Source organism: Curvibacter delicatus NBRC 14919 (genome assembly GCF_001592265.1).
GTDB lineage: Bacteria > Pseudomonadota > Gammaproteobacteria > Burkholderiales > Burkholderiaceae_C > Hylemonella > Hylemonella delicata.
Map to the genome: position 1 here is coordinate 1 of NZ_BCWP01000021.1, position 57671 is coordinate 57671.

General features: G+C 63.5%; 49 protein-coding genes and 1 pseudogene (1 of these 50 running past the window's edge). 31 read left to right on the top strand and 19 right to left on the bottom strand.

Features of this window, described 5'->3' with window-relative positions:
- On the top strand, positions 1-2502 hold a 2502-nt coding region (locus tag CDE01S_RS18660; RefSeq protein ID WP_169802254.1), incomplete at its 5' end, for a beta strand repeat-containing protein.
- A 72-nt stretch (positions 2503-2574) separates the two neighbouring features.
- Here CDE01S_RS18660 and CDE01S_RS11020 read toward each other — a convergent pair.
- The gene (locus CDE01S_RS11020; protein ID WP_066707089.1) at positions 2575-3300 is read right to left on the bottom strand and encodes a nucleotidyltransferase family protein; all 726 of its coding nucleotides are present in this window, start codon (positions 3298-3300) and stop codon (positions 2575-2577) included.
- Between the two features lie 140 nt (positions 3301-3440).
- Here CDE01S_RS11020 and tkt point away from each other — a divergent pair, with 140 nt between their 5' ends.
- On the top strand, positions 3441-5453 hold the full coding sequence (tkt, locus tag CDE01S_RS11025) for a transketolase (RefSeq protein WP_066707092.1): 2013 nt from the start codon (positions 3441-3443) through the stop codon (positions 5451-5453).
- Positions 5454-5502: 49 nt separating this feature from the next.
- Positions 5503-6501 (top strand): type I glyceraldehyde-3-phosphate dehydrogenase, encoded by a 999-nt coding sequence (gene gap / locus CDE01S_RS11030; RefSeq protein WP_066707095.1) that lies wholly within the window; start codon positions 5503-5505, stop codon positions 6499-6501.
- Between the two features lie 46 nt (positions 6502-6547).
- On the opposite strand, the gene CDE01S_RS11035 is transcribed toward gap, so the two are convergent.
- The 3 genes from CDE01S_RS11035 to CDE01S_RS11045 all read right to left on the bottom strand — a co-directional run bounded on the left by CDE01S_RS11035 (position 6548) and on the right by CDE01S_RS11045 (position 10866).
- Entirely contained in the window at positions 6548-7393 is an 846-nt protein-coding gene (locus tag CDE01S_RS11035) for a protein NO VEIN domain-containing protein (RefSeq protein ID WP_066707098.1), read from the bottom strand.
- Positions 7394-7410: 17 nt separating this feature from the next.
- A complete protein-coding gene (locus tag CDE01S_RS11040) occupies positions 7411-7881 on the bottom strand; it encodes an FKBP-type peptidyl-prolyl cis-trans isomerase (RefSeq protein WP_066707100.1) in 471 nt (156 codons plus the stop codon).
- 66 nt (positions 7882-7947) lie between these two features.
- Entirely contained in the window at positions 7948-10866 is a 2919-nt protein-coding gene (locus CDE01S_RS11045; protein WP_066707105.1) for a DNA topoisomerase III, read from the bottom strand.
- A 97-nt stretch (positions 10867-10963) separates the two neighbouring features.
- On the opposite strand from CDE01S_RS11045, the gene CDE01S_RS11050 reads away from it, so the two are divergent.
- The 3 genes from CDE01S_RS11050 to CDE01S_RS11060 are packed head-to-tail and all read left to right on the top strand — an operon-like array spanning position 10964 to position 13046.
- Positions 10964-11560, top strand: a complete 597-nt coding sequence (locus CDE01S_RS11050; protein WP_066707108.1) for an SET domain-containing protein — start codon at positions 10964-10966, stop codon at positions 11558-11560.
- 31 nt (positions 11561-11591) lie between these two features.
- On the top strand, positions 11592-12374 hold the full coding sequence (locus tag CDE01S_RS11055) for a biotin--[acetyl-CoA-carboxylase] ligase (RefSeq protein WP_066707111.1): 783 nt from the start codon (positions 11592-11594) through the stop codon (positions 12372-12374).
- Positions 12375-12389: 15 nt separating this feature from the next.
- Positions 12390-13046, top strand: coding sequence for a hypothetical protein (locus CDE01S_RS11060; protein WP_066707114.1), 657 nt, complete (start codon positions 12390-12392; stop codon positions 13044-13046).
- A gap of 3 nt (positions 13047-13049) precedes the next feature.
- Here CDE01S_RS11060 and CDE01S_RS11065 read toward each other — a convergent pair whose 3' ends face one another.
- From CDE01S_RS11065 to CDE01S_RS11075, 3 genes are all read right to left on the bottom strand, one after another.
- Complete coding sequence (locus CDE01S_RS11065) at positions 13050-14507, bottom strand: sensor histidine kinase (RefSeq protein WP_066707116.1); 1458 nt, start codon at positions 14505-14507, stop codon at positions 13050-13052.
- 39 nt (positions 14508-14546) lie between these two features.
- Positions 14547-15224: a response regulator gene (locus CDE01S_RS11070; RefSeq protein ID WP_066707118.1), complete on the bottom strand. Its 678-nt coding sequence runs from the start codon at positions 15222-15224 to the stop codon at positions 14547-14549.
- A gap of 78 nt (positions 15225-15302) precedes the next feature.
- On the bottom strand, positions 15303-15788 hold the full coding sequence (locus CDE01S_RS11075; RefSeq protein ID WP_066707248.1) for a MarR family winged helix-turn-helix transcriptional regulator: 486 nt from the start codon (positions 15786-15788) through the stop codon (positions 15303-15305).
- A 140-nt stretch (positions 15789-15928) separates the two neighbouring features.
- Between CDE01S_RS11075 and recA the strand changes: the two genes are divergently transcribed.
- Positions 15929-16987, top strand: coding sequence for a recombinase RecA (gene recA / locus CDE01S_RS11080; RefSeq protein ID WP_066707121.1), 1059 nt, complete (start codon positions 15929-15931; stop codon positions 16985-16987).
- Between the two features lie 21 nt (positions 16988-17008).
- The gene (recX, locus tag CDE01S_RS11085; RefSeq protein ID WP_066707124.1) at positions 17009-17467 is read left to right on the top strand and encodes a recombination regulator RecX; all 459 of its coding nucleotides are present in this window, start codon (positions 17009-17011) and stop codon (positions 17465-17467) included.
- 61 nt (positions 17468-17528) lie between these two features.
- Here recX and argC read toward each other — a convergent pair whose 3' ends face one another.
- The gene (gene argC / locus CDE01S_RS11090; RefSeq protein WP_066707126.1) at positions 17529-18467 is read right to left on the bottom strand and encodes an N-acetyl-gamma-glutamyl-phosphate reductase; all 939 of its coding nucleotides are present in this window, start codon (positions 18465-18467) and stop codon (positions 17529-17531) included.
- 151 nt (positions 18468-18618) lie between these two features.
- Between argC and sucC the strand changes: the two genes are divergently transcribed.
- The 9 genes from sucC (at position 18619) to CDE01S_RS11130 (ending at position 29467) form a co-directional block, all read left to right on the top strand.
- A complete protein-coding gene (sucC, locus tag CDE01S_RS11095) occupies positions 18619-19779 on the top strand; it encodes an ADP-forming succinate--CoA ligase subunit beta (RefSeq protein ID WP_066707129.1) in 1161 nt (386 codons plus the stop codon).
- 15 nt (positions 19780-19794) lie between these two features.
- Positions 19795-20688 (top strand): succinate--CoA ligase subunit alpha, encoded by an 894-nt coding sequence (gene sucD, locus CDE01S_RS11100; protein ID WP_066707132.1) that lies wholly within the window; start codon positions 19795-19797, stop codon positions 20686-20688.
- Between the two features lie 129 nt (positions 20689-20817).
- Positions 20818-21507: a TerC family protein gene (locus CDE01S_RS11105; protein WP_066707134.1), complete on the top strand. Its 690-nt coding sequence runs from the start codon at positions 20818-20820 to the stop codon at positions 21505-21507.
- Between the two features lie 160 nt (positions 21508-21667).
- Positions 21668-22450, top strand: a complete 783-nt coding sequence (locus CDE01S_RS11110) for a Stp1/IreP family PP2C-type Ser/Thr phosphatase (protein ID WP_066707140.1) — start codon at positions 21668-21670, stop codon at positions 22448-22450.
- Positions 22451-22488: 38 nt separating this feature from the next.
- Entirely contained in the window at positions 22489-23133 is a 645-nt protein-coding gene (locus CDE01S_RS11115) for an FHA domain-containing protein (RefSeq protein WP_066707143.1), read from the top strand.
- A gap of 42 nt (positions 23134-23175) precedes the next feature.
- Positions 23176-25596 carry a GspE/PulE family protein gene (locus CDE01S_RS11120; RefSeq protein WP_066707146.1) on the top strand — a complete coding sequence of 807 codons (2421 nt, stop codon included), beginning with the start codon at positions 23176-23178 and terminating at the stop codon, positions 25594-25596.
- Between the two features lie 185 nt (positions 25597-25781).
- Positions 25782-26267, top strand: coding sequence for a pilin (locus tag CDE01S_RS18170; RefSeq protein ID WP_084382847.1), 486 nt, complete (start codon positions 25782-25784; stop codon positions 26265-26267).
- 51 nt (positions 26268-26318) lie between these two features.
- Complete coding sequence (locus tag CDE01S_RS11125; RefSeq protein ID WP_066707148.1) at positions 26319-27971, top strand: PglL family O-oligosaccharyltransferase; 1653 nt, start codon at positions 26319-26321, stop codon at positions 27969-27971.
- A complete protein-coding gene (locus CDE01S_RS11130) occupies positions 27968-29467 on the top strand; it encodes a PglL family O-oligosaccharyltransferase (RefSeq protein WP_245636159.1) in 1500 nt (499 codons plus the stop codon). Before CDE01S_RS11125 ends, CDE01S_RS11130 begins: the two co-directional genes overlap by 4 nt.
- Positions 29468-29481: 14 nt before the next feature.
- Here CDE01S_RS11130 and moaC read toward each other — a convergent pair whose 3' ends face one another.
- Entirely contained in the window at positions 29482-29970 is a 489-nt protein-coding gene (gene moaC, locus CDE01S_RS11135; protein ID WP_066707154.1) for a cyclic pyranopterin monophosphate synthase MoaC, read from the bottom strand.
- Positions 29971-30019: 49 nt separating this feature from the next.
- On the opposite strand from moaC, the gene tfpZ reads away from it, so the two are divergent.
- Complete coding sequence (gene tfpZ, locus CDE01S_RS11140) at positions 30020-30787, top strand: TfpX/TfpZ family type IV pilin accessory protein (protein WP_066707157.1); 768 nt, start codon at positions 30020-30022, stop codon at positions 30785-30787.
- 134 nt (positions 30788-30921) lie between these two features.
- Positions 30922-32319: a M48 family metalloprotease gene (locus CDE01S_RS11145; RefSeq protein WP_084382843.1), complete on the top strand. Its 1398-nt coding sequence runs from the start codon at positions 30922-30924 to the stop codon at positions 32317-32319.
- Here CDE01S_RS11145 and CDE01S_RS11150 read toward each other — a convergent pair.
- Genes CDE01S_RS11150 through CDE01S_RS11160 form a run of 3 tightly spaced genes read right to left on the bottom strand, consistent with a single transcriptional unit; the run spans position 32287 to position 33913 of the window.
- Positions 32287-32640 carry a phage holin family protein gene (locus CDE01S_RS11150; RefSeq protein ID WP_066707160.1) on the bottom strand — a complete coding sequence of 118 codons (354 nt, stop codon included), beginning with the start codon at positions 32638-32640 and terminating at the stop codon, positions 32287-32289. The genes CDE01S_RS11145 and CDE01S_RS11150 overlap by 33 nt on opposite strands.
- 50 nt (positions 32641-32690) lie before the next feature.
- A complete protein-coding gene (locus CDE01S_RS11155) occupies positions 32691-33149 on the bottom strand; it encodes a hypothetical protein (RefSeq protein WP_066707163.1) in 459 nt (152 codons plus the stop codon).
- Positions 33150-33199: 50 nt separating this feature from the next.
- Positions 33200-33913 carry a TerC family protein gene (locus CDE01S_RS11160; protein ID WP_066707165.1) on the bottom strand — a complete coding sequence of 238 codons (714 nt, stop codon included), beginning with the start codon at positions 33911-33913 and terminating at the stop codon, positions 33200-33202.
- Between the two features lie 386 nt (positions 33914-34299).
- Here CDE01S_RS11160 and CDE01S_RS11165 point away from each other — a divergent pair, with 386 nt between their 5' ends.
- Positions 34300-34749 carry a DUF3717 domain-containing protein gene (locus CDE01S_RS11165; protein WP_066707168.1) on the top strand — a complete coding sequence of 150 codons (450 nt, stop codon included), beginning with the start codon at positions 34300-34302 and terminating at the stop codon, positions 34747-34749.
- 28 nt (positions 34750-34777) lie between these two features.
- On the opposite strand, the gene CDE01S_RS11170 is transcribed toward CDE01S_RS11165, so the two are convergent.
- Positions 34778-35338: a YaeQ family protein gene (locus CDE01S_RS11170; RefSeq protein WP_066707171.1), complete on the bottom strand. Its 561-nt coding sequence runs from the start codon at positions 35336-35338 to the stop codon at positions 34778-34780.
- Between the two features lie 105 nt (positions 35339-35443).
- Complete coding sequence (gene purB / locus CDE01S_RS11175; RefSeq protein ID WP_066707174.1) at positions 35444-36823, bottom strand: adenylosuccinate lyase; 1380 nt, start codon at positions 36821-36823, stop codon at positions 35444-35446.
- 96 nt (positions 36824-36919) lie between these two features.
- Here purB and CDE01S_RS11180 point away from each other — a divergent pair, with 96 nt between their 5' ends.
- Together CDE01S_RS11180 and CDE01S_RS11185 are read left to right on the top strand one after the other, a co-directional pair.
- The gene (locus tag CDE01S_RS11180) at positions 36920-37534 is read left to right on the top strand and encodes a glutathione S-transferase N-terminal domain-containing protein (RefSeq protein ID WP_066707177.1); all 615 of its coding nucleotides are present in this window, start codon (positions 36920-36922) and stop codon (positions 37532-37534) included.
- Between the two features lie 88 nt (positions 37535-37622).
- Positions 37623-38480, top strand: a complete 858-nt coding sequence (locus tag CDE01S_RS11185; protein WP_066707180.1) for a ferritin family protein — start codon at positions 37623-37625, stop codon at positions 38478-38480.
- On the opposite strand, the gene CDE01S_RS11190 is transcribed toward CDE01S_RS11185, so the two are convergent.
- Positions 38463-39683, bottom strand: a complete 1221-nt coding sequence (locus CDE01S_RS11190; RefSeq protein WP_066707183.1) for an HD-GYP domain-containing protein — start codon at positions 39681-39683, stop codon at positions 38463-38465. The two genes, CDE01S_RS11185 and CDE01S_RS11190, sit on opposite strands and share 18 nt — an antisense overlap.
- 133 nt (positions 39684-39816) lie before the next feature.
- Between CDE01S_RS11190 and rfaE2 the strand changes: the two genes are divergently transcribed.
- The gene (rfaE2, locus tag CDE01S_RS11195) at positions 39817-40320 is read left to right on the top strand and encodes a D-glycero-beta-D-manno-heptose 1-phosphate adenylyltransferase (RefSeq protein ID WP_066707186.1); all 504 of its coding nucleotides are present in this window, start codon (positions 39817-39819) and stop codon (positions 40318-40320) included.
- Positions 40321-40336: 16 nt separating this feature from the next.
- Here rfaE2 and glnE read toward each other — a convergent pair whose 3' ends face one another.
- A complete protein-coding gene (gene glnE / locus CDE01S_RS11200) occupies positions 40337-43105 on the bottom strand; it encodes a bifunctional [glutamate--ammonia ligase]-adenylyl-L-tyrosine phosphorylase/[glutamate--ammonia-ligase] adenylyltransferase (protein ID WP_066707189.1) in 2769 nt (922 codons plus the stop codon).
- A 58-nt stretch (positions 43106-43163) separates the two neighbouring features.
- Between glnE and CDE01S_RS11205 the strand changes: the two genes are divergently transcribed.
- The 4 genes and pseudogenes from CDE01S_RS11205 (at position 43164) to CDE01S_RS11220 (ending at position 50727) form a co-directional block, all read left to right on the top strand.
- Positions 43164-47258, top strand: a complete 4095-nt coding sequence (locus CDE01S_RS11205; RefSeq protein WP_245636160.1) for a YhdP family protein — start codon at positions 43164-43166, stop codon at positions 47256-47258.
- Positions 47255-48088, top strand: a complete 834-nt coding sequence (locus CDE01S_RS11210) for a carbon-nitrogen hydrolase family protein (protein WP_066707192.1) — start codon at positions 47255-47257, stop codon at positions 48086-48088. Before CDE01S_RS11205 ends, CDE01S_RS11210 begins: the two co-directional genes overlap by 4 nt.
- Positions 48085-50076: a two-component system sensor histidine kinase NtrB gene (locus CDE01S_RS11215; protein WP_218016515.1), complete on the top strand. Its 1992-nt coding sequence runs from the start codon at positions 48085-48087 to the stop codon at positions 50074-50076. Before CDE01S_RS11210 ends, CDE01S_RS11215 begins: the two co-directional genes overlap by 4 nt.
- A 14-nt stretch (positions 50077-50090) precedes the next feature.
- A pseudogene (locus CDE01S_RS11220) lies at positions 50091-50727 on the top strand (response regulator transcription factor).
- Between the two features lie 2 nt (positions 50728-50729).
- On the opposite strand, the gene CDE01S_RS18665 reads toward CDE01S_RS11220, so the two are convergent.
- Positions 50730-50882, bottom strand: coding sequence for a hypothetical protein (locus CDE01S_RS18665; RefSeq protein WP_169802256.1), 153 nt, complete (start codon positions 50880-50882; stop codon positions 50730-50732).
- Here CDE01S_RS18665 and mltA point away from each other — a divergent pair.
- Positions 50881-52014, top strand: a complete 1134-nt coding sequence (gene mltA / locus CDE01S_RS11225) for a murein transglycosylase A (protein ID WP_500778417.1) — start codon at positions 50881-50883, stop codon at positions 52012-52014. The two genes, CDE01S_RS18665 and mltA, sit on opposite strands and share 2 nt — an antisense overlap.
- A 27-nt stretch (positions 52015-52041) precedes the next feature.
- On the opposite strand, the gene CDE01S_RS11230 is transcribed toward mltA, so the two are convergent.
- Together CDE01S_RS11230 and CDE01S_RS11235 are read right to left on the bottom strand one after the other, a co-directional pair.
- Positions 52042-52716 carry a hypothetical protein gene (locus tag CDE01S_RS11230; protein WP_066707197.1) on the bottom strand — a complete coding sequence of 225 codons (675 nt, stop codon included), beginning with the start codon at positions 52714-52716 and terminating at the stop codon, positions 52042-52044.
- Positions 52713-53249, bottom strand: a complete 537-nt coding sequence (locus CDE01S_RS11235; RefSeq protein WP_066707200.1) for an Lrp/AsnC family transcriptional regulator — start codon at positions 53247-53249, stop codon at positions 52713-52715. Before CDE01S_RS11235 ends, CDE01S_RS11230 begins: the two co-directional genes overlap by 4 nt.
- Before the next feature lie 182 nt (positions 53250-53431).
- On the opposite strand from CDE01S_RS11235, the gene CDE01S_RS11240 reads away from it, so the two are divergent.
- The 3 genes from CDE01S_RS11240 to secD all read left to right on the top strand — a co-directional run.
- Complete coding sequence (locus CDE01S_RS11240; protein ID WP_066707204.1) at positions 53432-57007, top strand: indolepyruvate ferredoxin oxidoreductase family protein; 3576 nt, start codon at positions 53432-53434, stop codon at positions 57005-57007.
- Between the two features lie 265 nt (positions 57008-57272).
- A complete protein-coding gene (gene yajC, locus CDE01S_RS11245; protein WP_066707207.1) occupies positions 57273-57605 on the top strand; it encodes a preprotein translocase subunit YajC in 333 nt (110 codons plus the stop codon).
- A 35-nt stretch (positions 57606-57640) separates the two neighbouring features.
- Positions 57641-57671, top strand: partial view of a protein translocase subunit SecD gene (secD, locus tag CDE01S_RS11250; protein WP_066707210.1) — the 5' end (the start) only. The gene runs 1850 nt beyond the window's last position; only the first 31 of its 1881 coding nucleotides appear in the window; its start codon is at positions 57641-57643; the stop codon falls past the right edge of the window.

The following is a 57671-nucleotide window of genomic DNA, read 5'->3' on the forward strand; positions in this document are numbered from 1 at the left end:
AGTGGCGGCGTGGCCACCGGCACCGCCAACGGGCGCAAGGCGGGTAGCGTCGCCTTGAGTGGCGCGGGTGTCACGACAGCTGCCATCACGGCCAGTGGCAGCAACGCCAGCACGCTGGGTGCGGGTGGCAATGGCGGCACGGTGAGCGTCAGCTCCAGCGGCGCACTCAACGTTGCCGGCGCCATCAGTGCCATCGGCGGCAACGGCGTGGGTCAACCCGCCGGCACGGGCGGTGCGATTGCGCTGACGGCGGGCAACGGGTTCACGTTGGCAAACAATGTGACGACGACCAACAACACCGTGGCGCTGGATGCCGGCACCGGCACCTACGCACAAAACGCCAACATCGACGTGACCGCCGGCAGCGGCAACATCACGGTGACGGCGGATGCCGTGGCCATTGGCACCAACACCGGCAACAACGCGCTGAGCACCAGCGGTACGCTGACGATCAAGACCAAGTCGACCGCCCAGGCCATGTCGCTGGGGGGCAGTTCGGCCTTTGACATTTCCACCACCGAGCTGACGGCCATCGGCACGGGCGCGACTGGCCCTCTCGTCATCGGAGACACGGCCAGTACCGGTGTGCTGACCATCGGGTCGGCCATCAACCTCGCGGGCAAGACCTTGACGCTCAATGCCGGCGCCATCACCGACAGCGGCGTGCAGACCATCACCGCCACCAACGTGACGCTCAATGCGAACGGCCAGATCGGCAGCAACAGCAGCAACGGCATCGACGTGGCGGCGACCAACCTGAGCGTCAACACCACAGGCAACGGCAACGCCTTCGTGCGCACCGGTGCCATCAACCTGGGCGTGGGCAGCAGCGGCTCCAACCTGGGTGGCGGCACGCTGGATCTGGTGGCCACGGGCAACGTCACCCAGACCGCCAGTACCGGCAACATCACGGCCGGTACGCTGAAAGTCAAGACCGTTTCGGCCAGCACGGCGGGCATCACGCTGAGCAACAGCGGCAACGACGTGGCCAGCGTGGACCTGCGCGCACGCAATGCCGGCGACACGGCCAACGCAGCGGGTGCGCTGCAATACACCGATACCAATGGCGTGGACATTGCTGCGCTGGCCACTACCGGCAATGCCACGCTGGCAGCCGGTGGTGCGGTCACGCAAAGCGGCGCGATCGCAGCCAATGGTCTGGCTCTCACTGGCACCGGTGGCGCCTACACCCTGCGTCATTCCGGCAATGCGGTGAACACGCTGGCTGCTTCCACCGGCAGCGTGGACTACAGCCAGTCGGGCGCGCTGACGGTCGGTACGGTAGGCGTGACTGGCGTCACGACCAGCGGCAGCGCCCGCATCGAGACCACAGGCCCGGCATCCAACCTGACGCTCAACGCCGCCGTAACAGCGGCTGGCAGCGGTGACGCGGTGGTACTCAAGGCCGGCAGCTCCAACGCGGCTGGAACGGCCAGTGGTGGGCAGCTGATCAACAACGTTGGTGCGAATGGCATCCAGGCCACGGCGGGACGTTATCTGGTGTACAGCGGTGACCCAAGTCTTACGCTGGAGGGCGTCAGCGGTTACAGCAAACGCTACAACAGCGACGCCAACCACCTGCCCGGTGGAAGCGGCAACATGTTCCTCTACCGCGTGGCACCTACGCTGACCATTACAACGGACAACACGACGCGGGTTTACGGTCAGGCCAACCCGGTGTTCAGCGGCACGGCCAGCGGCTTCATCGACGGCGATACCGAGGCCAGCGTGGGCGTGACGCGCAGCACCACGGCCGTGTACAACACGTCGGTGGGGGATGTGGCGGTGACGGCCGCCGCTGCCAACAAGGAAAACTACACCCTGGTGCTCAACCACGGCACCATGAAAATCACGCCGGCCACCATCAGTGAGGTGAGCGGCATCACGGCCAACAACAAGCCGGTGGACGGCACCACCAGCGCCACGCTCAACCCTGCAGGCGCCACCTTCAGCGGCATCGTGGCCGGTGACGTGCTGAGCGTGGCCAGTGCGACCGGCAACTTTGACACTCCCTCGGTGGGCGCCAACAAGATCGTGACCATCTCCGACATCACCCTCGGCGGCGCGGCGGCGGGCAACTACATCCTGGCCAAGCGCACGGCCACGACGCGCGCCAGCATCACCGACCTGTCCTCCGTCGCCAGCAAGCAGCCGTTGCCGACAGATACATTCACCGCCGCCATGGCGGTGCCGGTCGCCAGCACTGCGACCACCGGCGGGCCGCTGGTGGCCATCGTGCGCGGGGGCGACGGCGACTGGGGTGTGGCCTCGGCAGCCACAACGCCGGCCGGGAACGAGGACGCCACACTGGGCCTGGGCTTCTGGCCGTTGTCGTTGTTCGATCTGTCAGCCCTGCCGGCGACGGCCGCCGGTGCGCGCCGGTCACTGGCGCCGGCCGGTCCGGGCGCTGACGCGGGTGCGTTGCCCTTGCGTCCGAATGCTGAACAGGAGGATGCCCGGCCGGCCAGCAGCCATCAAAGCAACAAACGCCCGCTTCTGTGATACCTTCTCCGGGACTCAGAAGCGCATCTTCAACAGGCCCGACTTGAACTGAACGCCTTGTTCAGCCTCGTTTCAAGCGGCGTTGAGTTCGGCCAGACGCTCGGGCGTGCCGACGTCGGTCCAGGCGCCGGTATAGAGCTCGGCACTGACGCGACCGGTTTCCATGGCCCGGCGCAGCAGCGGCGCCAGCGCGGTTTTCACGCCTTGCGGGTTGCCGACCGGCACCTCGCACCATGGCAATTCGAACAATTCGCGCCGGTACAAGCCGATGGTGCTGTAGGTGTATTTCACCTCGGCCTGGTTCAGCGCCAATTGCCGGCCCGGGTGGTCCGGGTCGGGCGCCAGCCCGAAGTCGCCTTTCGGGTTATGGGCCGGATTCGGCACCAGCCAGAGGTGGGCCAGTTTATTGCTGGCAGCAAAGCGCTGCACGGCGTCCGGCGAAAAGACGAAGTCGGGTGCGAACACATCCCCCGCCAGGACCCAGAACACATCGCTCAGCAGCGGCAGCGCACGCACGATGCCGCCGGCCGTTTCCAGCGCGCTACCGAAGTCCCGTCCTTCATGCGAGTATGAAATTGATAGCGGCTGGCGCATATCTGACAAGGGCTGCGGGCCGAAATGACTTGGAATCTGCTCACCCAGCCAGGCGGTGTTGATGACGATGTTGGTAAAGCCGTCGCGCGCCAGCGCATCCACATGCCACTGCAGCAGTGGTTTGCCGCGGACGGGCAGCAGGGGTTTGGGTGTGGTGTCGGTCAGGGGGCGCATGCGCTCGCCGCGGCCCGCAGCCAGCACCATGGCGTGGATGGAAGTGGGGTGTTGCACAGGCCGCACTTTAGACGATTGCCGCCGTGCAGTGACCCCGGGCCGGGGTCCGGTGAAAGGCCCCGGTAAAATAACGGGTTTCCCCTGATACCTCTTCCGGAGCGGTCCCCTTCATGGCAAATACCCAACAAATGGCCAACGCGATTCGCGCGCTGGCAATGGATGCAGTGCAACAAGCCAACTCCGGACACCCCGGCGCCCCCATGGGCATGGCCGACATGGCGGTGGCGCTGTGGGGCGAGCACCTGCGCCACAACCCGGCCAACCCGCACTGGGCCGACCGCGACCGCTTTGTGCTCTCCAACGGTCACGGCTCCATGCTGCTGTACGCGCTGCTGCACCTCACCGGCTACCCGCTGCCGATGAAGGAGCTGCAGAACTTCCGCCAGCTGCACAGCAAGACCGCCGGCCACCCCGAAGTGGGCCTGACCCCGGGCGTGGAAACCACCACCGGCCCGCTGGGCCAGGGCGTGACCAACGCCGTCGGCATGGCGCTGGCCGAGAAGCTGCTGGCCAAGGAATTCAACCGCGACGGCCATACCGTGGTTGACCATCGCACCTATGTGTTCCTGGGTGACGGTTGCATGATGGAAGGCATCAGCCACGAAGCGGCGTCCTTGGCCGCCGCCTGGAAGCTCAACAAGCTGATCGCCCTGTACGACGACAACGGCATCTCGATCGATGGCCAGGTCACGCCCTGGTTCACCGACAACACGGCGCTGCGTTTTGTCGCCTATGGCTGGAACGTGATCGGCCCGGTCGACGGCCACGATGCCGCCGCCGTCTCGCGCGCCATTGCTGATGCCAAGAACTCGGCCGAGAAGCCGACACTGATCATCTGCAAGACCTCTATCGGCAAGGGCAGCCCGAACCGCGCCGACACCGCCAAGGCCCACGGCGAGCCGCTCGGTGCCGAAGAAATCAAACTCACGCGCGAAGCGCTGGGCTGGGAGCACCCGCCCTTTGTCATTCCGCAAGCCGTGTACGACGACTGGAACGCCAAGACCCGCGGCCTGTCGCAGGAAGCCGCCTGGGACGCCAAGTTCGCCGCCTACAAGGCCGCCTACCCCGAGCTGGCCGCCGAGTTCAAGCGCCGCATGGCCGGCGAGCTGCCCAAGCAGTTTGCCCAGGTGGCCGTGGATGCGGCGATTGCTGCCCATACCAAGGCCGAGACCGTGGCCTCGCGCAAAGCCTCGCAGCTGGCGCTGGAAGCCTTCACCGCCGCCTTGCCTGAGATGCTGGGCGGCTCGGCCGACCTGACCGGCTCCAACCTCACCAACACCAGCCACACGCCCAACCTGCGCTTCAACCAGGCGGGCGAGTCCAATGGCGGGCGCCACATCAACTACGGCGTGCGCGAGTTCGGCATGGCCACCATCATGAACGGCATTGCGCTGCATGGCGGTTTCATTCCCTATGGCGGCACTTTCCTGACCTTCAGCGACTACAGCCGCAATGCCATCCGCATGGCCGCGCTGATGAAACAGCGTGTGGTGCACGTGTTCACACACGACTCCATCGGCTTGGGCGAAGACGGTCCGACGCACCAGTCGGTCGAGCACGCCGCCAGCCTGCGCCTGATCCCCAACCTCGATGTCTGGCGCCCGGCCGACACCGCCGAAACCACCGTGGCCTGGGCCGTGGCGCTGCAGAACGCAACCAAGCCGACCGCGCTGCTGCTGAGCCGCCAGAATCTGCCCTACGCGCCCAAGAAGGACCTGGGCGACATCAGCGGCGGCGCCTATGTGCTGTCCGAGCCGACTGACGTGGGCCTGAAGGCCAAGGCGCGCGCCGTCATCATCGCCACCGGCTCCGAAGTGCAGCTGGCGTTGAAGGCGCAGGAGCTGCTGGCGGCCAAGAAGATCGCCGTGCGCGTGGTTTCCATGCCCAGCACCACCACGTTTGACAAGCAGACCGCGGCCTATAAGACGGCTGTGCTGCCCGCCAATCTGCCGCGCATCGCGGTCGAGATGGGCGTGACCGAAGGCTGGTGGAAATACGGCTGTGCCGCCGTGGTCGGCATCGACAGCTACGGCGAGTCGGCCCCGGCGCCGGTGCTGTTCAAGCACTTCGGCTTCACGCCCGAGAACGTCGCGGAAACCGTGCAGGCGGTGCTGGCGAAGTAATGAATTTGGAACCAGGTTTGTTTTTTAACTTTTCTTGAAAGAGCCCATCATGACGATCAAAGTAGGTATCAACGGTTTTGGCCGCATCGGCCGCAACGTGCTGCGCTCTGCCGTGCAGAACTTCAAGGACATCGAGATCGTTGGCATCAACGACCTGCTCGAGCCCGAGTACCTGGCCTACATGCTCCAGTACGACAGCGTGCACGGTCGTTTCAAGGGCGAGGTCAGCGTGGACGGCAACACCCTGATCGTCAACGGCAAGAAGATCCGCCTGACCCAAGAGCGCGATCCGGCCAACCTGAAGTGGAACGAAGTCGGTGCCGACATCGTCATCGAGTCCACCGGCCTGTTCCTGGACAAGGACGGTGCCGGCAAGCACCTGGCCGCTGGCGCCAAGAAGGTCATCATCTCTGCTCCCTCCAAAGACGACACCCCCATGTTCGTCTTCGGCGTGAACGACAAGACCTATGCCGGCCAAGCCATCATCAGCAACGCCAGCTGCACCACCAACTGCTTGGCTCCCGTGGCCAAGGTGCTGAACGACAAGTGGGGCATCAAGCGCGGCCTCATGACCACCGTGCACGCCGCCACCGCCACCCAGAAGACCGTGGACGGCCCGTCCAACAAAGACTGGCGCGGCGGCCGCGGCATCCTGGAAAACATCATCCCCTCCTCCACTGGTGCCGCCAAGGCCGTGGGCGTGGTGATTCCTGAGCTCAACAAGAAGCTCACCGGCATGTCCTTCCGCGTGCCGACCTCCGACGTCTCGGTGGTCGACCTGACGGTGGAACTCAACAAGGAAGCCAGCTACGAGGAAATCTGCGCCGAGATGAAGGCCCAGAGCCAGGGCGCGCTCAAAGGCATTCTGGGTTACACCGAAGACAAGGTGGTGGCCACCGACTTCCGCGGCGAGACCTGCACCTCGGTGTTCGATGCCGACGCCGGCATTGCGCTGGACAAGACCTTCATCAAGGTCGTGAGCTGGTACGACAACGAGTGGGGCTACTCCAACAAGTGCCTGGAGATGGTGCGCGTGGTGGCGAAGTAAGCTCTTCGCTGACCGCTCACGAAAAACGCGCCTTCGGGCGCGTTTTTTACTTGGGGGCGGCGAGGAAGGTCGCAGCCGACAACCTACACGTGTGGCCGATAGCGCCGGGCAAGGTGTAAAGCCTTGGCGCTTGCCGGAATGCGAACAAGCGGTAGAGCTGGTACTGCGAGGCGTGGCGCTCCGAGGTAGCAACTTCATTGCGCGTTACGAAGAAAGGTGTGTCCACGCCGTACTTCGTCGTCTTCACCTCGATCAGGCGCTCGACACCCGAATCTTCGAACGAAAGAATGTCGTAGCCGGCGTGGTCGCCGTGCACCTTGGCCGTGTGTTCGATCTTCGCGGCCAGGTTTTCTTTGCCTGCGTGGATCAGGCGGGCGCGCTCGAAGTTCAGCACAAACAACTCGCCAGCATTGCCCAAGGAGCGGTTCCGTGCTTCGCGCTCAATGTAATTGGTGGGCAATCGAATGATGGGAACAGAGGGCTCGGAGATTTTGTGTGGCGCTGGGCGAGGTTGGGGCCGCTCGGTCAGGGCTGCGAGGATATCCTCGACTTCCGGCACAACGATGGGACGGTCGACGTCGGTGGCAGCCAGCGTGAGCAAGTCAGGCGTTTTATCGAGCCGTTCAGCCAAGACCTCGGCCAGGAGTGACTGATAGTTGGGAAGAGGTTTGTAGCCATTGATATAGGGAAAGCCGGCATCCAGCAGTGCAGCGCTGATGTTTGCGTGCTTGAACTCGATGGAAGAGTCCGAGCGACCTTGCAACAAAGGCTTGAGCGCCCGTCGATGTGCCGTCTTGTTGTACGGCGTGCCGGCAAGCTCTGAGGCCAACATCGACAGGTAGTCAGCGACGATGACCTCGACCTCGACCCGGCTCCAGTCAGTGCTGCTCATGACGGCCGGGGTCTGGCTTAGTGATGATGCCCGTGCGCCCCATGCGCATGGCCATGGGTCACTTCTTCCGGCGTGGCAGCACGCACCTCCAGCACCTTGAGCGCGAAGCGCAGCACCTTGCCAGCGTGCGGGTGGTTGCCGTCGAGCAGCACCTGCGGGCCCTTGATCTTGACCACGTTGAACACCTGCTCGCGGCCGTCGTCGGTCATGCCGCGCAGCTGGCCGCCAACCTTCACGCCGGGCGGGAACTCGCTCTTCGGGATGGTGCGCACCAGGCCTTCGTCGCGCACACCGAAGGCTTCTTCGGGTTGCAGCACGAGGTTGGTGCTGTAGCCGGCGGCCTGCCCTTCCAGGGCGGCTTCCAGCTTGGGGAAGGTGTTGCCGTAGCCGCCGTGCAGGTAGGCCTGCTCACCCGATTCGAGCGGTTTGCCTTGTGCGTCGGCGACGCTGTAGCGGATGGTGACGACGGAGTTTTTGCTGATCTGCATAAAAATATGAATCAAATAGGGGTGTAGCCCTCGTTAAAAAAGCGCCTGTAGCTATGATTTTGATAGCTATCCAAGATGCTTGCCGACGATGCCGGCCAGCTCGAACATGGTGACCTGCGGTTTGCCGAACACCGGCAACAGCTTGGCGTCGGCATTGATGGCGCGCTTGTTGGTCGCGTCCTGCAGGCCATTGGCCTTGATGTAGTCCCACAGCTTCTTGACCACCTCGGTGCGCGCCACTGGCTCGTTGCCGATGACGGCGGCCAGTGCGGCGCTCGGGGCCTTGCCGGCGGCCGGTTTGCGTGGTGCCTTTGGGGCCGCGCTCTTGGCCGGTGCTTTCTTCGCAGCCGCTTTTTTCGCCGGCGCCTTTTTGGCGGCCGGGGCGGCTTTGGCGCTGGTCTTGGCCGAGGGCTTGCGCGGCGGGAATTTGCTGGGTGCGAACTCGAAGTTCACCTTGCCGGCCTCGGCGTCCCAGGCCAGCATGGCCTTGAAGGGGCGGCGTGTGCGCATGGAGACGAACTTGTCGAGCAGGTCGGTCTTGCCGGTGGCCAGCAGCTTGGTCATCTGCTCGCGCTCGATGGGTTGCTGCAGGATGATCTGGCCGCTCTTGAAGTCGCAGCTGGGCGTGGCCTGCGCCAGGGTCGGCACCGATTTTTCACAGACGTAGTTCTTGCCGTGCTCGTACACCGCGCCGCCGCACTTGGGGCAGGTGCCGAGCGATTCCTTGGCCGAGAAATCCACCAGTTCGCCGGTTTCGGACTCGTCTTCGTTGCCGAAGTCGAACTCCAGCTTCCAGTTCTTCTCGTCCTCGTTGTACTTGAGCGCGATCTCGGCCGTGAAGGGCCAGCCGGCCTTGGAGCGGAAGCCGTCCAGCGGGCCGATGCGCTTGTCGCGCAGGAACTGCTCCACCTCCGCCACCTCGAAGGTGCGGCCGGCGGGTGTCTTGCCGAAGGAGAAGCCGCAGCCTTCGCTGTTGCCGTCCTGTCCGGTGCAGGCGTAACGGCGGTAGTTTTCCTTCACCACGCCGCCGCAGTTCGGGCACGGTGTCGTGAGCGTGGCGTAGTCGCCCGGCACGGTGTCGCGGTCGTATTCCTTGGCCTTCTTGACGATGTGCTCGGTCATCTCGGCGATCTCGCGCATGAATTCGTCGCGCGAGAGGCGGCCATGCTCCATCTCGGCCAGTTTGTACTCCCACTCGCCGGTCAGCTCGGGCTTGGAGAGTTCTTCCACACCCAAGCCGCGCAGCAGCGTCATGAGCTGGAAGGCCTTGGCGGTGGGAATCAGTTCGCGCCCTTCGCGCAGCATGTATTTCTCGGCGATCAGCCCTTCGATGATGCTGGAGCGGGTGGCTGGCGTGCCCAGGCCTTTTTCCTGCATGGCTTCGCGCAGCTCGTCGTCTTCCACCAGCTTGCCGGCGCCTTCCATGGCACCCAGCAGCGTGGCTTCGGAGTAGCGTGCCGGCGGTCGCGTCTTCAGGCCCTTCGGCTCGACCTGTTCGGTCTGCACGCGCTCGCCCGGCTGCACGGCCACCAGGGTCTTGCCGCTGTCTTCGCCCTCTTTCGTTTCGTCCTGGGCTTCCTTGCCGTAGATGGCCAGCCAGCCCGGCTTGACCAGCACCTTGCCCTCGCTCTTAAAGGCGTGGTTGGCGGCCGTGGTGATGCGGGTGGTCACCTGGTACTCGGCGCTGGGGAAGAACACCGCCATGAAACGGCGCACCACCAGGTCGTACAGCTTCTGCTCGGCATCACTCAGGCCGCTGGGCGCCTGCAGCGTCGGGATGATGGCAAAGTGGTCGCTGACCTTGGCGTTGTCAAAGATGCGCTTGCTGGGCTTGATGTAGTTGTTGTTCAGCGCCGTGAGCGCGTGCGGTGCCAGGTGTTTCATGCCGGAGTCGGCCAGCATGCCGAAAGTGTCCTTCACCACGGGCAGGTAGTCCTCGGGCAGGTGGCGCGAATCGGTACGCGGGTAGGTGAGTGCCTTGTGGCGCTCGTACAGGCTTTGTGCCAGCGACAGCGTGGTCTTGGCGGAAAAGCCGAACTTGCCGTTGGCCTCGCGCTGCAGGCTGGTCAGGTCAAACAGCGCCGGCGAGGCCTGGGTGGTGGGTTTGCTTTCCTCGCTGACGGTGGCGCTTTGGCCACGTACGGCATCGGCAATGGCCTGCGCCTCCCGGGCAGACCAGACGCGGTCGGCCTTCTGTTCGGCGTCGGGCTCTGTGCCTTCCACGGCGGCCGGTTTTTTCCATTTCGGGTCGAACCACTTGCCGGCGTATTCGCCCGCCTGTGCGCCGAAGGTGGCGTGCACTTCCCAGTAGTCGCGGCTGACGAACTTGCGGATTTTTTCTTCGCGTTCCACCACCACGGCCAGCGTGGGCGTCTGCACCCGGCCGACGGTGGTGAGGAAAAAGCCGCCGTCGCGCGAGTTGAAGGCGGTCATGGCGCGCGTGCCGTTGATGCCGACCAGCCAGTCGGCCTCGGAGCGGCTGCGCGCGGCGTCGGCCAGCGGCTGCATCTGCTTGTCTGTGCGCAGGGCATTGAAGCCGTCGCGGATGGCCTGCGGCGTCATGCTCTGCAGCCACAGGCGGCTGACCGGCTTGCCCAGCGGTTTGCTGCCGCCGGCGTACTGCTCGATCAGGCGGAAGATCAGCTCCCCCTCGCGGCCCGCGTCGCAGGCATTCACGATCTTGTCGACGTCTTTGCGCTTGGCCAGTTTCACCACGGCGTTCAGGCGCGTCTTGGTCTTGTCCACCGGCTTGAGGTCGAAGTGCGGCGGAATCACCGGCAGGTGGGCAAAGCTCCACTTGCCACGCTTGACGTCGTACTGCTCTGGCGCCTGGATCTCCACCAGGTGGCCCACGGCGCTGGAGACGACGTAGCTGTCGCTCTCGAAATACTCGTCGTGCTTCTCGAACTTGCCTGCCACCGGCGTGAGGGCACGCACGATGTCTTGGGCGACGGAAGGTTTCTCGGCAATGACCAGTGTTTTCATCTGACTACAATCCAGTTCTCGCGTGCGCGTACGCGCATGCACGTGAGCGCGCACACGCGCGCGCCCATACGGATTCACCTTACCAAATTTTTCAGCCGTGTCCAAACAAGCCCCCGCAAATCCCAGCCGCCGCATTCAGACCCGCCGTTCCGGCGTCCATGGCAAGGGAGTGTTTGCCGTGCAGGACCTCGCCGAAGGCGAGACCATCATCGAGTACGTGGGCGAGGTGATTTCCTGGGACGAGGCACAGCGCCGCCATCCGCACGACCCGAAGGACCCGAACCACACCTTCTACTTCCATGTGGACGAAGACCATGTGATCGATGCCAAGCATGGCGGCAACTCCTCGCGCTGGATCAACCACTCCTGCGATCCGAACTGCGAGGCCGACGAAGTGGAGGGGCGCGTCTTCATCAAGGCACTGCGCAACATCAAGGCTGGCGAGGAACTGAACTACGACTACGGCCTGATCATTGACGAGCCCTACACCAAGAAGCTCAAGGCCGAATACCCCTGCTGGTGCGGCAGCAAGAACTGCCGCGGCACCCTGCTGGCGCCGAAGGACGACGAGGTGAAGAAGTCCAAGAAGAAAGACAAGAAAAAGAAGGACAAGGCGAAAAAAGACAAAGTGGGCAAGGTCAAGGCCGAAAAGGGCCAGGCCAAGAAATCCAAAGCCAAGGGCGACAAGCGCTGAAGGCCACAAGCATGGCGACAAGGCGGGTGCGATGAAATCCAGCGGACGTGTCTTGCAGTGGCCGGCCGAGGCGATCTGGGAAGCCGTGGCGCCCACCCTGCCCGGCTTCACGGTCGAGGTGCTGCCGAGCATCGATTCCACCAACACCGAGCTGATGCGCCGTGCCCGTGCCGGACAGACCGAGCCGGTGCTGCTGGTGGCCGAGACCCAGAGCGCCGGTCGCGGTCGTCTGGGGCGAGCCTGGCAGGGCGCCACGCCCGCCGATGTCGGCGCTACCCTGACCTTTTCCCTGGGCCTGCCGCTGCAGATGGCGGACTGGTCCGGCTTGTCGCTGGCCGTGGGCGTGAGCGTGGCCCAGAGCCTGCACCCTGGTCTGCAGCTCAAATGGCCCAACGACGTCTGGCTGCACGACCGTAAGCTGGCCGGCATCCTGATCGAGACCGCGAACAATGCCGCCACGCGCTACGCCGTGATTGGCATCGGCATCAACGTGGCGCCGCGCGCGGCCACGGGTCTGGCTACGCCGCCGGCCTGGCTGCAGGAACTGGAGCCCGGCATTGATGCCCCAGCCGCACTGCTGCGGGTGGCGGCCCCGCTGGTGCAGGCGGTCCGGCGTTTTGAGGTACAGGGTTTTGCGCCGTTCCGGGAGGCCTTTCTGCGGCGCGATGCGCTGGCCAATCGCACCGTGAGCCTGAGTGACGGCACCCAAGGGGTGGCGCAAGGGGTGGACGGCACGGGCGCCTTGCTGGTGCATACTTCGGCGGGACTGGTCCGGGTCAACAGCTCCGAGGTCAGCGTCCGTCCTGCCACCTGAATCCTGTTCGAACGCATGCGACTTCTTGTCCTGGTGCTGGTGCTGCTCAACAGCCTCTACTACGCCTGGTCCCATGACCTGCTGCGCGACTACGGGTTTGCGCCGGCCCGGCAATCGGAACCGCAGCGCCTGGCGCAGCAGATCCGCCCCGAGGCCATCCGCATCCTGTCGCCCGACGAGGTGCGCCGCGCCGAGCCGGCGGCCTCTGCGGCAGCCAAGGCGCCGGAATGTCTGCAGGCGGGCTTGTTTGACGAGGCGCAGGTGCTGGCCTTGCGCAAAGCACTGGAAGGCACCCTGCCGCCGGGCTCCTGGCTGCTGGATGCGGCGGTCGAGCCGGCGCGCTGGATCGTCTACATGGGCCGTTACCCAAATGCCGAGATCCTGGCCCGCAAGCGTGCGGAGCTGGCCAATCTCAATCTGCGCTTCGAGCCGCTGACCAATCCCGAACTGGAGCCTGGCCTGTCGCTCGGTGGTTTCACGACGCAGGCCGCGGCCAACGAGGAGCTGACCGCATTGAGCCGGCGCGGCGTGCGCACGGCGCGCGTGGTGCAGGAGCGCGCCGAGGTCCGCGGCAGCCTGCTTAAGATACCGGCGGCCGACGAGGCTCTGCGTGCGCGGCTGGACGAGGTCAAGCCCGCCTTGGCCGGCAAGCCGCTGCGCAGCTGCAAGTGAGTCTCAGGCGCCCTGCTCCTGCAGCGGGTCGCCGAGGTTGAAGCGCACGTTGAAGCGTGCGCCCGGCGGCACCTGGCCGGGCCGCGTCTCTTCCACGGTGATGGTGGCGCGGTGCTGGTGGGCGATCTCCTGCGCAATCGGCAGGCCCAGGCCCGAGCCATCGGCTTCCACGCCCAGCGCGCGGTAGAAGGGCTGGAACACCAGTTCGCGTTCCGCCTGCGGGATGCCGGGGCCGGAGTCCTCCACCTGCAGCAGGGCCACCTTGCCGAAAGGGTCGGCCAGCACGCGTGCCGTGATGACGCCGGGCTTCTCGGGGCTGGAGGGCGTGTAGTTGATGGCGTTGTCCAGCAGGTTGCGCACCAGTTCCTTGAGCAGGGTCGGGTTGCCCTCCAGCGTGATGCCGGGCGTGCCGGGCTGCGCGCCTTCAAAGCCGAGGTCGATGTGCTTGTCCATGGCGCGCGGCACGCAGTCGCGCACCACGTCCATGGTGAGGCGTGCCAGATCGCAGGGCTGGCGGTGGGTGGTGGCATTGCCGCCCTCGGCGCGGGCCAGGGCCAGCAGCTGGTTGACGGTGTGGGTGGCGCGGATGCTGGCGCGGCCGATCTGCCGCAGCGACTGCTTCAACTCGTCGGTGCTGGTGCTCTCGCGCTGCGCCAGGTCGGCCTGCATGCGCAGGCCGGCCAGCGGCGTCTTGAGCTGGTGAGCGGCATCGGCCAGGAAGCGCTTTTGCGTGGCGATCGAGTCCTTCAGCCGCAGCAGCAGGTCGTTGACGGAGGCCACCAGCGGCGCTACCTCCAGCGGCACGGTCTGGGCGTCCAGCGGGCTGAGGTCGTCCGGCTTGCGGGCGCGGATGCGTTCTTCCAGCCGGTGCAGCGGCTTGATGGCCTGCACCAGCGCCAGCCAGACCAGCAGCACCGCCAGCGGCAGGGTGACGAACTGCGGCAGCATGACGCCCTTGATGATCTCGAGCGCCAGCACCGAGCGCTTGTCCAGTGTCTCGGCCACCTGCACCAGGGCCATCTTGTTGCCCGGCAGGTTGAGCGGCACCCACATGTAGGCGACCTTGATGTCCAGGCCGTGGAACTCGTCGTCGCGCAGGCGGACTTCGCCCGGCGCCACCGGTTCGTCCTCCGGCGGCAGCGGGAAGTCGCGTTCGCCGCTGAGGTATTCGCCACGGGTGCCGAGCACCTGGTAGTAGACGGTGTCGGCATCGTCGGCCCGCAGCAACTCGCGCGCCGGCAGTGGCAGGTTGAACTGCACGTGCTGCTGCTTGACCGTGATCAGCTGGGCCAGGGCGTTGACGTTGTACTCCAGCGCACGATCGAACGGCTTGCCGGCGATGCTCTGCGCCACCAGCCAGGTCAGCACCAGGCTGATTGGCCACAGCAGCAGCAGCGGCGTGAGCATCCAGTCGAGGATTTCGCCAAACAGCGAGCGCTGCTCGCGCTGGAAAAGTTTCACGTTGAAGGCGTCAGGTTGGGGCGGGCGTCGCCTGAATGCTCAGGCGTTTGGAATCTTCTCAAGACAGTAGCCGAGGCCGCGCACGGTGGCGATGCGGATCGGTCCTTTCTCGATCTTCTTGCGCAGGCGGTGGATGTAGACCTCGATGGCGTTGTTGCTCACCTCTTCACCCCACTCGCACAGGCGCTCCACCAGCTGGTCCTTGCTGACCAGGCGGCCGGTGCGCTGCAGCAGCACTTCGAGCAGGCCGAGTTCGCGTGCCGACAGCTCGACCATCTTGCCGTCGATGGTGGCGACGCGGCCGGCCTGGTCGTAGACCAGCGGGCCGTGCTTGATGCTGCTGCTGGCGCCGCCCATGCCGCGGCGCACCAGGGCGCGTACGCGTGCTTCCAGTTCCTGCAGGCTGAAGGGCTTGGCCATGTAGTCGTCGGCACCGTAGTCCAGGCCCTTGACGCGTTCTTCCACGCTGTCGGCGGCGGTCAGGATCAGTACCGGCAGTGCGGAGCCGCGGGCGCGCAGTTTTTTCAGCACCTCCAGGCCATGCATCTTGGGCAGGCCCAGATCCAGGATCAGCAGGTCGAATTCAGTGTTGGTCATGAGGGCGGCATCGGCCTCGGTGCCACTGGCGACATGGTTGACGGCGGCACCGGAACTGCGCAGGGTGCGCAGCAGGCCATCGGCCAACACCTGGTCGTCCTCGGCAATCAGAATTCGCATGCGTGTCTCCTTCTCGACGGTTGACGTGAGCGGTCTCCGTCTTTGTGGCAATTTTAGGCGCTGACGTGTGGACCTGCCTCAGGCGGCGTAGGCTTCCAGGCCGAGCGCGATCACGGCGGCCACTTCTTCGCCCACCGTCTGCTTGAGTTCGGCCTCTGCCTGCACCACGGCCTGCTCGAAGGCGGAGAGCCAGGCCAGGCCGGCGGCGGTGAAGCACACCCGCTTGGCGCGGCCGTCGCGCGCATCGGTGGTGCGGGTCACCAGGCCCCAGGCTTCGCACTGGTCGACCAGCTTGCCCATGGCCTGCTTGCTCATGCCGGCCAGCTCGGCCAGCTCACTCAGGCGCGAGCCTTCCAGTGCCAAGTGACGCGTGATGTGGATGTGGGCGGCGCTCACCTGGCCGCGCGCCGCCAGGTTGGAGAGGGCCAGCGGCACCTCGGCGTTGTGCGCCATCAGGTGCAGCACGCGGGCATCAAAACGGCGCATGGCGTGGCCCAGCAGCCGCCCCAGATGGGTCTGGCGCCAACCGGCGTCAGCGGCTTGGTGCGGGAGGTTTTGGGTCATCGGCAAATAGTAAACCAAGATGACTAAAAAACCTATTTACTCGCAAGTATGTGCCCCTTAAACTACTGTTCAAGCATCCAGCCTGTAATTAAAACCACTGGATGAAACGAACCCAGTCACCGAACCTCAAGGAGATTTTCATGGATGCAACTCTCGTCAAGGGCACACGCGCCGATGCCGCCAACAGCGAAAAAGCCAAGGCCCTGCAAGCCGCATTGGCCCAGATCGAAAAGCAGTTCGGCAAGGGCACCATCATGCGCCTGGGCGAAGGTGAGTCGATCGAGGACATCCAGGTGGTTTCCACCGGTTCGCTGGGGCTGGACATCGCGCTGGGCGTCGGCGGCCTGCCGCGCGGCCGCGTGATCGAGATTTACGGCCCGGAGTCGTCCGGCAAGACCACGCTGACGCTGCAGGTCATCGCCGAGATGCAGAAGCTGGGCGGCACCTGCGCCTTCGTGGACGCCGAGCACGCGCTCGACGTTCAGTACGCGCAGAAGCTGGGTGTGAACCTGCCTGATCTGTTGATCAGCCAGCCCGATACCGGCGAGCAGGCGCTGGAGATCGTCGACAGCCTGGTGCGTTCCGGCGCGGTCGATCTGGTGGTGGTGGACTCGGTGGCGGCACTCACCCCGAAGGCGGAAATCGAAGGCGAGATGGGCGACAGCCTGCCTGGCCTGCAGGCTCGACTGATGAGCCAGGCGCTACGCAAGCTCACCGCCACCATCAAGAAGACCAACTGCACGGTGATTTTCATCAACCAGATCCGCATGAAGATCGGCGTGATGTTCGGTTCGCCCGAAACCACCACCGGTGGCAACGCGCTCAAGTTCTACGCCTCGGTGCGTCTGGACATCCGTCGCACCGGCACCATCAAGAAGGGCGATGAGGCCATCGGCAACGAAACCAAGGTCAAGGTGGTGAAGAACAAGGTCTCGCCCCCGTTCAAGACCGCCGAGTTCGACATCCTGTTCGGCGAGGGCATCAGCCGCCACGGCGAGATCATCGACATGGGCGTGAACGCGCGCATCATCGAGAAGTCCGGCGCCTGGTATGCCTACAACGGCGAGAAGATCGGCCAGGGCCGCGACAACGCGCGCGAGTTCCTGCGCGAGAACCCGGAGCTGGCGCACGAGATCGAGAACAAGGTGCGCGAATCGCTGGGCATTCCCCTGATCAACGAGGCGGCCGAGGCCGAATAAGCGCAGGATGCGTCAAAGGCCATGGCATTTGAGCAACCCTCGCTCAAGGGGCGGGCGCTGCGGCTGTTGAGCACCCGCGAGCATTCGCGGGTGGAGCTGGAGCGCAAACTGGCCCGGTTCGAGCAGGCGCCGGGCGAGTTGACGCAGGCGCTCGATGAGCTGCAGGCCAAGGGCTTCATCAGCGAGCAGCGTGTGGTGGAGTCGGTGCTGCACCGGCGCGCCGCCAAGCTGGGCACCTCGCGCATCCGCCAGGAACTACAGGACAAGGGGCTGGACCGGGCCTTGGTCGAGCAGGCGCTGGCCGGGCTCAAGGACAGCGAGTTGGCGCGTGCGCGCGAGGTCTGGCGCCGCAAGTACAACGCAGCTCCCGCCAGTCCGGCCGAGCGGGCGCGACAGCAGCGCTTTTTGCTGACGCGCGGCTTTTCCGCCGAGGTGGTGCGCCGGGTGCTGCTGGGCGCAGGCGCGCCAGATGATGAGTGAAAATGGCCGTTGGCGCCGTCAAATAGGCGCCAACAGCTATTAAAAAGATAGCATTCCGGGGTTACAACCCGAGCATCAGCTTGAGGTTCTGCACGGCAGCGCCACTGGCGCCCTTGCCCAGGTTGTCCAGCCGCGCCACCAGCACCGCATGGTGGAAGCCGTCGTCGGCACCGTGGTTGGCAAACACGCGCAACTCCATCTTGTTGGTATCGGCCAAGGCCACGGCATCGAGCTTGCCATCGGCCGTGGCGGGCTCCACCGTCACCCATTCGCTGCCGGCGTAGTGGCGTGCCAGCGCGTCATGCAGGTCCTGTGCGCTCGGCTTGCCCGGCAGCAGGTCCAGGTGCAGTGGCAGCTGCACCAGCATGCCCTGGCGAAAGTTGGCCACCGAGGGGATGAACAGCGGGCGACGTGTCAGCCCGGTGTACTTCATGATCTCGGGCAGGTGCTTGTGCTTCAGGCTCAGGGCATACAGCTCGAAGGGGGGGGCGCTGCCGGCTTCGTAGGCCTCGATCATGCTGCGTCCACCGCCGGAATAGCCGCTGACCGAGGGCAGTGCGAGCGGGAAGTCTTTCGGGATCAGGCCGGCATCGACCAGCGGACGGATCAGGGCAATGGCGCCGGTGGCGTAGCAGCCGGGGTTGGCGACACGGCGGGCCTGCACCACGGCCTCGCGCTGGCCGGCGGCCAGTTCGGGAAAACCAAAGACCCAATCGGGGTGGGTGCGGTGGGCGGTGGAGGCATCGATCACTTTCGGGCCGGGCTGGCCGCTGGCCGCCAGGCTGTCGATCATGGCGACCGACTCGATGGCGGCATCGTCGTGCAGGCACAGTACCACCAGATCCACCTGGGCCATCAGGGCGCGCTTGGCGGCCGGATCCTTGCGCAGCTCGGGGGCGATGCTGACGAGTTCGATCTCGGGCATGGCCTGGAGCCGTTCGCGGATCTGCAGGCCGGTGGTGCCGGCCTCGCCATCAATGAAAACCTTGTGTTGGGCCATGGTAGATAGGGGGTGGGGTATGCGTCAGCAACTGTAAGTTTTTGTGCGTAGCAACATGATACATTCCAAGGCTGTGCTGAATCCAGCACCCGATGCGGAATAAACCAGTTCAGCAGCGGGATAGAAACTTTCATTTCCTGAGAGAGCCCTCATGAAGATTCACGAGTACCAAGGCAAGGAGATCTTGCGCAATTTTGGTGTGCCAGTGCCGCGCGGCATTCCGGCATTTACAGTGCAAGAAGCGGTGGAGGCCGCCCAGAAGCTCGGCGGCCCCGTGTGGGTTGTCAAGGCGCAGATCCATGCCGGTGGCCGCGGTAAGGGCGGTGGCGTGAAAGTGGCCAAGAGCATTGACGACGTCAAGCGTCTGGCCGGTGAAATCCTGGGCATGCAGCTCAAGACCCACCAGACCGGCCCTGAGGGCCAGAAGGTGCGTCGCCTGTACATCGAAGATGGCGCCGACATCCAGAAGGAATACTACGTCTCGCTCGTGACCGACCGCGCCACGCAGAAGGTGGCCTTCATCGCCTCGAGCGAAGGCGGCATGGACATCGAGGAAGTGGCCCATGCCACTCCCGAGAAGATCATCACCGAGTACATCGATCCCCTGACGGGTCTGGGCGAAGCCCAAGCCAAGAAGATCGCCAACGGCATCGGCCTGCCGGCTGAATCCACCGCCCAGGCCGTGGACCTGTTCCAGAAGCTCTACAAGTGCTACATGGAAACCGACGCGTCGCTGGTGGAAATCAACCCGCTGAACCGCGACAGCAAGAACAACCTGATCGCCCTGGACGCCAAGTTCAACTTTGACGCCAACGCCCTGTTCCGCCACCCGGAAATCGTGGCCCTGCGCGACCTGGACGAAGAAGATCCGGCGGAAGTCGAAGCGTCCAAGTTCGACCTGGCCTACATCTCGCTCGACGGCAACATCGGCTGCCTGGTGAATGGCGCCGGTCTGGCCATGGCCACCATGGACACCATCAAGCTGTTCGGCGGCGAGCCGGCCAACTTCCTGGACGTCGGCGGCGGCGCCACGGCCGAGAAGGTCACCGAAGCCTTCAAGATCATGCTCAAGAACCCCAAGGTCAAGGGCATTCTGGTCAACATCTTCGGCGGCATCATGAAGTGCGACACCATTGCCAGCGGCGTGATCACCGCCTGCAAGGCCGTGAACCTGAGCGTGCCGCTGGTGGTGCGCATGAAGGGCACCAACGAAGAACTGGGCAAGAAGCTGCTGGCCGAATCCGGCCTGCCCATCATCGCCGCAGACACCATGGCCGAAGCCGCGACCAAGATCGTGGCTGCCGTCAAGTAAGCCCGGAGAACAAGCATGTCGATCTACATCAACAAAGACACCAAAGTCATCACCCAGGGCATTACCGGCAAGACCGGCCAGTTCCACACGGAGAAGTGCCAGGAGTACGCCAACGGCAAGAACTGTTTCGTCGCCGGCGTGAACCCCAAGAAGGCGGGTGAATCGATCTTCAACATCCCGATCTATGCCTCCGTCAAGGAAGCCGCCAAGCAGACCGGCGCCACCGTGAGCGTGATCTACGTGCCGCCGGCTGGTGCTGCCGACGCTATCTGGGAAGCCGTCGAGGCCGACCTTGATCTGGCGATCTGCATTACCGAAGGCATTCCGGTGCGTGACATGCTGATGGTGCGCAACAAGATGAAGGCCAAGGAAGCGGCCGGCGGCAAGAAGACGCTGCTGCTGGGCCCCAACTGCCCTGGCCTGATCACGCCCGACGAGATCAAGATCGGCATCATGCCCGGTCACATCCACCGCAAGGGCCGCATCGGTGTGGTGAGCCGCTCCGGCACGCTGACCTATGAAGCCGTGGCCATGCTGACCGAAGTGGGTCTGGGCCAGTCGACCGCCGTCGGTATTGGCGGCGACCCGATCAACGGCCTCAAGCACATCGACGTCATGAAGGCCTTCAACGACGATCCGGACACCGATGCCGTGATCATGATCGGCGAAATTGGCGGTCCCGACGAGGCTGAAGCCGCGCGCTGGTGCAAGGCCAACATGAAGAAGCCGGTGGTCGGTTTCATCGCCGGCGTGACGGCACCTGCAGGCAAGCGCATGGGCCACGCTGGCGCCCTGATTGCCGGCGGTGCCGACACGGCGGATGCCAAGCTGGCCATCATGGAAGAGTGCGGCTTCATCGTGACGCGCAATCCGTCCGAGCTGGGCAAATTGCTCAAAGCACAGCTGTAAGCAAAACTACGAATCTGCGAGGATGGCCATCAACCGCTAAACTCGCACAGTTCGGAACTCTGGGAGCGCTCCAGGCGAATTGTCTGGGGCGCTTCTTTCATATTACAGATACAACACAGGAGAACTCGGATGGAAATGCTTCAGGATGTCAATTTCTGGATAGGTCTGATGAAGATCATCTGGATCAACATCATTCTTTCCGGTGACAACGCCGTGGTGATTGCGCTGGCGGCCCGTTCGCTGCCGCCGCACCAGCAGAAGAAAGCCATCTTGTTCGGCTCCGGCGCGGCCGTGGTGCTGCGGATTGTCCTGACCATCGTGGCAGCCAAGCTGTTGCAGCTGTCTTTCCTGCAGGTGGTGGGTGGCATGCTGCTGCTGTGGATCGGTATCCAGTTGCTCAGCGAGGAAGAAGACGAAGAAGGCGAAGCCAAACAGAGCGGCGGCCTGATGGCGGCGGTGCGCACGATTCTCATTGCCGACCTGGTGATGAGCCTGGACAACGTGATTGCCGTGGCCGCTGCGGCCAAGGGCAACGATGTTCTGTTGCTGCTGGGCTTGGCCATCAGCATTCCGCTGGTGATTTTCGGCAGCACGCTGATGATCAAGCTGATGGAGCGCTTTCCCATCATCGTCACGCTGGGTGCTGGCCTGATCGGCTGGGTGGGCGGCGAGACCATTGTCAGCGATGTGGCGCTCAAAGAGGTGGCTGCGACCTACCCTTGGCTGCATTACGCCGCCGCCGCCGCTGGCGCTGCCTTTGTCGTGCTGGTCGGCCGAGCGCTGCAAAAGCGTCATGCGATGCAGCACCAGGCGGAATAGTCTTTGCTGATGCACCGCCCGAAAGGGCCGGTGTCTTGTAAGCTAGAGGGCAGATGCTGAGCAGCGATCTGCCCTTTTCTATTGGCACGGACGCATTGGCAGCTTCGCCCCTTCCGGGTGATCGCCTCGGCCTGACGATGCGGATGACGGGCCCAGAACAATGATTTACAAGTTTTGCAGTGAGACCGACACGGGGCTGACCCGCGCAAATAACGAAGATTCGGCCGCTTTTGATGAGGCCGCTGGCGTGGCGGTCCTGGCAGATGGCATGGGAGGCTACAACGCGGGCGAGGTCGCCAGTGGCATGGCGACTTCGCTGATCAAGGACGGGTTAGGCCACTGGCTGGCCGAGACCCAGGGGCAGGCCAAGCCGCGCGACATTTTGCGCGCCATTGAAATATGTGTCGATAATGCAAACAAGGCCATTTTTAATGCAGCCCGAAGCCATGCCGAGTACGCCGGGATGGGAACCACCTTGGTGGTGGGCGTGTTTCAAGGCCGTCATTTGCTGTTGGGGCACATCGGCGACTCCCGGTGCTACCGGTTGCGCTGTGGCGAGCTGGTGCAGATGACCCGGGATCATTCGCTGCTGCAGGAGCAGATTGATGCAGGGTTGCTGACCCCACAGCAAGCCGCGACGTCCTTGAACAGGAACCTGGTCACGCGGGCCTTGGGCGTTGAGGAGGTCGCGCTGCTCGAGCTCACGGAGTGCGAAGTGGACGCGGGTGATCTGTACCTCATGTGTTCTGACGGGCTGTCAGACATGGTGAGCGATGCGCGCATTGCGGAGCTGCTTGCTCAGAAGACGCCATTGCCTCAGCGGGCGCAAGATCTGGTTCGCGTGGCGAATGAACAGGGTGGGCGAGACAATATCACGGTGCTGCTGGCCCAGGCGACAGTGCCGGAAACGCGGGGGATCGTCTCCCGATTGCTGGGAAAATAACCGGGTTGACAGATGATGCGTAACAGGAGGAGTCAGACATGCCGAAAATGATCGTTTCGATCGACGGTGTTGTCATCAAGGAAGTCCAAATCACCAAGGAGCGTACGACCTTGGGCCGGCGCCCCTACAACGACGTCGTGATTGACAACCTGGCGGTGAGTGGTGAGCATGCCGCCGTGCAAATGACCGGCGATGAGGTTTTTCTGGAAGATCTCAACAGCACCAATGGCACCTATGTGAATGGCAAGGCGGTCAAGCGACAGCAGCTTTTCAACGGCGACACCATTGAAGTCGGCAAGTACAAGATTCAGTTCGTGAGTGAACCCGAGGGCGAGCGCTTCGACAAGACCATGGTGTTCAAGCCGGGTATGACAATGCCGGCTGCTGCAGCGGCACCCGTCGAGCGCGCCGCAGGGGGCGAGTTGCAAGGCAGCATCAGGGTCTTGTCGGGCGCAGCCTCGGGGCGCGAGGTGCCGCTGACCAAGGTGGTGACCACCGTGGGCAAACCAGGCGTGGCAGTGGCTGCCATCACCCGGCGGCAGCATGGTTTTGTGGTCGCCCGAGTGGAAGGCGCCAACAATCCGTTGCTCAATGGCACGCCGATCGGGAATGAGCCGCTGGCGCTCAAGAGCGGCGACCTGATTGAACTGGCCGGCACCCAAATGCAGTTTATCCAGACCTGAAAGTCTGTTTCCCGGCCTCGTGCAGTGGCAGGAGTTTGATTTATGAGTGCAGTCATGAGACCTTCCGCATCGGACAAGACATCCGAGCAGGCTTTCTTCGAGTCGCAGAAACTGCCACCCGACAAGCGCGGCGTCACGTTTGAAGTGCTGTTCTACCGCCAGCTGCAGCAGGTCACGGCCCGCATTCATGAAACCGAAAACATCGAGCAGATCATGCTGGAGGTCAGCCAGGACATCTGCAAACTGCTCAATGCCGATCGGTTGACGCTTTATGCAGTCAACGAAGATCAGAGCGCCATCGTCTCCAAGCTCAAGACCGGGCTCAGCACCAGCCGCGAGCTCAAGCTGCCCATCAGCCCGCAAAGTCTGGCAGGGTACGTGGCCTACAGCCGCAAGATGCTCAATCTGGCCGATGTCTATGACGACGAGGCTCTCAAGCAGATTCACCCGGCGCTGACCTTTCTGAAGGAGGTCGACAAGCGCTCCGGCTACCGGACCAAGCAGATGCTGGTGGCGCCGATCATGGAAGGGGCCTCTCTGCACGGTGTGCTGCAGGTCATCAACAACAAGAGCGATCAGACGTTTGGTGAGCTGGAGGTCGAGGGGGTCGCCCAGTTGTGCAAGACACTGGGCACCGCGATTCGCCAGCGGATGCAGAAGTCCGATGAGGGCCAGCGTCGCAAGACAACCAAGTACGATGGCCTGGTCGCAGACGGCGTGCTGACCGATGAGGAGTTGCGTCAGTGCATCCAGGAGGCACGCGAGCAAGGCGTATCGGTCGAACATCTGCTGACGGCCAAGTATCAGATCCAGCCGGCGCAGATCGGGCCGTCGCTGGCCAAGTTCTTTGGTGTTCCTTACGAACCCTTCAATGCCGGGCGCATCCGTTCCGAGATGTTGCATGGCCCGCTCAAGCGGGAATTTGCCGAAGGACAGGGCTGGATCCCGCTGGAGGAGTCTCCGGAGGGGCTGGTCATCATGTGCCTGGATCCCGAGGCCACGCGCGGCGCCCGGGTGGTGCCGCAGGTGTTTCCGCGTATCACCAAGTTTGCTTATCGGGTGACGACGCAAACCGAGTTTGCTGAAACGCTGAACCAGGTGTTCGGCAGTGTGGACACCACGTCCATTGATCAGATGCTGGCCGACCTGTCGTCCGCACCGCTGGACGACGAAGGCAGCAATGACGACTCGCTGGAGTCGGCGGCGGCCGACAACGAGCTGGTCAAGTTCGTCAATAAGGTGATCATCGACGCCTATCACCAGAAAGCATCGGACATCCACATCGAACCGATGCCGGGCAAGCTCAAGACCGGCATCCGCTTCCGCATTGATGGCACGTTGATGCCTTACATCGAGGTGCCGGCGCATTTCCGCCAGGCCATGGTGACGCGCCTGAAGATCATGTGCGATCTCGACATTTCCGAGCGCCGCAAGCCGCAGGACGGCAAGATCAAGTTCAAGAAATACGGCCCGTTGGACATCGAGCTTCGAGTGGCCACCATCCCGTCGGCTGGCGGGGTCGAAGACGTCGTCATGCGTATTCTGGCTGCGGGTGAGCCCATTCCGCTGGAAAAGCTCGGCCTGACACCGCATAACCGGGAGCGGGTGGAGCAGACCGTCAGCAAGCCGTATGGCCTGTTCTACGTGTGTGGGCCGACCGGTTCCGGCAAGACCACCACCTTGCATTCCATTCTCAAGTTCCTCAACACACCCGAAGCCAAGATCTGGACTGCCGAGGACCCGGTGGAAATCACACAGAAAGGTCTGCGCCAGGTGCAGATCAACCGCAAGGCCGGCATCGACTTCGCGCTGATCATGCGTGCGTTTCTGCGTGCCGACCCCGACATCATCATGGTCGGTGAGTCGCGCGACAAGGAAACCGTGGCCATGGGTGTGGAGGCCTCACTGACCGGCCACCTGGTGTTCTCCACCCTGCACACCAACTCGGCGCCCGAGTCCATCACCCGCCTGCTTGACATGGGCATGGACCCGTTCAACTTTGCCGATGCGCTTCTGGGCATCCTGGCGCAGCGTCTGGCCAAGAAGCTGTGCGATTGCAAGGAGGCGTATTACCCGAACACCTCTGAGATCAACAGTTTCATTGCCGAATACGCTGAAGAGTTGCGCAATACGCCGGCCTGGAAGGCCGACTTCAGCGGCGAGGCCCAGAAGCTGTTCGAGGACTGGGTGGAGCGTTATGGTGAGAATGGCAAGCTGCGCTTTTACAAAGCCGTTGGATGCGACAAGTGCAACAAGACCGGCTACAAGGGGCGCCTGGGCCTGCACGAACTGCTGATTGCCGACGACCGCATCAAGAAGCTGGTGCAGGAACGAGCGCGGGTGGCTGAAATCTTTGCGGCAGCGGTGGAGAATGGTATGCGTACCCTGAAAATGGATGGCATGGAGAAGATCCTGCTGGGGCTGACGGATCTCAAGCAGGTTCGCTCGGTCTGCATCAAGTGACAGGAATAGGATGACATTTTTGTCAGCTCATTTGGCGATATGACATTCTTGCCAAATGAATTCTGCAGCACTGATAAAAACAGCAACAAAAATCAGCAAAGCAAGGCATTTGAGGCTTGGCATGAAATCTGCGGCATGCAGAGTTCAATGATTTTGTTGTCATGCTTTTCAGCAAGGAGTTTTACATGAAGCGTTCTATGCAAAAGGGTTTTACCCTGATCGAATTGATGATCGTAGTGGCGATCATCGGTATTCTGGCAGCCGTTGCGTTGCCAGCTTATCAAGACTACACGGTACGTGCACGTATGTCCGAAGTGATCTTGGCTGGTTCGCAGTGCCGCACCAGTGTTACTGAGGCGGTTCAGTCTTCTGCAAATACTTCTGCTTTCCAAGCAGGTGGTTGGGGCTGTGAGTCGTCGACGTCGACAACCCAGTATGTCTCGCGGATTCAGACGAGTGCCGCTGGTGCAATTAAAGTGACCAGTCAGGTCCCCAATGCAACCGGTGCAATTATTTTGGCACCTAATGGTGCAATTACAGCCGGCGGAACCATTTCCGGTTGGCTCTGTGGCCCCGATTCTTCGACCCCGGTTCCTACCAAGTACCTGCCGGGTTCTTGCCGTGATACCACTGTGGCGACAACCTACGGTTCTGGCACCTTCGCGCCGTGAAGGCTTGATCTAGACTGAAAACAGGGCCGTACGGCCCTGTTTTTTTTCCGCATGCATTATTCTTTGCCGCTGGCCGCATGGCTGCTTTGTTTCTTGATGCCGGAGCACTTTCCTCCGTGGACGGCTTACCACACCGAGGTGCCGGCATTCGTCGCTGGTGTGGCGGCGCTGGCTGTGTGCTGGCGACATGCGGCGCGGCGCGTTGCGATGACTGGTGTGATGCTGCCCATTGTCTTGCTGCTGATCAGCATCGTGTTGCAGTGGGCCTTGGGCTTGCTCCAGTATGGTGGTGACGGGTTGGTGGCAACGGCATATCTGTTGCTTTTCGGAGCTGCTTGTTGGTGGGGAATGCTTTGGGCCGACGAGTCCGGGGCAGATGGACTGGGCATGGCGTTGAGCGGATTTTTAGTGGCGGCGGGGCTGTTGCTGTCGTTTCAAATGTTGGCGCAGTGGTTGCAGGTGGAAGGAGGTTTTGGCGGCTGGATCATTGATAGGCCAGTACACGGGCGACCTTACGGCAATCTTGGGCAGCCTAATCAGGCCGGCACCTTACTAACGATGGCCAGTGTTGCAGGGCTTGTCTTGGCTGAGCGAGGGAAGTTGAGGACCTGTATCACCTGGATTCTGCTGGTGTGGCTTGCTTGGTCTATTGCATTGACGCAATCACGTACAGCTTTGCTCTCATCGACTCTGGTCGTCGGCGTCATCTGGCTCACGGCTACTCCGCGTTTGAAGCGGAACGCCTTGACATGGCTGTTGATCATCTATGGCTCGACGTGGCTGTTTCACAACCTTGACTGGGGCGTGGCTAGACCTGCAGTTGGCAACATGGTTGCGGCTGGTTTGCGACCTTTGATGTGGAGGCAACTGCTTGAGGCTATGGTTCAGCATCCTTGGCAGGGCTGGGGCTGGCTACAGATTTCCACAGCGCAGCAAGCAGGGGCACTCCAAGTCGCAGGGTTGGAGCAGACCAACTTTGCACATAACGCCATCCTAGATTTGTTCTTGATGATTGGGCTGCCTGCTGGCCTGGCATTGCTTGCTTGGATTGCCGGGGTGAGTTGGCGGCGTGCGCAACGTACGCTTGCAGATCGGGGCACCAGATCTCTGCTCTATATCCTGATTCCCCTGCTGACACACGCAATGCTGGAATTTCCACATGCTTACGCCTACTATGTGGTGCTGGCAGGCGTGATGCTGGGGGCTATCGAATCCTCCACCCGTGCGCCGGTGGCTGTGCTGGTTCAGATGCCACGGGCACTGCTCGGAATAGTGACGATTGTACTGGCGACCCTGTATTTGGGTCTGGCCGTTGAATACGCCCAAGTCGAAGAAGATTTCAGGGTGAACCGGTTCGAGAATCGGCGCTTGGGTACAACGCCGATGGGATATCAACCGCCGCAGCCTGTACTGCTAACGCAATTCGGTGAATTACTCGCGGCCATGCGGCTGCGTGCGGTGCCTGGCATGCGTGCCGATGATCTGGCGTTGCTGCAGAGAGTATCCAGAAGATTTTCTTGGGCACCCATCCAGTTTCGCGCGGCACTAGCGTTGGGTCTCAACGGACAAGACGAAGCCGCGCAGGCACAGCTGCGTATCCTCAAAGCCATGTTCCCGGCAGAAATTTATGAAGAGGCGCGAGACAACTGGCTGCGAATGAGCGAAGATCAATATCCACAACTGGCCAGCGTGGTGTTGCCATGAGTTCCACATACCAGGTGCACTCGACGCGAGCCCGAATGACGAGTTGGGCAACGGTTGGCATACTGGTATTTCCCTGGATCAATCCTTTGGCGATGGGGCCTGCATACAGCGTCATATCGATCATTGGGGCATTGCTAGCTGGTGCGCTGCTGTTGTTGGTTTGGCAGGAAAACCGACCACAGGATATGGCCACGGCTTGGTTGCTCGCCGCATTGCTCAGTGTCCTGATCGGCTTGTGCCAGTACTTCAGAGTGGAGCAGAGCTTCCAACCATGGATGAGTCTGTCTGCACAGGGGGATGCCTTTGCCAATTTGAGACAGCGCAATCAGTTTGCAACCTTGACTAACATAGGAATGGTGACGGTGCTGTGGTGGTTGACAGTCCATCCTTTGACCTCATACCGAAACTGGAAATGGGCTGGTCTGTGCTTGGCGGCCATCGTGCTGGCAGTGGGCAATGCCGCCTCTGCTTCGCGTACGGGTCTGGTTCAACTGCTGGTCGTGGCGGGATTCGCTCTATACGGGCGAAGAAAATTGCAACACGGGCAACTGCCCGTATTATTGTTAGCACTCGTCATCTACGCTGTTGCTGCGATCATGCTGCCCCGATTGGCCGGCTATGCGCCAGGCGGCAACAACAGCATCATCTCCCGCTTTCAAGATACGAGTCTCATGTGCACCAGTCGTCTGACCTTGTGGCGCAACATGCTCGATCTGATCAGCCAGCGCCCCTTGCTAGGTTGGGGGTGGGGTGAACTGGGCTATGCCCACTTCATGACAACGTACGAAGGACAGCGGTTTTGCGAACTACTGGATAATGCGCACAACTTACCATTGCATTTGGCAGTGGAGTTCGGCCTCCCACTGGCACTTCTGTTGTGTGGTGCCGTGATGGGGTGGGTCTGGCGCTTCCGACCCTGGCGTGAACCGAATCCAACGCGCCAGTTGGCATGGGGTGTACTCCTGTTGATTGGTCTGCACAGCCTGCTGGAGTATCCGCTTTGGTATGGCCCATTTCAACTTGCCGTCGCCCTGTGTCTGGTTTTGCTGTTGAGTCGCTCGCAGACTGAAGCGGGGTTATCCGTTTTTGGTTTTTCGAGGCTTAGGCCATGGGTAGCAACTGTGCTGTTGGGTGTTGTGGCCTATGTTGCATGGGACTACTACCGCATCAGTCAAATCTACTTGCCAGTCGAGCAGCGCTCAAGCATTTACCGTGAGCATACGTTGGAGATTATTCGTGGCTCTTGGTTGTTTCGCAATCAGGTTCGGTTTGCCGACTTCACTCTGATGACATTGACTCGAGACAACGCAGCCGAAATTTATGCGATGGGACACGAACTACTGCATTTCTCTCCCGAGCCACGTGTGGTGGAAAAACTGATCGAAAGCGCCATTTTGTTGGGACGCGATAACGAAGCCCGTTTCTTCATGACGCGCTACCGCGCAGCTTATCCGCAAGCTTATGAGCGTTGGCAGAAGGAGGGCCGTGGGAAATGAGGTGAAGGGAGCACTTATCGTGCGACGAAGCTGCCGGACTTGCCACCATGCTTTTCCATCAACTTGATGTCGGTGATTGTCATACTGCGGTCCACTGCCTTGCACATGTCGTAGATGGTGAGCAATGCGACTTGCAAGGCTGTCAGTGCTTCCATTTCAACCCCTGTGGGTCCTACGGTTTCCACCGTCGCTGTGCAGGTGACATGGCTGGATTGGCTGGCTGTGGCGTGATGAGAGGAGAATTCGAGAGCTACGCGAGTGAGTGCCAAAGGATGGCACAAGGGAATCAGGTCGCTAGTCTTCTTGGCGGCCTGTATGCCTGCAATGCGGGCAACGCCCAGCACATCTCCCTTCTTGGCCGTACCTGATTCGATAATTGCAAGCGTGGTAGGTAGCATTTCGATGTTGCCGCGGGCAATGGCAATGCGATGGGTACTGGCCTTGGCGGCGACATCCACCATATGGGCTTGGCCGTGCTCGTCAAAATGGGTCAGAGAACTCATGGGGTGACAACTTTACGAAACATTCACGATTTTCTAGCATCATACGATTATGTTCAGTGTCTTCATTTGGAAAGATCGCCTGCGTGCCAGCGGCATTCACTTGGCGATCAGCCTGGGTATGGCGGCCTTGGCGGCGATGCTGGTGTTTGCTGTCTGGTATCCCTATCCCTATCGCGAAATTTCAGGCGGGCGGGAACTGTTTCTCATCGTGGTTACGGTGGATGTGATTCTCGGTCCTCTGATCACCCTGGCAGTGTTCAATCGCACGAAGCCAAAAGCTGAACTGCATCGCGATCTGGTCGTTGTTGCGCTAATTCAATTGAGTGCACTGGCCTATGGCCTGTGGACCATGGCGGTTGCTCGGCCGGTGCATCTTGTTTTTGAGTATGACCGCTTTCGTGTGGTGCATGCGGTGGATGTGCCGTCTGAATTGATGGGCCGTTTGCCACCGGAAGTAGAAGCATTTCCACTTGGAGGGCCGACACTGTTGGCACTGCGCCCATTCCTCGATGAGAATGAGCAGATTCAAGCCACCTTGGCAGCTTTGGAGGGGGTGCAGCTCAGTTCTAGGCCAGATTTATGGCAACCCTATCCATTGGCACGCCAGCGCGTATTGGCCGCAGCTAAGCCTGTGGTGTCGCTCAAGCAACGTTTTGCAGATCGTGTGGGCGAGATTGATGCCGTAGTGGCGCGTATTGGTCGTCAGCCCGATACGTTGGTCTATTTGCCAATGGCAGGTCGAAATTCCTTTTGGACGGTATTTCTGGATCCGAACTCCGCTGAAGTGTTGGCTTTCATGCCATTGGATTCGTTTTAAACGTGAAAGCAAAATCACATCGATCTTTCCCGCTCGTTGGGCGCGCGTGGATTGCTATATTTATAGTAGCATTCCAGGCTTTTCTGGTGCCAATTTCGCACGCCCAACTACCGGCACTCGGCGACGGTGCGGAAATGAGCACCAGCGCCGAGCGTCGTCTGGGTGATCGCATTGCGCGCTCACTCTACCGCGACCCGGATTACATTGATGACCCGGTGCTGGGCGAGTACGTGCAGGGCATCTGGCAGCGTTTGCTGCAAGCTGCCCGCCAGCGCGGGGAGCTTTTGCCCGAACTGGAAACCGCGTTTGCCTGGGATGTGGCGCTCGGGCGTGATCGCAGCGTCAATGCCTTTGCCTTGCCGGGGGGCTATCTCGGCGTGCATCTTGGCCTGATCGCTGTCGTCAACAGCGAGGACGAACTGGCCTCTGTGCTGGCACACGAACTCAGCCACGTCACGCAACGGCATATTGCACGCACGGTGGGACGTCAGAGTGCGCAGGGGCCTTGGGTGATCGCTGCCATGATCCTGGGGGCGCTGGCGGCGAGCTCCAATCCGCAGGCTGCGAGTGCCATGATTGCTGGCGGTCAGGCTGTGGCCGTTCAGGGACAACTCAACTTCTCGCGCGACATGGAGCGCGAAGCCGACCGCGTGGGCTACGGTGTCATGACGGAAGCCGGGTTCGAGCCGCAGGGTTTCGTGAGCATGTTTGAAAAGCTACAGCAGGCCAATCGATTCAACGACAGCGGCGCCTTTCCCTATCTCAGAAGCCATCCTCTGACGACCGAGCGTATTGCCGACATGCAGGTGCGGCAACAGCTTCTGCCGCAAGCCCCCCCCGTGCAGCTGACGGTGACGCATGCGTTGCTGGCCGCACGGGCTCGCGTGCTGAGCAACGGGGATGTGGAGAGTCTGCGCGCGGCGGTGGCCGAGGCCTCGGGGGACCAGTTTGGCAAGCTTGCGCCGGCCCGGCAGGCCGGGGTGCTGTATGCCGCAGCATTGGCGGCGGCCAGCCAGAGGGACTTTGCCCAGGCCGCCCGCCTGCACACGCGCTTGCAGACGATGGTTCAGGGGCCGACACAGGCCCAGCGTCTGGTGCAGTTGCTGGGCGCAGAACTGTGGCTGGCGGCGGATGACCCCAAGCGGGCGGGCGAATTGCTGGGGGGTGCCGCAGCGACGCCTGCCAAGCGGTCCGAACTGTTCCTGTGGGCGCGGGCCATGACGCAAGTCGGCCAAGCCGCGTCCGCAAGCCAGCAACTGCGGCCCTGGGTGACAGAGCACCCGCGCGATGCGCAAGCCTGGCAACTGCTCTCAGCAGCGTACATGGCACAAGGCCAGACCTTGAGTGGGGTGCGGGCCGAGGCGGAGGCCTATGCGGCCCGGTTTGACTATGAGGCAGCGCTGAACCGGTTCAAGGCTGCCCAGGACGTGGCGCGCCAGGGCGGAAAAATCGATCACATCGAGGCATCGATCATCGACACCCGGACGCGTCAGCTGGAGTCATTGGTAAGGGAACAGGCGCTCGAGCGCTGAATCGATCAGCAGTCCAAATGCCGAGTAGATCAGTGAGCCGAGCAAGGCGGCCGCAAAACCTTGGACGTGGAAGCCATCAAGCACGCTGGCGGCAGCCCAGAACAGGACGGCGTTGATGATGAACAGGAACAGTCCCAGCGTCACCATGGTGACGGGCAGCGTCAGCACGATCAGAACCGGCCGCAGGATGACATTGAACAGCCCGATGACAAGGGCCGCCACCAGCGCGCTGCCAAAGCTTTGCACTTCCACGCCGCTGTAAAGCGAGGCAACCGCCAGCAGGGCGGTTGCGCTGAGCAACCATTTGACGATGAGCTTCATGGCGGGCAAGCATAACACCCGACCATGAAGTCTGTCTTGACGGTTGCGATTTACTCGGCTGCCAGGACCAAGGCCGCCCCCATGCCGACGATCGCGCCGGGCACAGTCCAGCGTGCTTCGCTGCTGGCGGGTTGGTCGGCGGTGACGGGTGGCATGTCCTGGCCGAACTTCGGGCGGCGGGCATCAAGGACACGCGCCACACCCTGCTGCTTCAGCAGCTCCTGTGTCAGTTCAACCAAGGGGCCGTTGGCCAAGACGGTGGTGACTTTGTCACCCTGGGCCTGCAGTTCCGGCATGATCAGGGAGAACAGTTTCTCGGCCCACTTGTTGCGCCAGTTCTGACGCGCGGTATGGTTGACCCACTTGCTGATATGGCGCGTCATGCGTGGTGGGCACGCCACCAGAATCCAGTGCGTTCCCTGCTGGTTTCCTGAGGCGCCGTTTTTCATGGGCATGAGTTGATGCCGTGCAAATTCCGCATCGTCCAGGTACACAATGATTTTGTCCATGATGAAATCCTTCTAAGTTGAGGACAGGGAGGGGAAACCTTGAGCCGGGATCAAACGGCGTGGCCGGATTGGCTGTTGCGCTCGTTTGGCTGGCGCCGCGTGGCCCACCAGCCGCCGGCCAGCACGCCGACGACCGCGACCGCATAGGTCGTCCAGCGGGCCGCGATATTCAGCGGTTCCGGCGAATCGAACACGGCATCGAGCAAGGGCTCATTGACAATCATCTTGGCAGCCGTGAAGGCCAAGACGGCGGCGCCGAGCTGGATGATGATGGGGAAGCGTTCGACCAGCTTGAGCACCACGGAGCTGCCGAACACCACGATCGGCACACTGACCAACAGGCCAATGACCACGAGGTCGAAAGAGCCATGGGCCGCGCCGGCGACGCCCAGTACGTTGTCCACGCCCATCAGGGCGTCCGCCACGATAATGGTTTTCATGGCGCCCCAGAAGGTGTTGGCCACCGGGCCGTCGTGTTCGTCGCCTTCCTGGTCGGCCAGCAGCTTGTAGGCAATCCAGACCAGGCCCAGACCGCCCACCAGCATCAGGCCCGGAATCTTCAGCAGCCAGACCACGCCTACTGTCATCAGCGAGCGGACCACGATGGCTCCGATGGTGCCCCAGACAATGGCTTTCTGTCGAAGCTGAGGGGGGAGGCTGCGAGCGGCCAGCGCGATCACGATGGCGTTGTCGCCAGCGAGCACAAGGTCGATCAGGATGATGGCCAGCAACGCCGACCACCAGGGGGCGGATAAAAACTCCATGACAAATACTCCGAGTTGTTTCGATTAACAACCTGGACGGGTAACGTCAATGGAGGCAATGGCTGAGAAAGAGCCACGGACGCGCTTCGACGAAACCTGACACAGGTCCCAATCGAAGGTCTTGCTCGGCATGGAGTCATGCAGATTTTTGCCCAGCAAGCCGGAAGTAATACTTCGTAATGACGACTTGCCGATATTTGTTGCAACGATGCCTGTTTTTGTGGCACCTCCCTGTGTCGCAACAAATGGGAGCTACTCCCCTTCGTGAAGCGGATTGAACCACAGTCGTCATCAACCATGTGCACTGTGGGGATTTGATGAGGGGCAATTCTCCGAACGGCCTAGGCGAGGGCGCTATCATCCGTCTCCCCTTTGCAATGCATCCCATGGCAGGAATCCACATCACCGACATTGAAGCGGCCATCAACTACTGGCGCGAGAAGAAGCCGTCGCCGGACGGTATCACCTTGGCGCCGGAGGTGCGAGCCCTGGCGGAGGTCTATGCCTTGATGGTGTTCTACCGGGAATCCGAGGCGGACGAGTTTTCCATGCCGCAATCCGCGTTGCAGGCCTGGCTGGCCTGGTATGAGAGCACGCCGGACACACCCTGCATTGCCATCTGTTCCACTAGCCAGGGTGATGAGGAATGCAAGGGCTGCGGCCGCAGCTTCGACGAGGTGCAGCTCTGGACCGAGATGCGGCCAGCGCAGAAGCGCCAGACCTGGCGCCGCATCACGCTGTCGGGACAAGCCTGGCGCTTTAACCGCTACGCCGAGCGGGCGGGAGCTTGTGCCAGTGAGGTGCCACTGGTTCAGGCCCAGGGCGAGCCGGCTTGAGCGCCTGAGCAAGCCGCCGGTTGGACGTCTATTTCCAGCGGACCGGTTCGATCGTCACCGTCTGGTTGCCGTTGCTGAGCATCAGAGCACCTTCCTGAATGGTGGCTTGCAGTTGCATGCTGCGCTCGGCCAAGCCGGCCAGTGCCTGTGACGCTTCCGTCGGCATGCGCCAGACTTCCAGTCGGTCCAGCCGTGTGAGCTTGCTTTCGATGCCACGCCACCAGACCTCGGCCGCATGGTGAAACGCATAAACCAGCACCGTATCGGCCTTGTTGCAGGCTTTGGCCAGCGGTTTGTCCTCGGGTTGGCCGACCTCGATCCACAGACGGGTCTGGCCGGTGAAGTCGCGCAGCCAGACATCGGGCTCGTCCGGGTCGGACAGGCCGGCACCGAAGGCCAGCGTGCCGTCGCCCTGGCACACCGTTTGCAGCCGATGGGCCTGCAGCGCCAGGGCTGCCAGCCGGATCATCATGCGCTCGTCGGTTTCGCTCGGATGGCGCGCCAGTGTCAGTGCATGGTCGGCGTAGTAGCCGTGGTCGATGTCGGCGACGGCCAGGTTGGCCTTGTAGATGGTGGATTTGAGGGCCATGAAAACGCAGGGGGGAATGTTGCGGGGAACGCCGTGGAACCGGCTTTGCCGGGCCACTGGCGTTGTCCCCCTTGCAGGGGGAAGCGGCGTCAGCCGCTCAGGGGGTCAAATCCTTTTCGCCAGCTCGGCGGCCTTGCCGGTGTAGTTGCCGGGCGTCATGGCCAGCAGGCGCTGCTTCTCGGCCTCTGGGATGTCAAGTTTCATGATGAAACCCTGCATCAGTTCACGCGTCATGGCTTCGCCACGGGTGAACTTCTTGAGCTGCTCGTAAGGCTGCGGCAGACCGTAGCGGCGCATCACGGTCTGGATCGGTTCGGCCAGCACTTCCCAAGAGGCGTCCAGGTCGGCAGCCAGAGCCGCTTCGTTGATCTCCAATTTGCCCAAGCCGGTCGCCAGCGACTGGTAGGCCAGCACGGCATAGCCGATGGCGACGCCCATGTTGCGCAGCACGGTGGAGTCGGTCAGGTCGCGCTGCCAGCGCGAAATCGGCAGCTTCTCGCTCATGTGGCGCAGCAGGGCGTTGGCCAAGCCTAGGTTGCCTTCGGCGTTTTCAAAGTCGATCGGGTTGACCTTGTGCGGCATGGTGGAGGAACCCACTTCACCTTCACGCAAACGTTGCTTGAAGTAGCCCAGCGACACATAACCCCAAACGTCGCGTGACCAGTCGACCAGGATGGTGTTGGCGCGGGCGATGGCATCGAACAGTTCCGCCATGTAGTCGTGCGGCTCGATCTGGATGCTGTAGGGCTGGAAGGTCAGGCCCAGGCCCAGCGGTTCGGGAGTTTCAATGACCTTCTTGCTGAAGGCTTCCCAGTCGAAGTCGGGCCAGGCAGACAGGTGGGCGTTGTAGTTGCCGACCGCACCGTTCATCTTGCCCATGATCTTGACGGCGGCGATGCGGTCGCAGGCCGTCTGCAGGCGCACCACCACGTTGGCAATCTCCTTGCCTACTGTGGTGGGGCTGGCGGTCTGGCCGTGGGTGCGGCTGAGCATGGGCACTTCGGCATAGACGCGGGCCATGTCGCGCAGTTTCAGCAGCAGCTTGTCCAGTGCCGGCAACAGCACGACGTCGCGGGCAGAGCGCAGCTGCAGGGCATGGCTGGTGTTGTTGATGTCTTCGCTGGTGCAGGCGAAGTGCACGAACTCACTGGCTTTTTCCAGTTCGGGCCTGGCCTCGAACTTGGACTTGATCCAGTACTCAACCGCCTTCACATCGTGGTTGGTCGTTTTCTCGATTTCCTTGATGGCGTTGCCATCGGCTTCCGTGAAATTCTTGACCAAGCCGAGCAAGTAAGTACGTGCTCCGGGTGATAGGGGCTTGAATTCGGAAAAGCCGGCGTCGCTCAGAGCGATGAACCAGGCAACCTCGACCTGGACGCGGCGGTGCATATAGCCCTGCTCGCTCATCAGGGGGCGCAGTGGGCCAAGTTTGCTGGCGTAGCGGCCGTCCAGCGGAGAAAGGGCCGAAATGGTGGAGAAACTCATACCCGAATTGTAGTTGGGTCGCCTAGGAATGGGCGTCGCAGCCTCAAGGTAAACCCCAATCGCTAGAATCTGGCACCTGGCGAAACTAGAAGACCCATGAAACTGATCGGATCCAACACCAGTCCTTACGCGCGCAAAGTGCGCATCGTGATGGCTGAAAAAAAGCTTGACTACAACTTCGTGCTCGAAGACGTGTGGTCAGACCAGACCACCATCAAGGATTCCAATCCACTGGGCAAAATTCCCTGCCTCATCATGGAAGGTGGCGAGGCGTTGTTTGATTCGCGCGTGATCGTCGAGTACCTCGATACCCTGTCGCCAGTGGGCAAGCTGATCCCACCGGTGGGGCGGGAGCGGGCGGAAGTCAAGACCTGGGAAGCGCTGGCCGATGGCGTGATGGATGCCGCTTTACTGGCGCGCATGGAGGCCGTGTGGAGCAAGCGCACCGAGGCCCAGCGCAGCCAGGCCTGGATTGACCGTCAGCTCGGCAAGATCAGCGCCAGCCTGGAAGCCATGAGCAAGGGCCTGGGCGACAAGCCGTTTTGCACCGGGATCCACTTGAGCCTGGCGGATATCGCTGTCGGTTGTGCGCTGGCTTATCTGGATTTCCGTTTCCCGCAAATCGGCTGGCGCAACGACCACCCCAGCCTGGTCCGTCTGTTGGAGAAGCTGGAGCAGCGCCCGAGCTTCGCCGAGACCCGGCCACAGTAAGGCAGCGTCGCAAGCCGGCGGTCGGCCGGCACTGTCAAGCCCTTGTCACAGAGGCCGGCTAATCTGGCCAGTCGCCGTGACACATGCCATGCTTTACCCGGAACTGTTCAAACAACTGGAAGCGGTCCGCTGGGACATGGAGCGCGACATTCCCTGGCATCAATACAAGGCCAGCAGCTTGAGCGATGAGCAGGCCCAGACCATCAAGATGAATGCCATCACGGAATGGGCGGCGCTGCCGGCCACCGAGATGTTCTTGCGCGACAACCGGGACGACAGCGATTTCTCGGCCTTCATGTCGATCTGGTTTTTCGAAGAACAGAAGCATGCCTTGGTGTTGATGGAATACCTGCGGCGCTTCCGTCCGGACCTTGTTCCGACCGAGCAGGAGCTGCATGCCATCCGCTTCGAATTTGATCCCGCGCCAGCATTGGAAACCTTGATGCTGCACTTCTGCGGCGAAATCCGGCTCAACCACTGGTATCGCCGTGCCGCCGAGTGGCATACCGAGCCGGTGATCAAGCAGATCTACACCACCCTGAGTCAGGACGAAGCCCGCCATGGCGGGGCTTATCTCCGATACATGCGGCGTGCCATCGCCAGATTCGGCGCCGAAGCCCAGGCGGCTTTTGCCAAGGTCGGTGTGCTCATGGCCAGCGCGCGCCGGACGGCGCAGGCCTTGCATCCGACCAATCTGCACGTCAACAAGACGCTTTTCCCGCGCGACACCATCCAGAGTCGTTTGCCCGATCCGGAATGGCTGGAACACTGGCTGGACACGCAGATCAATTTTGATGCGGTGTGGGAAAACAAGGTGGTTGATCGCATTCTGCACAACATGAGCCTGCTCATGGGGCAGAGTTTCCAGACCGTGCAGGAACTGAACCGCTATCGCAAGGGACTCGCGGCGACGCGGGTGCCGGGGGTCTTACCAGAGGCGGTCTGAGGCAGCGGTCAGTGGCAGCAGCCGTTGCAGATTGATCTGCACCTTGACATCGCGGTGGGGCACGCTGGCTACGATGCGGTAGTCGCGCAGGGCCGTGTCGCGGACGATGGGCTCACCCGTCGGGATGCCGTCGCGGTTGATCAGCACCGCGACCTTGGGCGTGGTGGTGTTGATGCCGCGCTGGATCACGATGGCCACCTCGTTGGTGCTCAGGCGGACGAAAGAGCCCGGCGAGTAAATGCCCACCGCCTTGATGAGGGCGGCGCCAGCCTCATCGACCTGGCGGTTTTCATCAAAATAACTGGCTTGCATCGCGGCGGCCGGCGAGGTCGGCACCCGCGAGGCACGTGGCGCCAGCCGCGCACCAAACATGTCGGCGCGCTGGATCAGGCGGGCCATGCGCAAACCCTCAGACATGCTGGCCAGTGGGCCGGGTGACACCTTGTGGTGGTTGCGGACCGCTTCCAGCCAGACTTGGTCGGTGACGCCCAATTCGGTGAGCAGCTGAGCCGAGCGCGAGGCATGCAGATCGATCTGCTTGCGCTGTTCGGATGTCGGCGCGGCGATCTGCATGGCCAGCCGGTCCTGCAAGTCGGTCATGCCGATGTTCATGGTGAGCGCGGCCCGGCACAGGGTCGACTCCTGCTCACGGCTCCAGTTCAGGACTTCCCGCGCGGCCAGACCGCACATGACGCTGACCAGCATGGCATGGGTGGCGCTGTAGAGCCGGATTTCGCTGGCCGAGAGGTGGAACAGGGCAAACAGCGTGCCGTTGGGGTTGCGTTGCGCATGCCGCCGCAGCTGGTGGTTCAGCCGGTCGAGCCGCTGCAGGAAATTGGGCGAACTGGTGTCGCGCAGCAAGGCATTGACCTGCACTTGCAGATCCAGCCAGTCGGCAGGGCCATCGTCGACTTCCACGCGCGTGGGATCCACGCCGGGCACCACCTTGGTCTTGGCAATCGTACCCAGCGACTTGTTTTCAGTCACCATGTGGTGCAGCCGATTGACATAGGAGCGGTGGTGTTCTGCATCGACAATGTCGACGAAGATCTCGAACCCCTTGCCGATCATCTTTTCCAGTTCGGCCTTGTTGTCGATGACATAGCCTTTGTTGGCCAGCAGCGTGCCCGTGGCATCCCGAAGGGCATAAGGCAGCGGCTCGCCCAGGCGAATCGAATCAAGACTGACGGAGATCAGGCGCATAAGTATGGAATTATGCCGCGACAAGCACGTCTGGATGAGGCGGAATATGGGGCGAATTGCCCGTGTTTTTGCGCTTAGGCCGGGCCTGGTTGGGCAGGTCCGATGCCGTGGAGGCCCTGTTAGGATGCCGCCTATGACAGACCGTTCCGTTGCAGATCTTCCCGAGTTCCTCAACAAACTGTGCCCGCGCGAGGCGTTGCCGGCGCGTCTGGCGACTTTGCCCCGGCCGTTGGTGTTCACCAATGGCGTGTTCGATGTCATGCACCGCGGCCATGCGATCTACCTGGCACAAGCCCGGGCCCTGGGTGCCAGCCTGGTCGTGGCCCTCAATACCGACGCCTCGGCGCGGCGTTTGGGCAAGGGGCCCGATCGTCCGCTGAATAACGAGCAGGATCGTGCCATTCTGGTGGCAGCGCTGGGGGCCGTTGATCTGGTGACCTGGTTCGAGGAGGACACGCCGGAACAGCTGATTGCCGCCATCCGCCCGGACATCCTGGTCAAGGGCGGCGATTACGACATGCGCAAATTGCCGGAGACCGCGCTGGTGGCGTCCTGGGGCGGTCAGGCACTGGCCCTGCCGTTTGTCGAGGGTTATTCCACCACGGCGCTGGTGCGCCGAATCCGCAGCGCGTCCTGAAGCGGGCGAGTCAGCCTCAGGGCGTGCCGAAGACGGCTGCCCACAAGGCCAGGACCGCGTCACGTTCGTTCGCCAGTTCTTGCGGGTCGACCTCGGTCGGCTCTTCATTGAGACGTGCCCGGTGCTGTACCCGCCGCAGTTCGCGATAGGCGTCGGCCGCAGCATCGCCGATGCCGGCGGGCAGCAAGCCGCAGGCCTGTGCCGTCTGCAGCAGGGCAATATTGCCCGCATTGGCGGCCAGTGCCGGGTAGCGGGCAGCCTGTGACAGCACCAGGTACTGCACGGCAAATTCCGCATCAACCATGCCGCCAGGGCTGTGCTTGACGTCGAACTGCATGCCGTGTGCCGGATGCGCGGCGCGCACCTTCTCCCGCATGGCGACGATCTCCTGCCGCAGGGCCTGGGCATCGCGCGGGGCGCAGATCACGGCCTGCCGTACGGCATCGAAGCGCTGGCGCAGATCATCACTGCCGAGCACGAAACGCGCGCGCGTCATGGCCTGGTGTTCCCAGGTCCAGGCCGTGTTGCTGCCGCGCTGCTGCTGGTAGTTGGCGTAGGCCTCGAAAGTCGTGATCAGCAGGCCGGAGTTGCCATTCGGGCGCAGTGCGGTGTCGATCTCGTACAGATCCCCTTCGCCGGTCTTGACCGTCAGCCAGTTGATCAACTTGCGGACCAGGGTGGCATAGACCTCGGGTGCCTGTTCATCGTCGTCTTCGTAGACGAATACGATGTCCAGGTCGCTGCCATAACCCAGTTCCTTGCCGCCCAGTTTGCCGTAGCCGATGATGGCGAACTGATGCTGTTCGCGGTGCTTCTTCTTCAGCCGTTCCCAGCACCAGCGCGTGGTGATGCGCAGAATGACGTCGGCCAGTGCGCTGAGGTCATCGGCCACCTGTTCAACGGTGAGGGCTGCTTCGATGTCGCGCGTCAGGGTGCGGAACACCTCGGCATGGTGGGCGCGGCGCAAGAGGTTGAGCAAAGACTCTTCATCGTCATCACCCGCAGCCTGTAGCGCCTGGCGTCGCATGTCCAGTTCGGCCTCGAAAGCCACGGCATCAAAGCGATCGCTCAGGATGGTGCGGCTGGCCAGCTCATCAATCACGCCCGGGTGCAGCAGCAGGTAACGCGCCGGCCAGCGGGCGGCACCCAGCAGACGCACCAGGCGCTCGTGCACGGCGGGCCGCTCCAGCAGCATGGCCAGGTAGCTTTCGCGTCGCAGCAGCGGCTCCATCCAGTCGATGAGTCGAACCGCCGCTTCCTCACTGGCGCGTCCTTCACGCAGCCACTCGGCGGTGCGGCTGATCAGCCTTACCAGCCGGGCGCGCGACTCTTCGCGCAGCGCCAGCACACGCGGGTGGTTGCGCCAGGCCGCAACGCGTTCGCGCAGCAGAGGTGGCAACTGTTCCAGCAGTTCGTCGAAATCAGGAGCAAGGGCACCGCCGGCTTGTTCGCCCTTGCCGTTGTTGCAGCCTTTGCACGTCTTGTTGCCTTGACCGCCCAGCAAGGTGTCGAACTCCTGTGCCACGATCTCCCGGTGGGTGTCGAGCTGGGTCAGGAATGGACCGGTTCCTTCATAGCCCATGGTGCGCGCGATCCAGAGCAGGTCGTCATCACGCGTTGGCAGCACATGGGTCTGCTGGTCGTCGAGGTACTGGATGCGGTGCTCCACCCGGCGCAGGAACAGATAGGCCTGCGACAAGGCGTCGGCCGTGGCCTGCGGCATGAGCCCGGCGCGCACCAGACGCTGCAGCGCATCAAGCGTGGGTCGCGTGCGCAGTTCGGGGAACTGGCCGCCGCGCACCACCTGCAGCAGCTGGACCGTGAATTCGATTTCGCGGATGCCGCCGCGGGAGAGCTTGACGTCGTTGCTGCGTTCCGGGCGGCCGGCGCTGCGGCGTGCCGAGTGCTCCCGGATCTGCCGGTGCAGTACCCGCAGGGAGTCGAAGACGTTGTAGTCCAGATAGCGCCGGAACACGAACGGAAGCACCATGCTGCGCAGTCCCTGGCCGGAGCCGTCGTGCATGTTGCGGCGCGGCGCAACGATGCGACTCTTGAGCCAGGCGAAACGCTCCCATTCACGTCCCTGCGCATGGAAATACTGCTCCAGGGCGCCGAGCGAGACCGCGGGCGGGCCGGAATTGCCATTCGGGCGCAGTGCCAGGTCAACGCGAAAGACAAAACCGTGCTCGGTGGTGTCGCCGATCAGGCTATAGATGGCGCGCACCGCCTTGGCAAAGTATTCGTGGTTGGAGATGCGTCCGCGTCCTTCCGGGGTGCCGGCCGTTTCGCCGTCCTGGTCGTAGACATAGATCAGGTCGATGTCGCTGGAGACATTGAGTTCGCGCGCACCCAGCTTGCCCATGCCGACGATCCACATCAGCGCCCGTCCGCCTTGCGGTGTGGTCGGCATGCCATGGACTTCGTCCAGCGCTTGCAGCGTCTGGGTGGTCGCAATATCCAGGGCGAACTCCGCCAGATCGGTCATGGCGCGGGTGATGTCATGCAGCTCGGCTTGCTGGTCGCAGTCCAGCGTGACCAGGCGTTCCATGACCAGATGGCGCGTGGTGCGCAAGGCGGTGGCGACATCGGCGCCGCCTTGCTGCAGTGCCTCGAACACCTGCTGCATGCGGTCCTGATCGGGGCGGCCCGGCGGCAGCAGGTGCAGCAGGGACTCATAACGTCGGCGCACGCGCTGGGCGAAGCGGGAGTGGTCCGACAGGGGCGCGGTGCTGAATGGCACCGAAACGTCACCTTGCGTCAAGTCGTTCGCACCGTTGCGGGTCATAATTCCTGTCACGTTTCCGATGTACAAAATGGATGACCTGCCGAGCCGACCTTCGTCATTGCTGAAAATTCTGGCAATTGCCACGCGCGTGGCGCTTTGGCTGTTGCTGGGGGGCTGGCTGGTCATGATCAGCGCCTGGGGGGCGCTGCACCTTTTCATTGTGCCGCGAATTGGCGAACTGCGTCCGCAGCTGGAAACCCGGGCCAGCCAGCTGCTGGGGGTGACCGTGCGCATCGGCGCCATCGAGGCCCGGCCGGATGGCTTGATTCCCTCATTCGAACTGAGCCAGGTGCGCCTGATTGATCCGGCGGGGCATGAGGCCTTGCAGCTGCCGCGGGTGCTGGCGGCCCTGTCGCCGCGCTCGCTCTGGAACTTCGGTTTTGAGCAGATCTATATCGAGAGCCCGCAACTGGACATCCGGCGTGGCGCCGATGGCCGCATCTTCGTGGCCGGTCTGGATCTCTCGAAAGACCAGGGTGCCGACAACCAGGCGCTGGATTGGTTTTTCTCCCAGACCGAGTTCGTCATTCGCGGTGGAACCTTGCAGTGGCGCGATGAGTTGCGCGATATTCCGGCGCTGACGCTGGAACAGGTCGACTTCGTCGTGCGCAATACCGCCCGCAGCCACGCTTTTCGGGTGGATGCGACACCGCCGTCCGCATGGGGGCAGCGCTTCACACTGATGGCCAATTTCCGCCAGCCCTTGTTGTCAGGAAAGGCCGGCGAGTGGCGCAAGTGGGATGGGCAGGTTTTTGCCCAGTTTGACCATGTCGACCTTTCGCAGCTGCGCCGTTATGCCGATCTGGGCACGGATGTGGCCCAGGGCAGCGGCGCGCTCAGGGCCTGGGTGGATGTCAGCCGCAGCCAGGTGACCGGGGCGACGGCCGATGTGGCCCTGTCCAACGTGCAGGCGACCTTGACGCCGAAGCTGGGGGCCTTGTCCCTTCCCTTGCTGACCGGCCGCTTGGGTGGCCGCTTGCTGCAAGGCGGTTTCGAGTTTTCGACCCAGGACCTGCAGTTCGAACTGGACGATGGCTTGCGCTGGCCGGGCGGCAATGTGCGCGTGGTGCATGTGGCGGCCGAAGGCCGTGCGCCGGCACGTGGTGAGCTGCAGGCGGATCGCCTGGATCTGGCGGCTTTGACCCGGATTGCCGATCGCCTGCCCCTGGATGACGCCATGCATGCGGCAGTGACGGCCTATGCGCCCAAGGGTCTGGTCGAGCGGATCCAGGCCAACTGGCAGGGCCCGCTGGAGGCGCCCACCCGCTTTGACGCCAAAGGACGGGTGGTGCGGCTGGAAGTGGCCGCCGGCTCGCCGGCCCCGGCGGATCGCGGCGGGGTGGGTTCGCCCGGCGTGCGTGGTGCGACCATCGATTTCGATGTGAACCAGTCGGGCGGACGGGCCACACTGGCTTTGCAGGACGGCCAGCTGGAGCTGCCCGGCGTGTTCGAGGTGCCGACGCTGGAATTCACCCAGTTGGCGACCGACCTGCAGTGGCAGATCGATGGCCAGCGCATCAGCCTGCAGCTGCCCAATCTGAAATTCAGCAATGCCGATGCACAGGGCGAGGCGCAGATCAAGTGGCAGACCAGCGAGCCCGTGGCGGCCCGCGGGCTCGGCCGTTTCCCCGGTGTGCTGGACCTGCAGGGCAGCATGAGCCGGGCGGACATCTCCCGGGTGCACCGTTATCTGCCGCTGGAGGTGGAGCGTGACGTGCGCGACTACCTGCGTGACGCCCTGGCGCAGGGACGCGCCAGCGGTGTGCGTTACCGCGTCAAGGGGGACTTGAACAACTTCCCGTTTGCCGACCCGAAGCAGGGCGAGTTCCGTGTTTCGGCCAGTGTGCGTGATGCGACCTATGTTTATGTGCCGCGCAGCCTGCAGCCGGCAGGTGCCCTGCCCTGGCCGGCACTGACCCAGGTGGAAGGCGAGTTTCTGATGGAGCACGCCAGTTTGCAGCTCAAGAACGTGAGCGCCCGACTGGCCGGCGCACCGGGGGTGCGCATCAGCCGGACTGATGCGCAGATCCCGAACCTGCTGCACGGTGCGACGGTCGATGTCAGTGCCGAGGCCAAGGGGCCGCTGGGCGAAGTGTTGAGTGTCCTGGTGAATGGCTCGCCGCTGGGCGAAATGACCGGTCATGCGCTCAAGCAGGCCAGCGCCAGCGGCAGCGCCGATTTGCAGCTCAAGCTCAAGCTGCCGGTGATGGATGTGAACAAGACCGGTGTGCAGGGCAAGATCACGCTGGCTGGCAACGATCTGCAGATTGCGCCGGACATTCCCCGCCTGAGCCGCACCCGCGGCGTGGTGCATTTCAGCGAGACAGGTTTTGCCATCAGCGGCGGCCAGGCACGCGCGCTGGGCGGAGAGCTGCGCGCCGAAGGCGGCACCATCCCCGTGCCGGGTGCGGCGACGCGCAGCGGGCCAGCCGTGCTGCGCGTGCAGGGCAATGCGACTGCCGAGGGTCTGCGCCAGGCGCGTGAACTCGGCGCCGTGGCCCGGCTGGCGCAGAAGGCCACGGGCAGCACGAACTATGTGCTTGTGCTGGGCATTCGCCGAGGCGTGCCCGAACTGCAGATCACGAGCAGCCTGCAGGGACTGGCATTGAACCTGCCGGTGCCGCTCAACAAAAGTGCCGAGGCGCCGCTGCCGCTGCGGCTGGAAACGGTGCTCACGCGCGAATCGCAGCAAGCAGGCGCCAACGCGCCTTTGCAGGACCAGTTGACGCTGGAGCTTGGCCGCATCGCTTCGGCGGTTTATGTGCGGGACGTGTCGGGGGCCGAAGCGCGTGTCCTGCGCGGAGCTGTGGGGGTCGGGCTGGCGTCGGGTGAACAGGTGCCCTTGCCGGCTGACGGGGTGGTGGCCAATCTCAACCTGCAAAGCGTGGACGTGGACGCCTGGAATGCAGCCCTGTCCACCCCGGCGTCGCCCACGGCCGGGACTGTCGGCCGTGCGGCCGATGCGGGCCTGGTCAGCATTTACATGCCGACCCGGATGGCGGTGCGTGCCCAAGAGCTGATCGCCACCGGACGCAAACTCAACCAGGTGGTGGCGGGCGGTTCCCGCGATGGCCAGACCTGGCGCGCCAATCTGGATGCCCAGGAACTCAGTGGCTACCTGGAATACCGACAGCCGGTGGGCAACGCCGCCGGCCGGCTGTACGCGCGTCTGGCCCGGCTGGCGCTGGCGCAGTCTTCTGCCAAGGATGTGGAAACGCTGCTCGATGAGCAGCCGGTCAGCATCCCGGCACTGGACATCGTGGTCGATGACATGGAGTTGCGCGGCAAGAAACTCGGCCGGGTCGAAATCGAAGCCGTCAATCGCGGTGTCGGCGCCGTGCCCCGCGATGGCGGTTCGCGCGAGTGGCGACTCAACCGGTTCAACATCATCATGCCGGAAGCGGTCTTCACCGCCACCGGCAATTGGGCCTTGCTCAACGAGCCGGCGGGCCGGCCGGCACCGGGCCGCGCGCAACCCGAGCGACGACGCACGGTGATGAACTTCAAGTTCGAGATAACCGATGCCGGCGAATTGCTGGGCCGTTTCGGCATGAAGGGCGTGATCCGTCGCGGCAAGGGCCGGATGGAAGGCCAGATTGCCTGGGCCGGTTCGCCGCTGGCGCTGGATTACCCGACGCTGGGCGGCGCCTTCAATGTCAATGTGGAAAGCGGCCAGTTCCTCAAGGCCGACCCGGGCATTGCCAAGCTGCTGGGCGTGCTGAGCCTGCAGTCCTTGCCGCGGCGACTGAGCTTGGATTTCCGCGATGTGTTCAGCGAGGGCTTTGCCTTTGACTTCGTGCGCGGCGACATCCGCATCGAGCAGGGCATTGCCAGCACCAACAACCTGCAGATGAAGGGCGTGAATGCGGCCGTGCTGATGGATGGACGCGCTGACATCGCACGCGAGACGCAGGACATCAAGGTCGTCGTCGTGCCGGAGATCAATGCCGGCACGGCCTCGCTCATTGCCGGCTGGATCAACCCGGCGGTGGGCCTGGGCTCCTTCCTGGCCCAACTGGTGCTGCGCCGGCCACTGATCGACTCCGCGACCGAGGAGTTCCAGATCACCGGCAGCTGGACCGACCCCAAGATCACCCGCACCGATGCACCGGCGGCCGGCAAGGGCGACAGCAAAAGCGAGGCCGGGCGATGAAGGTGGCGGCAATCCAGATGGTCTCGGGTACGCAATGGCAGGCCAACCTGCGGCGCGCCCAGGCGCTGATGCAACAGGCGGCCGACGACGGGGCCGAACTCGTGGTCTTGCCCGAGTATTTCTGCCTGCTCGGGGCACAGGACACCGACAAGCTGGCCATCCAGGAAGTGCCGGGAGACGGGCCCATCCAGCGGTTTCTGGCCGAGTCGGCGCATGCGCTGGGCCTGTGGATCGTGGGCGGTACCCTGCCCCTGTCGGTATCGCCGGATGCGCCGGCGGAGGCGGCAGGCCGCGTCTACAACAGCACGCTGGTCTATTCGCCGCAGGGTGATTGCGTGGCGCGTTACGACAAGATCCACCTGTTCTGTTTCGACAATGGCCGCGAACGCTACGACGAGTCACGCGTCCTGCTCAGTGGTACGCAGCCCGTCACCTTCGACCTGCCGTCGCGCGACGGCCATCGCTGGCGCCTGGGGCTGAGTGTCTGCTACGACCTGCGCTTTCCCGAGCTCTACCGTGCTTACGCCCAGGCCGGTGCCGATCTGCTGCTGGTGCCGAGTGCCTTCACGCACACCACAGGCCAGGCGCACTGGGAGGTGCTGCTGCGTTCGCGGGCGGTGGAAAACCTGGCCTTCGTGCTGGCCGCCGCACAAGGCGGTTTGCATGACAACGGCCGCCGCACCTGGGGCCACTCGATGCTGGTTGATCCCTGGGGACAGGTGCTGGCCGAACGGGCCGAGGGCGAGGCCGTGGTGCTGGCTGACTTGCTGCCCGAGTTGCTGCAGCAACGCCGCCTGCAGCTGCCGGCGCTGGAGCACCGCGTCCTGTGAGTGCTGAACGCGTGGAAACGGACCGTCTGCCTGCCTGGCGCCGGCGGACCCTGTGGTCGGCGCTGACGGCCCTGGTCGTGGCCCTGCTGGTTACGCTGGTCTGGCTGGCCGGACGCTACGAGGCCAGCCAGGTGCAAAGCCGCCTCGAGCGCGATACCGCGGATGCGGTGGGTGACATCCGCGCGGCGCTGTCGCACAACGTGCAGAGCCTGCAGGCCCTGCAGTTCAACGATCCGACGCCAGCGGCCTGGTCCATGGCGGCCGCGGCGCTGTTGCGGGAGCACCGCGAACTGGTGCGCATCGAGTGGCGCGACAGCAACCACAGGACCCGCTTGTTTGCCGACACGCCATACCGTCCGGCCTTGTTCGACCGCCTGGGCCGCGACAGCGTTCAGACCGAGGTCCGCCAGACCTGCACGACCGCGCGCCGGCTGAGTGCGCCGGCCTATTCCAGCAGTTACTTCGTGCCCTTGACCGACGGCCTGGGCATCGAGGTCATGGAACTGTGCATGCCGCTGTTGACCACCGGTGTGGTGATGGGCTATCTGGTGGCCACCTATTCGCTGCAGGACGTGCTGGATGACCTGGTGGGGCGGCAGCTCACGCGCAGCCAGGAGGTGTCGTTCACCGAGGGCGATGGCACCCGCCTGGCGGTGCGTGGCACGGCGCGGCGCGCCAACCGCGTCTTCACCGCCCACCACCTGCTCGACCTGCCCGGTACCACCCTGGTGCTGCGCATGGACAGCTGGCGCGGCGCGCCCGACCTGTTCCCCAATGTGCTGACCGCGCTGGTGACGGCGATGTCGATCGCCCTGGTTTCGATCCTGGTGCTGCTCAGCAAGGACATGCGCCGGCGGCTGAAGGCCGAACGTGACCTGGCCGACGCCTTGGCCTTTCGCAAGGCGATGGAGGATTCGCTGGTGACCGGGCTGCGCGCGCGTGACCTGCACGGGCGCATCACCTACGTGAACCCGGCCTTTTGCCAGATGGTCGGCTTCACGGCGGACGAACTGCTGGGCCAGAGCGTTCATGCGCCCTACTGGCCGCCGGAGCTGGCCGACGAGTACATGAAACGCCAGGCCATCCGGCTGGCCGGTACATCGCCGCCGCGGGAGGGGTTCGAGTCGGTGTTCATGCACAAGGACGGCACGCGCTTTCCGGTGCTCATCATCGAAGCGCCGCTGATCAATGCGCAGGGCGCGCAGACCGGCTGGATGAGCGCCTTCCTCGACATCCGTGAGCAGCGTCGCGTCGAGGAGCTGTCACGCGCCAGCCAGGAGCGGCTGCAGGCCACGGCGCGCCTGGCCATGGTGGGTGAGATGGCCTCGCTGCTCAGCCACGAACTCAACCAGCCCTTGGCCGCCATGTCCAGCTACGCCACCGGCTCGCTCAACCTGCTGCGTGCCGGCATGCACACGCCGGCCGACATCGAGCTGGCGATGCACCGCATTGCCCAGCAGGCCGAACGTGCCGGCAAGATCATCAAGAGCGTGCACGACTTCGTGCGTCGGCGCGACCAGGCGCGTGAAATGGTGCCGCCGCAGGCCCTGGTCGATGCCATCCTGCCGCTGATCAACCTGCAGGCGCGCAAGCTCGGGGTTCAGGTGCAGATCCAGCTGGCACCGGGTCTGCCCAAGGTGCTGTGCGACCGCACCATGGTCGAGCAGGTGCTGCTCAACCTGGCGCGCAACGGCATGCAGGCCATGGACCGGCCGGACATCCGCCAGCGTGTGCTGACGCTGGCGGTGCGGCAGGAGCGCGGCGATGAGCGCTGGCTGGTGTTTTCCGTGACGGACGTCGGCCCCGGCATCGCGCCGGAAGTCGAGCAGCAGCTGTTCACGCCCTTCTTCACCACCAAGGCCGAAGGCATGGGACTGGGCCTGAGCCTGTGCCGCACCGTGATCGAACAGCATGGTGGCATGCTGGCCTTCGAACCCCATCAGCCTCAGGGGACAGTGTTCAGCTTCACCCTGCCGGCGGGCAACTGACATACCATCACGCCATGCAACCCATGATTGATGTTTCCGTTTTCATCGTCGACGACGATGCCAGCGTGCGTGAGGCGCTGGCCTGGCTGCTGCGCTCGCGCCGTCTGCCCAGCCAGGCTTTCGAGAGCGCTGATGCTTTCTGGCAGATGGTGGAGGGTGGCTGGGAACCCGCGCAGGCTTGTTGTCTGCTGCTCGATGTGCGCATGCCCGGCCTGAGCGGGCTGGCCCTGTTCGAGCGCTTGATCGAGCGCGGACTGCACCAGACCATGGCCGGTGATCTTCCTCACCGGCCATGGTGATGTGCCGACTGCTGTCGACGCCGTGAAACGGGGCGCTTTCGATTTCTGTGAGAAACCGTTTTCAGACAACGCCTTGGTCGACCGCATTGAGCAGGCGCTGGTGCAGTCAGCGACCTTTGTGCAGGCGCGCCGGGAAGTGGCGCAGCTGCGTCAGCGCCTGGGCGAGTTGACCGAGCGCGAACGCGATGTGATGCGTCTGGTGGTCGATGGCCTGCCCAACAAGCGCATTGCCGATCAGCTGGAGATCAGCGTGCGCACGGTGGAAGTGCACCGTGCGCGCGTGTTCGACAAGATGGAGGTCAAGTCCGCGGTGGAGTTGGCCAATCTGCTGCGCGATCTGCAGGGCGGCTGAATTCAATCCTTCCGGTCGGGAGGCGTCTTGTCGGGCTCGTCAGCGCGGGGCTGCTCCGGCAGTTCGCCGTTCTTGCGGCCGGAAAACATGGTCCACCAGACGATCAGCACCAGCAGCGCCAGGGCGCCGAAGGCTTCAAGCAAAATCAGACTCATGAACCGACTCCTGAACTGGGTAACGACAATCGTGATTGTAGGAACGCTGGCCGGCTGCGCCAGCGCACCCTGGCCGCCGGCAGGCCGTGCCCCTGACAGCCGCGCACGGACACCGACCACCGACAGCGCCATGGGCCCGGCCGTGCTGCAGGCCCGCAGCCGCTGGACGCCGGTGGCGTGGAGTGACTTGCCAGGCCTGCAGGAGGACCCGCTGCATGAGGCCTGGAACGCCTGGCTCAAGAGCTGCGAGCGCCCCGGCCCGGTGTTCGCACCGCTGTGCAACGAGGTGCGCCTGCTCAGCATCAGCAGTGTGGAGGAGCAGCGTGCCTGGATGATGGCGCGCCTGCAGCCTTACCGCGTGGAGGCGCTGCAAGGTGGCGATGAGGGCCTGCTGACGGGCTACTACGAGCCCGTGTTGGAGGCGAGCCGCCAGCCCACGGCCGGCTTCAGCGTGCCGCTGTACCAGCCGCCACCCACCTTGGGCCAGCGCAAACCCTGGTACAGCCGGCAGGAGATCGATACCCTGCCCGAAGTACAGGCCTTGCTGCGCGGGCGGACCATCGCCTACCTGGCCGACCCCATTGATGCCCTGACGCTGCAGATCCAGGGCTCGGGCCGTATCCGCATCAGCGAGGCCGATGGCACGCAGCGCCTGGTGCGGCTGGCTTTTGCCGGCTCCAACGACCAGCCCTACCGCAGCGTCGGCCGCTGGCTGCTCGACCAGGGCGCGGTGCGCGACGCTTCCTGGCCCGGCATCAAGGCCTGGCTGGCGGCCAACCCGACGCGCGTCAACGAGCTGCTGTGGAGCAACCCGCGTGTGGTGTTCTTCCGCGAGGAAGCGCTGCCCGAGCTCGACGCCGCCTTCGGCCCGCGCGGTGCGCAGGGCGTGCCGCTGACGCCAGGGCGCTCGATCGCCGTCGACCCCGGCAGCATTCCCTATGGCACGCCGGTCTGGCTCGCCTCCAGCGGCCCGCAGGTGCAGCTGCAAAAGCTGGTGCTGGCGCAGGACACCGGCAGCGCCATCACCGGCGCGGTGCGCGCCGACTACTTTGCTGGCTGGGGCAGTGGCGCGGCGGAGTTGGCCGGGCGCCTCAAACAGCCGCTGCGCCTGTGGGTGCTGTGGCCGAAATGACGGTGGGTGTTGTGGCGGGCAGGGCCTTCAGCGCAGGCTGATGCGCACCTGCACGCGCAACTGCGACTGGCTGGCGTCGCGCGCGCTGTTGCTCAAGCCGCTTTGCTGGCTGTCCTGCGACTGATCGCTTTCGGCAATCGTCATCCATTCATCCAATGGCAGCACGATGGCTGTGCTGGCGCTGGCCGCCTCACCGGCCAAAGGGTTGCGCCCCTGCAGGGTGCTGATCTCCAATTCCACCGCGTCGCCGCCGTCCCAGCGCGGCGTGGCGGCGAAGCCGGTGCCTGCTTGCAGCCAGACCGTGCCCGGCACACTGATCCACCGACCTTGCCGCTGGAACGATTGCAGCAGCCGTAGCGCCACCGTGTTGCGCAGCACGATGGTGGCACGCCGGCCGTTGAGCACCAGCACCTGCTGCTGGGTGTTGCCGCTGCGGCCGGATTGGCTGCTCTGGGCATCCAGCGTGATGGCGGCGCTGGAGTTACCCGGCTGTAAGCGCGCCGTTGTGCTCGCATCAAGACGCTCGCGCGTGCTGCTGTTCTGCTCGACCTGTCGCACTTCGATCTGCAGATTGCGCAACGGCAGGCTGCCGGCAGCGCCGTCGTTGCGCCAATCTGCTCCTGAATTGATAGCTGGTTGCGCATGAACGACAAGGGCCAGGGCCGAAAAACATGCCAAGGTCAGGGTGCGGATGCGGTTCATCGTTTGCTCCGGGTGCTGGGGCGTGACGGGGGTGGCGCGATGGCCTTGGGGGCGCTTTGTGCCTGCAGATGCCCGAGTGGCAAGGTGCTGCTGGCCTTGACTTCGCCGAGCGAGAAGCTGGTGTGCAGGTCCTTCACGTTGGGCAGGTTGATCAGGCTCTGCAGCGCAAAGCGCGAGAAGCTGTCGAGGTCCTGCGCCACCACCTGCAGCTCGAAGGTGCCGGTGCCGCTGATGTAGTGGCAGGAGATGACTTCCGGCAGTTTCTTGATGGCTTCTTCCAGCACACGGGTGGCGTCGCCGGTGTTGCGCTCGGCATCCAGCCGCACGAAGGCCAGCACACCGAGGCCGATCTTCTGGCGGTCGATCTCGGCCCGGTAACCCTTGATGAAACCGTTGGTTTCCAGCGCGCGCACGCGGCGCCAGCACGGCGCGGCTGACAGGCCCACGCGCGTGGCCAGTTCGGCATTCGTCAGGCGCGCATCGGCTTGCAGTTCGTTCAGGATGGCCAGGTCGAATTTGTCGAGTGTTTCCATTTATGCCTGTATTGAGCAATATCCTTTCTTAGGATAGCCTAAATTGGGCAAAGAAAGCAAAGACTTATCCGGGCTGTCGGCATACACTTTCCTCGCAGAAAAACATTGCCCCTGTCTGTTTCCCGGCCTGTCGGCAGGCCACAGCAGGAGGCTGAACCCAGAATTTCCGGAGACATCCCGCCATGAATGCCCCTTTGCCTGAATCGATTCGCAAAGCGCTCGAAACCGTCACCCTCGACGACAAGTATTCGCTGGACCACGGCAGCGCCTTCATGAGCGGCGTGCAGGCGCTGGTCAAGCTGCCCATGCTGCAGCGCCTGCGCGACCAGCTGCAGGGCAAGAACACCGCCGGTTTCATCAGCGGCTACCGCGGCTCGCCGCTGGGCAATTACGACCAGACGCTGCAGAAGGCGAGCCCCTACCTGAAGGCGCAGAACATCGTGTTCCAGCCCGGTGTCAACGAGGAGCTGGCCGCCACGGCCTTGTGGGGCACGCAGCAGCTCGGTTTTGCACCACCCGGCAGCAACCGCTTCGACGGCGTGTTCGGCATCTGGTACGGCAAGGGACCGGGCGTGGACCGCTGCGCCGATGTCTTCAAGCACGCCAACATGGCCGGCACCACGCCCTGGGGTGGTGTGCTGGCGGTGGCCGGTGACGACCACGTGGCCAAGAGCAGCACGGCGGCACACCAGAGCGACCACATCTTCAAGGCCTGCGGCCTGCCGGTGTTTTTCCCGGCCTCGGTGCAGGAAATCCTGGACCTGGGCATCCATGCCCTGGCCCTGAGCCGTTATGCCGGCGTCTGGTCCAGCATGAAAACGATCCAGGAGATCGTCGAGTCCAGCGCCACGGCCATCATCGACCCCGAGCGCGTGCAGATCCAGCTGCCGACCGATTTCGAGATGCCCGCCGGCGGCCTGCACATTCGCTGGCCCGACCACGCGCTGGAGCAGGAGGCCCGCCTGTTCCACCACAAGTGGTATGCCGCGCTGGCCTACATCCGCGCCAACCGCCTGAATTACAACGCCATCGAAGGTCCGAATGACAGGTTCGGCCTGATCGCCAGCGGCAAGGCCTACAACGACACGCGCCAGGCGCTGCGCGACCTCGGCCTGGATGACGCCACCTGCCGCGCCCTGGGCATCCGCCTGCACAAGGTCGGTGTGGTCTGGCCCTTGGAGGCGCAAAGCGCGCGTGACTTCGCCACCGGCCTGCAGGAAGTGCTGGTCGTGGAGGAAAAGCGCCAGATCATCGAGTACCAGCTCAAGGAAGAGCTCTACAACTGGCGCGACGACGTGCGCCCGAACATCCTGGGCAAGTTCAACGAGGGCGACCAGGCCGGCGGCGAATGGTCGCAGGCCAACCCGTCGAGCAACGAGCTGCTGCGCGCCAACGCCGACCTGACACCGGCCCTGATTGCGCGCGCCATTGCCGGCCGTCTGAAGAAGCTTGGCATCGTGCCGCCGGGCAGCGACATCGCGGCGCGCGTCGAAGCGCAGCTCACGGTGCTGGAAGCCAAGGAACGCGCCATGCAGGTGCTCAACGCCGGCACACCTGCTGCCGACCGCATGCCCTGGTTCTGCTCCGGCTGTCCGCACAACACCAGCACCCGCGTGCCCGAGGGTTCGCGTGCCATGGCCGGCATCGGCTGCCACTTCATGGCGACCTGGATGGACCGCAGCACCATCGGCTTCACGCAGATGGGCGGCGAGGGCGTGCCCTGGGTCGGCCAGCAGCCGTTCAGCACCGAACAGCACGTCTTCGCCAACCTGGGCGACGGTACCTACTTCCACAGCGGCATCCTGGCCATCCGCCAGAGCATCGCCGCCGGCGTCAACATCACCTACAAGATCCTCTACAACGACGCCGTGGCCATGACCGGCGGCCAGCAGGTCGGTGAGCGGCCCGAAGGCCACAGCGTGGTCCAGATCGCGCAGAGCATGCGCGCCGAAGGGGCGCAGAAGATCACCATCGTCACCGACGAGCCTGAGAAATACGACAGCGTGCAGGGTCTGCCGGCCGGCATCGCCATCCAGCACCGCGACACGCTTGACGCCGTGCAGCGCGAGTTCCGCGAGATCAAGGGCTGCACCGTCATCATCTACGACCAGACCTGCGCCACCGAGAAGCGCCGCCGCCGCAAGCGCGGCACCCTGGTCGATCCGGCCAAGCGCGTGGTCATCAACGAACTGGTGTGCGAAGGCTGCGGCGACTGCGGCGTGCAGTCCAACTGCCTGTCGGTCGAGCCGCTCGAAACCGAGTTCGGCCGCAAGCGCACCATCAATCAGAGCAGCTGCAACAAGGACTACTCCTGCCTCAAGGGCTTCTGCCCGAGCTTCGTCACGGTCGAAGGCGGCCAGCTGAAGAAGAAGGCCAAGGGCCAGGCCGCATCACCCTACGAGCTGGGCGTGCTGCCCGAGCCGGCCCTGCCATCGGCGGCCACCGCCTATGGCATCGTGGTGGCCGGCGTCGGCGGCACCGGCGTCATCACCATCGGCCAGTTGCTGGGCATGGCGGCGCACATCGAGGGCAAGGGCATCGTCACGCAGGATGCGGCCGGCCTGGCGCAAAAGGGCGGCGCCACCTGGAGCCATGTGCTGATCGCCGACACACAAAACGAAATCCGCACCACGCGTGTCGGCATGGCGGCAGCCGACCTGATTCTGGGTTGTGACCCGATCGTGACGACTGCCAAGGAGACCACGCTGCGCATGCGCGAAGGCCGCACGCGCGTGGCGCTCAACAGCCACAGCACGCCGACCGCGGCATTCGTGAAGAACGCCAACTGGCAGAACCCGGCGGACCAATGTGTGGCCGACATCGCGCGCGCTGTTGGTGCCGCCGGCATGGGCGTGTTCGACGCCGATGCAGTGGCCGCCAAGCTGATGGGCGACACCATCTTCGTCAACCCCATGCTGCTGGGTTATGGCTGGCAAAAGGGCTGGATCCCGTTGCGCCGCGAATCGCTGTTGCGCGCCATTGAGCTCAATGCCGTGGCGGTGGAGGCCAACAAGGCCGCCTTCGAGTGGGGCCGCCAGGCCGCGCACGACTGGGCGCGTGTGCAGGCGCTGCTGAGCCCGACGCAGGTGATCGATTTCAAGCCACGCGAAACCCTGGAGAGCCTGGTGGCACGCCGCGTCGAGTTCCTGACCGGCTACCAGAACGCTGCTTATGCCGAAACCTACAAGGCCTTCGTGGCCCGGGTGCAGGCGGCCGAAAGCCCGCTGGGCAGAACGACCTTGAGCGAGGCGGTGGCGCGTTACCTGTTCAAGCTCATGGCCTACAAGGACGAGTACGAAGTGGCGCGCCTGCACACCGATGCGGCCTTCCTCGGCCGCGTCAACGCCATGTTCGAAGGCGATTTCAAGCTGCACTACCACCTGGCGCCGCCCCTGCTGGCCAAGAAGAACGCCAAGGGCGAGCTGGTCAAGCAGTCCTACGGCCCAGCCATGCTGACCGGCTTTAGGCTGCTGGCGCGCCTCAAGGGTCTGCGTGGCACGGTGCTGGACGTGTTCGGCCGCAGCGAAGAGCGGCGTACCGAGCGCGCGCTGATCGGCGAGTACCGGGCCTGCATCGAGGAGTTGCTGGCCGGCCTGAATGCCGGCAACCATGCGGCGGCAGTGGAGATCGCGCGCCTGCCCGAGCAGATCCGCGGTTACGGCCACGTCAAGGCGCGCCACCTGGCCGCGGCGCGCCAGCAATGGGCGGCGCTCATGGCGAACTGGCGCCGTGGCGGCACGGCGCAGCAGGCGGCCTGAATTCCAAGGGAAATCAGGCATTAGCCTTTGCCATATAAGCGCCAATAGCTCCTGAATTCATAGCAATTCAGGACGTTTGGCGGGCCGGTGCGTGCCGAGCCCACCGTTCGGCGGCGGGTGTGGGGCTTTGGTCAGGCAGCCCATGGGATGCCAAGCCAGCCGCATACAATGGCCAACTGCCCGTTTCGCCCCGCTTGTCGGGCGTTTCGTGCCGCCGCCTGGAGCGGCATCCCCTGTTTTTTGAACCTCTGACCTGGAGTTGCCTGTGTTCATTTCTTCCGCTTTTGCCCAAACCGCACCCGCCGCTGCCGCTGGTGGCAGCATGCAGGACTCGCTCATGAGCATGCTGCCCCTGGTGCTGATGTTCGTGGTGCTGTACTTCGTGATGATCCGCCCCCAGATGAAGAAGCAGAAAGAGCACCGCGCCATGGTGGACGCCCTGGCCAAGGGTGACGAAGTGGTGACGGCCGGCGGCCTGCTCGGCCGTGTCAGCAAGATGGGCGACAACTACATCGGCGTCGAGATCGCCAATGGCGTCGAGATCCAGGTCCAGCGCAGTGCCGTGGTGCAAGTGCTGCCCAAGGGCACCATCAAGTAAGAAGAATCCGAGCGACTGACAGCCTGAGTGCGATCATGAACCGTTACCCGGTGTGGAAATACGCGA

Coding starts and splice junctions, on each gene's coding strand:
- CDE01S_RS11020 (WP_066707089.1), bottom strand. CDS start 3,300: ATGGTGCTGGCTGCGGGCCGCGGCGAGCGCATGCGCCCCCTGACCGAC.
- tkt (WP_066707092.1), top strand. CDS start 3,441: ATGGCAAATACCCAACAAATGGCCAACGCGATTCGCGCGCTGGCAATG.
- gap (WP_066707095.1), top strand. CDS start 5,503: ATGACGATCAAAGTAGGTATCAACGGTTTTGGCCGCATCGGCCGCAAC.
- CDE01S_RS11035 (WP_066707098.1), bottom strand. CDS start 7,393: ATGAGCAGCACTGACTGGAGCCGGGTCGAGGTCGAGGTCATCGTCGCT.
- CDE01S_RS11040 (WP_066707100.1), bottom strand. CDS start 7,881: ATGCAGATCAGCAAAAACTCCGTCGTCACCATCCGCTACAGCGTCGCC.
- CDE01S_RS11045 (WP_066707105.1), bottom strand. CDS start 10,866: ATGAAAACACTGGTCATTGCCGAGAAACCTTCCGTCGCCCAAGACATC.
- CDE01S_RS11055 (WP_066707111.1), top strand. CDS start 11,592: ATGAAATCCAGCGGACGTGTCTTGCAGTGGCCGGCCGAGGCGATCTGG.
- CDE01S_RS11060 (WP_066707114.1), top strand. CDS start 12,390: ATGCGACTTCTTGTCCTGGTGCTGGTGCTGCTCAACAGCCTCTACTAC.
- CDE01S_RS11070 (WP_066707118.1), bottom strand. CDS start 15,224: ATGCGAATTCTGATTGCCGAGGACGACCAGGTGTTGGCCGATGGCCTG.
- CDE01S_RS11075 (WP_066707248.1), bottom strand. CDS start 15,788: ATGACCCAAAACCTCCCGCACCAAGCCGCTGACGCCGGTTGGCGCCAG.
- recA (WP_066707121.1), top strand. CDS start 15,929: ATGGATGCAACTCTCGTCAAGGGCACACGCGCCGATGCCGCCAACAGC.
- recX (WP_066707124.1), top strand. CDS start 17,009: ATGGCATTTGAGCAACCCTCGCTCAAGGGGCGGGCGCTGCGGCTGTTG.
- argC (WP_066707126.1), bottom strand. CDS start 18,467: ATGGCCCAACACAAGGTTTTCATTGATGGCGAGGCCGGCACCACCGGC.
- sucC (WP_066707129.1), top strand. CDS start 18,619: ATGAAGATTCACGAGTACCAAGGCAAGGAGATCTTGCGCAATTTTGGT.
- sucD (WP_066707132.1), top strand. CDS start 19,795: ATGTCGATCTACATCAACAAAGACACCAAAGTCATCACCCAGGGCATT.
- CDE01S_RS11105 (WP_066707134.1), top strand. CDS start 20,818: ATGGAAATGCTTCAGGATGTCAATTTCTGGATAGGTCTGATGAAGATC.
- CDE01S_RS11110 (WP_066707140.1), top strand. CDS start 21,668: ATGATTTACAAGTTTTGCAGTGAGACCGACACGGGGCTGACCCGCGCA.
- CDE01S_RS11115 (WP_066707143.1), top strand. CDS start 22,489: ATGCCGAAAATGATCGTTTCGATCGACGGTGTTGTCATCAAGGAAGTC.
- CDE01S_RS11120 (WP_066707146.1), top strand. CDS start 23,176: ATGAGTGCAGTCATGAGACCTTCCGCATCGGACAAGACATCCGAGCAG.
- CDE01S_RS18170 (WP_084382847.1), top strand. CDS start 25,782: ATGAAGCGTTCTATGCAAAAGGGTTTTACCCTGATCGAATTGATGATC.
- CDE01S_RS11125 (WP_066707148.1), top strand. CDS start 26,319: ATGCATTATTCTTTGCCGCTGGCCGCATGGCTGCTTTGTTTCTTGATG.
- CDE01S_RS11130 (WP_245636159.1), top strand. CDS start 27,968: ATGAGTTCCACATACCAGGTGCACTCGACGCGAGCCCGAATGACGAGT.
- moaC (WP_066707154.1), bottom strand. CDS start 29,970: ATGAGTTCTCTGACCCATTTTGACGAGCACGGCCAAGCCCATATGGTG.
- tfpZ (WP_066707157.1), top strand. CDS start 30,020: ATGTTCAGTGTCTTCATTTGGAAAGATCGCCTGCGTGCCAGCGGCATT.
- CDE01S_RS11145 (WP_084382843.1), top strand. CDS start 30,922: ATGAGCACCAGCGCCGAGCGTCGTCTGGGTGATCGCATTGCGCGCTCA.
- CDE01S_RS11150 (WP_066707160.1), bottom strand. CDS start 32,640: ATGAAGCTCATCGTCAAATGGTTGCTCAGCGCAACCGCCCTGCTGGCG.
- CDE01S_RS11155 (WP_066707163.1), bottom strand. CDS start 33,149: ATGGACAAAATCATTGTGTACCTGGACGATGCGGAATTTGCACGGCAT.
- CDE01S_RS11160 (WP_066707165.1), bottom strand. CDS start 33,913: ATGGAGTTTTTATCCGCCCCCTGGTGGTCGGCGTTGCTGGCCATCATC.
- CDE01S_RS11165 (WP_066707168.1), top strand. CDS start 34,300: ATGGCAGGAATCCACATCACCGACATTGAAGCGGCCATCAACTACTGG.
- CDE01S_RS11170 (WP_066707171.1), bottom strand. CDS start 35,338: ATGGCCCTCAAATCCACCATCTACAAGGCCAACCTGGCCGTCGCCGAC.
- purB (WP_066707174.1), bottom strand. CDS start 36,823: ATGAGTTTCTCCACCATTTCGGCCCTTTCTCCGCTGGACGGCCGCTAC.
- CDE01S_RS11180 (WP_066707177.1), top strand. CDS start 36,920: ATGAAACTGATCGGATCCAACACCAGTCCTTACGCGCGCAAAGTGCGC.
- CDE01S_RS11185 (WP_066707180.1), top strand. CDS start 37,623: ATGCTTTACCCGGAACTGTTCAAACAACTGGAAGCGGTCCGCTGGGAC.
- CDE01S_RS11190 (WP_066707183.1), bottom strand. CDS start 39,683: ATGCGCCTGATCTCCGTCAGTCTTGATTCGATTCGCCTGGGCGAGCCG.
- rfaE2 (WP_066707186.1), top strand. CDS start 39,817: ATGACAGACCGTTCCGTTGCAGATCTTCCCGAGTTCCTCAACAAACTG.
- glnE (WP_066707189.1), bottom strand. CDS start 43,105: ATGACCCGCAACGGTGCGAACGACTTGACGCAAGGTGACGTTTCGGTG.
- CDE01S_RS11210 (WP_066707192.1), top strand. CDS start 47,255: ATGAAGGTGGCGGCAATCCAGATGGTCTCGGGTACGCAATGGCAGGCC.
- mltA (WP_500778417.1), top strand. CDS start 50,881: ATGAACCGACTCCTGAACTGGGTAACGACAATCGTGATTGTAGGAACG.
- CDE01S_RS18665 (WP_169802256.1), bottom strand. CDS start 50,882: ATGAGTCTGATTTTGCTTGAAGCCTTCGGCGCCCTGGCGCTGCTGGTG.
- CDE01S_RS11230 (WP_066707197.1), bottom strand. CDS start 52,716: ATGAACCGCATCCGCACCCTGACCTTGGCATGTTTTTCGGCCCTGGCC.
- CDE01S_RS11235 (WP_066707200.1), bottom strand. CDS start 53,249: ATGGAAACACTCGACAAATTCGACCTGGCCATCCTGAACGAACTGCAA.
- CDE01S_RS11240 (WP_066707204.1), top strand. CDS start 53,432: ATGAATGCCCCTTTGCCTGAATCGATTCGCAAAGCGCTCGAAACCGTC.